Raw genomic sequence first — 55,881 nt, 5'->3', positions numbered from 1 at the left:
CCGCACCGCAGGTCGTATTTCGAACGCATGAGCTCGGTGTAGACCGTGCGAACCGCCTCATCCTGGGGACCGCCGAGCAGTTGTCCGGATTTTTCGATGATGGTGATGCGGCTGCCCGCGCTGGCGAAGACGTGGGCGAGTTCAGCGGCGATGTACCCGCCGCCCAGCACCGCCAGATGCTCGGGCGGGGTATCGCGCCTCATGATGGTGTCCGAGGTTTCGAAAGGCAGCCCGGAGTCGGCTACGACCTCCGGCACGATGGGGCGCCCGCCTGCCGCGACGACGATACGGTCGGCGGCGATGTCGACGGTGTCGCCTCCGGCGTCGACGTGCATTTGCTTGGGACCTGTGAAGCGCGCGTGTCCGTTGTAGACGGTGACGAATCCGCTGTCCCGCCGGCTCTGTTCACCGTCGGCGGCCACCTGGTCGGTGCGCCCGAACACGCGATCGCGAACCTGCTGCCAGCGCAGGCCGCGGTAATCGCTGTCGATGTCGAAGTTCGCCGCCTCGGCGACGGTGTCGGCGATCTGGGCGGTGTAGGAGAGCAACTTCGACGGGATGCATCCGTAGTTGACGCAGGTGCCGCCGAATTTGCGGTCGTCGACGATCGCGACGTCCACATCGGAAAAGCGGTCGTCGATGACCATGTTCCCCGAGCCCGCGCCGATGACGACCAGATCGTGTCTTCGCACCCTGGCGCTGTTCCCGCAGAACGATCGGCGCCAAACCCTCAGCCGCTGACTGATCGGTGACGGCGGGTCAGAAGCTCTCGACACCCTCCACGCTGATGACCATGCCGCGGCCGGTGCCGTCGTTGGTGAAACGGGTGCCGTTCTCGTCAGCGACGATCGTCCAGCCCACTGCAGAATAGGTTCGGTAATCCAGCGTCACCGCCGGGATCGCGCCCAGGTTGCCCAACACCCAGCTGAGCTCACCGTCGGCGCTCAGACGCACCCCGTTCGCCGGCAGGCCGTCGACCTCCGGAGCGTTGGTGAAGGCGGACTCGCAGCCGACCTCCTGCTCGTCGAGCTGGCAGCGCGTCTTGCCGGTTTTCGTCTGGATGAAGACGTATCCGTTCTGCGGCTCCAGCACCTCCCCGTTCGACGGGGCGGGGCGGGTGGTCGGCGCATCCGGTGTGGACGGCGGCGGCGCCGGGGTCGGCCGGGTCGGCCGCGGGGTCGGGAACTCCGGCTCGGTGAACGCGGTGTCGGGCTCGCGGGTGGCCGTTCCGTCGATTGACGACTGGCATCCGGCGAGCGCGGCCACGCTCAGGAGCGCGCCCGCCATGACCTGCCTCGTCCTCATCGTGCTCCAGCGTACGCAGCTGTGGCGTGAGTGACGGGAGTGGCGCGCGGGGGAATGCCTTCTCGCGAGAGCGCCACCACGGTCGTCGTTGGTGCCTCGCAGCTACCGTCTTGGCCGTTTCGCGAGACCGCGCAAGTGGTGGGGACACCGTCGTCGGCTTACGGTTGCTCGATGCGTCGACGTTCGTCCCTGATCGCCAGCCTGGTGGTCGACGCGCCCGGCCGCCCGCAGCAGGCCATCCTCGACGAGTTGCGCAGAGTGATTCTCGACGGTGCCGTGTCGCCGGGCACGCCGATCCCGTTGGGCGAAGTCGCCGATCTATTCGGGGTGAGCCAGATCCCGGTGCGCGAGGCGCTCAAGACGCTGATCGGAGAGGGACTCGTCGCGCACCGCAGCAATTTCGGCTATACGGTCGCCCTGCTGACGCCGCAGGAACTGCGGGAGATGTACATCGTGCGGGAGACGCTGGAATCAGCGGCGCTGGCGGCCGCGGTCGGCAACGCGAACGACCAGGATCATGCAGCCGCGATCGCCGCCAATAATATTCTGCTGCAAGCGATTAACGATGACGACTCCGCTGCCTTCCATCGGCACAGCCGCGACTTCCATCTGGCCCTGACCGGGCCGTCACGCATGTACCGGCTGTTGCACATGCTCGAATCGGCCTGGAATGTCACCGAACCTGTGCAGTCGATGGTGCACGTCGCCGCCGAGGATCGCCGCGACCTGCACGCCGATCACACCGAGATGCTCGACGGCTTCCTCGCTCGGGACGTCGAACGCCTGCTCACCGCGGCCGAGGTGCACGCCCAACGACTCAATGCAGTGATCGCGACGCTGCCGACCGACACCGGCCTGTTCGCGCCGCCTGATATATCTTCCACGCAATAGGGCGGTAGTTCGCAGGCAATATCGGTGAAACGATCCGTCGTTAGCGTCCGCGCATGACCGACATCGACTCACCTCACGCCAGCAAGGACATGCCGCCCGGCGCGGTGGTCGGTGCGGGCGACATGGTCGAGGCCTCCGGCCATCCCGTCGGGGGTGGCGTCATCAAGCCCGGCTACGACCCGCGTCTGACCAACGAAGACCTTGCGCCGCTGGGCAAACAAACCTGGACCTCCTACAACATCTTCGCGTTCTGGATGTCCGACGTGCACAGCGTCGGCGGCTATGTGACAGCGGGCAGCCTGTTCGCTCTCGGCCTGGCCAGTTGGCAAGTGCTGGTTGCGCTGCTGATCGGCATCGTGATCGTCAACGTCTTCTGCAATCTGGTGGCCAAACCGAGTCAGGCCACCGGTGTGCCGTATCCGGTGATCTGCCGCAGCGTCTTCGGGGTGCTGGGCGCCAACATCCCGGCGATCATCCGCGGCCTGATCGCAGTGGCGTGGTACGGCATCCAGACCTATCTGGCGTCGGCCGCGCTCGACGTGGTGCTGCTGAAACTCTTCCCTGGGCTGGCGCCGTACGCCGACGTCGACGAATACGGTTTCCTGGGCCTGCCGTTGCTGGGCTGGGGTAGCTTCATCCTGCTGTGGATCCTGCAGGCCTGCGTGTTCTGGCGCGGTATGGAGGCCATCCGCAAGTTCATCGACTTCTGCGGTCCCGCGGTGTACGTCGTGATGTTCCTGCTGTGTGGTTACCTGATCTATCAGGCCGGCTGGGGTGCCATCGACCTGAACCTCGGCGAGGTGACTTACACGGGCTTGGAGTCCATCCCCGTCATGCTGGGCGCCATCGCGCTTGTGGTGTCGTACTTTTCGGGTCCGATGCTGAATTTCGGTGACTTCTCCCGCTATGGCAAGTCGTTCAACGCGGTGAAGCGGGGCAACTTCCTCGGGCTCCCGGTCAACTTCCTCGTGTTCTCGATCCTGGTGGTCGTCACCGCTTCGTTGACCGTGCCGGTGTTCGGCGAGCTGATCACCGATCCCGTCGAGACGGTCGCGCGCATCGACTCTACCTTCGCAATCGTGTTGGGCGCGTTGACGTTCACGATCGCCACCATCGGTATCAACATCGTCGCCAACTTCATCTCGCCGGCGTTCGACTTCTCCAATGTCAGCCCGCAACGCATCAGCTGGCGTGCCGGCGGCATGATCGCCGCGGTCGGTTCGGTGCTGATCACGCCGTGGAACCTCTACAACAACCCGGAGGTCATCCACTACACGCTGGAGACGCTGGGTGCGTTCATCGGTCCGCTGTTCGGCGTCCTGATCGCCCATTACTACCTGGTGCACAAGCAGAAGGTCGACGTCGACGCCATGTTCACCATGTCCGAGGACGGAACCTACTGGTACAGCAAGGGTTACAACCCTGCGGCGGTGATAGCGACCGCGGTGGGCGCCGTGGTCGCGATGGTGCCGGTGCTGCTCGGTGGCTACGTCGTCGGCATGTACACCGCCGCGCAGTACAGCTGGTTCATCGGCTGCGGTCTCGGATTCGCCCTGTACTGGGTGATGGCCAGCCGGGGGCGCTTTGCCGTGCCCGCGCTGCCGTGACCGTGCCCGCCGAGACCGCGCCATCAACAACGATCTGGGTCATCAACCCGAACACCACCGAGGCGATGACGGCCGGCATTGCCGAGTGCGCACGCGCCGTCGTCGCACCGGGTACCGAGGTCGTCGGGGTCACCTCGGAGTTCGGACCGGCGTCGATCGAAAGTCATTACGACGAGGCTCTTTCCGTTCCGGGTGTGCTGCGGGCGATCGAGCGCGGTGAACACGAGGGCGTCAGCGGATATGTCATCGCATGCTTCGGGGATCCCGGCCTCGACGCGGCGCGGGAGCTGGCGTCGGGACCGGTCGTGGGCATCGCAGAGGCCGCGATGCACACGGCGAGTTTCCTGGGCCGCGGCTTCAGCGTGGTCACGACGCTTGGTCGCACCATGGGTCGGGCCGTCGACCTCGCCGAACACTATGGGATGCAGCGCTTCTGCCGCGGCATTCACGCCTGCGAGATCGCGGTTTTGGACCTCCACGATGATCCGGACGTCCGCAAGGTCGTCACGGAGGCGTGCCGGGACGCGTTGGAGGCCGACGGCTCCGACGTCATCGTGCTCGGCTGCGCCGGGATGGCCGACATGGGCGCGTTGATCTCCACCGAGCTCGAGGTGCCGGTCGTCGACGGCGTCACCGCCGCCACGTTGACGGTGCAGTCGTTGGTCGCGATGGGGTTGCGGACCTCGCAGCGCGGCGAGTTCGCGCCCCCGCCGCCGAAGGATTACCTGACCGGGTGATTGATATGCCAGTGCTCGGCGATCTCGATGCGGCGCGCCAGCCAGACGCCCTCGTGGGACTGCACGTGGTCGAGAAACCGTTCGAGTGACCTCGCGCGGGCTGGACGCCCCGCCAGCCGGCAGTGCAGCCCTACCGACAGCATCTTCGGCTGCCCCTCACCGCCTTCTGCGTAGAGCACGTCGAATGCGTCGCGCAGGTGGGCGTAGAACTGCTCGCCGTTGGAGAACCCGGCAGGGGAGGCGAACCGCATGTCGTTGGTGTCCAGGGTGTACGGCACCACCAGATGATCGCGGCCGGCGACAGTGACCCAGTAGGGCAGATCGTCGGCATAGGAGTCGGAGTCGTAGGTGAACCCGCCGTGCTCGACGACCAGCTCACGGGTGTTGGGCGAGTCGCGTCCGGTGTACCAGCCGCGCGGGGCGGTGCCGGTCAGCTCGGTGAGGATGCGCACCGCCTCCTGTAAGTGCGCCCTCTCGGTGTCGCGGTCGATCAGCTGATACGACGTCCAGCGCAGGCCATGGCAGGCGATTTCGTGGCCGAGTTCGGTGAACGCCGCCGCAGCTTCGGGGTTTCGCTGCAGAGCGCGGGCGACGGCGAAGATCGTCAGCGGCACGCCGCGCCGTTCGAAGATGCGCAGCAAGCGCCACAGCCCGGCGCGTGAGCCGTACTCGTACAGCGACTCCATGCTCATGTGCCGGTTCGGGAAAGCCTCGGCCGGAGTGATCTCCGACAGGAATGTCTCCGACGCCGGATCGCCGTCGAGAACCGAGTTCTCCGCGCCCTCTTCGTAATTCAGGACGAACTGCACGGCGATGCGTGCATCGCGGGGCCACCGCGGATCCGGCGGTGTGCGGCCGTAGCCGACCATGTCCCGCGGATACGGGCTCATACCAGCTCCCCGAAGAGGCGCAGCCGCGCCAGACCGCCGTCGGGAAAGATGTCGAGGCGCACCTGATCGACGACATCGTCACCAGCGACGGGAAACCGGTGCCGGGTGTCGGGCAGCAGGTCGGTGCGGGGCAGCAGCTGCACCCACTCGGATCCGTCGCGGCGGCCCCACAGCGCCGCGGCGCCGGGGCTGTTGCCGATGAAGTACGAGGTGTCGACCTCGGCAAGGCGAATGTGTCCGGCGCCGGCCAACCGGATGTGCACCCAGTCATTGCCGTCGTCGCGCCGCCGGGCGGTCTCCCAACCGTCACCCATCACCTGCGCCAACCCCGGGAAGATGATGTTCTGCGGGGAGCTGTAGAACCGGTTGGAGCAGTCCAGCACCAACCCGCCGTTCTCCAGGGCGGCCAGGTCGGTCGGCCCGAAGCCGACGAGTTTCGAATCGGGCAGGCCTTCACCGTGCACCCGCAGGCGCGCGACACCGCCGTCGGGATAGATGGTCAGGCGAACATGGGTCCACCGGCGTGACGAATCGATCTCGAAGGGGTTGCGGGTGTCGCCGTAGATCTTCGACCGCTCGACCAAGGTCAACCAATCCGGATGTGTGGCAAGCGATTCCGCGCTCGGGTAGCCATCGATCTCGATGGCTTCGATCGAGGCCTCCGGCGGGAAGTTGCCCTTGAACCATGCGGTGTCGACCACGACGCCGCGGATCAGGCCGGGCACCCCCAGTCGGACGATCGCCTGGTCGTGCCCGGGTTCGCGTCGCCGGCGGGTCTCCCAGCCGTCGTAGACCTGGCCTTTGTGACCGAATGAGGCCGGCCGGTAGGTCGCCGGCCCCGGGTTGATGAGGTTCTCCTTCTCCGCGAACGTCTCGTCGTTGGCCCAGACGACCGCGCCGCCTAACGGGCGTAGAGCGAGGTCGGGCAACCACGTGAAGTCGGGGAGGGTATCGGCCATCGGTCAATCGTCACAGAGATCGGCCGTCGCGTCGCCTTGAGCGGAGCCGGGAACAAATCGGCTCGAGCCTCCGTTGACCACTTCGACAGTTGAGTCTCACAGGCTCAAGTTTGGCTTGACACGGAACCACTGTGGGGAGCAGGCTTGAGTGCGGTGCACTCAGACCACATCGAAAGTCTATTCAGGAGGCAGTAACTATGGCTCGTGCGGTCGGTATCGACCTCGGGACCACCAACTCCGTCGTCGCAGTACTGGAGGGTGGCGACCCCGTCGTCGTCGCCAACTCCGAGGGCTCCCGGACCACCCCGTCGGTCGTCGCGTTCGCGCGCAACGGCGAGGTGCTGGTCGGCCAGCCCGCCAAGAACCAAGCGGTGACCAACGTCGACAGGACCATCCGTTCGGTCAAGCGTGAAATCGGCACCGACTGGTCCGTGGAGATCGACGGCAAGAAGTACACGCCGCAGGAAATCAGCGCCCGCGTGCTGATGAAGCTCAAGCGGGACGCCGAAAGCTACCTCGGCGAGGACATCACCGACGCGGTGATCACCGTCCCCGCGTACTTCAACGACGCCCAGCGTCAGGCCACCAAGGATGCCGGCCAGATCGCCGGCCTCAACGTGCTGCGCATCGTCAACGAGCCGACCGCGGCCGCGCTGGCCTACGGGCTGGACAAGGGTGAGAAGGAACAGACCATCCTCGTCTTCGACCTTGGCGGCGGCACGTTCGACGTGTCCCTGCTGGAGATCGGCGAGGGTGTCGTCGAGGTTCGCGCCACCTCCGGTGACAACCACCTCGGTGGCGACGACTGGGACGACCGCATCGTCGAATGGCTCGTCGACAAGTTCAAGGGCACGTCGGGTATCGACCTGACCAAGGACAAGATGGCCATGCAGCGGCTTCGCGAAGCCGCCGAGAAGGCCAAGATCGAACTGTCGAGCTCGCAGAGCACATCGATCAACCTGCCCTACATCACCGTCGACGCCGACAAGAACCCGCTGTTCCTCGACGAGCAGCTGACCCGGTCGGAGTTCCAGAAGATCACCCAGGATCTGCTGGACCGCACCCGCAAGCCGTTCCAGTCCGTGATCAAGGATGCCGGCATCTCGGTCGGCGAGATCGACCACGTCGTGCTGGTGGGTGGCTCCACTCGTATGCCCGCGGTCTCCGAACTGGTCAAGGAGATGACCGGCGGCAAGGAGCCCAACAAGGGCGTGAACCCGGACGAGGTTGTCGCCGTCGGCGCCGCGCTGCAGGCCGGTGTGCTCAAGGGCGAGGTGAAAGACGTTCTGCTGCTCGATGTCACGCCGCTGTCCCTCGGTATCGAAACCAAGGGTGGCGTCATGACCAAGCTGATCGAACGCAACACCACGATCCCGACGAAGCGCTCGGAAACCTTCACCACGGCCGACGACAATCAGCCGTCGGTGCAGATCCAGGTGTTCCAGGGTGAGCGCGAGATCGCCTCGCACAACAAGCTGCTCGGCTCTTTCGAGTTGACCGGTATCCCGCCGGCCCCGCGCGGTGTCCCGCAGATCGAGGTCACCTTCGACATCGACGCCAACGGCATCGTGCACGTCACCGCCAAGGACAAGGGCACCGGCAAGGAGAACACGATCAAGATCCAGGAAGGCTCCGGCCTGTCCAAGGAAGAGATCGACCGGATGATCAAGGATGCCGAGGCGCACGCCGACGAGGACCGCAAGCGTCGCGAAGAGGCCGACGTCCGCAACCAGGCCGAGTCGCTGGTCTACCAGACGGAGAAGTTCGTCAAGGAGCAGAGGGAGGCCGAAGGTGGCTCCAAGGTTCCCGAGGACACCTTGAGCAAGGTCGACGCCGCCATCGCGACGGCCAAGACTGCACTCGAAGGCACCGACATCGGCGCCATCAAGTCCGCCATGGAGAAGCTCGGCGAGGAGAGCCAGGCTCTCGGCCAGGCGATCTACGAGGCCACCCAGGCCGAGCAGGCTGCGGGCGGCCCGGCGGGCGGCGAGCCCACGGGCAACTCGGCCTCAAATGATGACGTGGTGGACGCCGAGGTGGTGGAGGACGACAACCCGAACGGCGGCGAGCGCAAGTGAGCGACGCCGATCGAGTAGAGGAGCCGATCACCGTCACCGACAAGCGTCGCATTGATCCAGAGACCGGACATGTGCGCGAGACCCCGGCCGCCGGGCCGGCCCCCAGCGGGCCGGCACCGGAGGAGTTCGCCGGGGAGTCGCCCGAGGAAGCGGGCAAGGCCGCCGAGTTGCTCGGTGACCTGCAGCGGGTTCAAGCCGACTTCGCCAACTACCGGAAGCGGGCTCTGCGTGATCAGCAGATGATGGCCGACCGGGCCAAAGCCTCGGTGATCACGCAGTTGCTGCCGGTGCTCGACGATCTGGACCGGGCCCGCAGCCACGGTGACCTGGATTCCGGGCCGCTGAAGTCTGTCGCCGAGAAGCTCGTCAGTGTGCTTGAAGGACTGGGCCTTTCAGGGTTCGGTGCGGAAGGTGACGAGTTCGACCCCGCATTGCACGAGGCTGTGCAGCATGAGGGTGAGGGCACGCATCCCGTCGTCGGGTCCGTGATGCGGCGCGGCTACCGGGTCGGAGAGCAGGTCGTCCGGCACGCCATGGTCGGTGTCGTCGACACCGTTCCCGACGCGTCGGGAGACGGCAATGCCGACGCCGAGGGCCAACAGCCCTCAGAATCAGAGAACTGATTGAACATCAATCCAACTAGCAGGTGAGGAGGTGACGCGATATGGCCCAACGCGAATGGGTTGAGAAGGACTTCTACAAAGTGCTCGGCGTCGCCTCCGATGCCGACGAGAAAGAGATCAAGCGGGCCGCCCGCAAGATCCTCGCCGACAACCACCCCGACCGGAATCCGGGTAACGCCGAGGCCGAGGAGCGGTACAAGGCTGCCTCCGAAGCCAAAGAAGTGCTGACCGATTCCGCGAAGCGCAAGGAGTACGACGAGACCCGCCGTCTGTTCGCAGGCGGCGGTTTCGGCCGCGGCCGCTACAGCGGCGGCGGTGGATTCGGCGGATTCGGTGCCGGCGACGGAGGCCAGGAGTTCAATCTCAACGACCTGTTCGACGCCGCCGGGCAGGCCGGCGGTGCGAACATCGGTGATCTCTTCGGCGGGCTTTTCGGTCGCGGCGCACAGCAGCCGCGGCCGTCCCGGCCCCGGCGCGGGAACGACCTGGAGACCGAGACCGAGCTGAGTTTCCTGGAAGCCACCAAGGGCGTGGCGATGCCGCTTCGGCTCACCAGCCCGGCGCCGTGTACTAACTGCCACGGCAGTGGTGCGCGCCCGGGGACCAGCCCGAAGGTGTGCCCCAACTGCAACGGGGCGGGCGTGGTCAGCCGCAACCAGGGAGCGTTCGGGTTCTCCGAGCCGTGCACGGAATGCCGTGGCAGCGGGTCGATCATCGAGAATCCCTGCGACGAGTGCAAAGGCACCGGCGTCACGACACGGACCCGCACGATCAACGTGCGGATCCCGCCGGGCGTCGAGGACGGGCAGCGCATCAGGCTGGCCGGCCAGGGCGAAGCCGGGTTGCGCGGTGCGCCCTCGGGCGACCTGTACGTGACCGTCCATGTCAGGCCGGACAAGGTGTTCGGACGCAACGGTGACGACCTCACGGTCTCGGTTCCGGTGAGCTTCCACGAACTAGCCTTAGGGACAACGCTTTCCGTACCTACGCTGGAGGGCAAGGTCGGAGTCCGGGTGCCCAAAGGTACGTCCGACGGTCGCATCCTGCGGGTCCGGGGCCGAGGGGTTCCGAAACGTTCAGGCGGACACGGCGATCTGCTGGTGACGGTCAAGGTGGCGGTGCCGCCGAACCTCGAAGGTGAAGCCGCCGAGGCGCTGGAAGCCTATGCGAAGGCCGAGCGCGCCAGCGGGTTCGACCCGAGGGCGGGATGGGCAGGTTCGCTGTGATGAGCGCCTGCGCGAAGAACCGAGGGCCTGTGATGAGCGCTGGCGCGAAGAACCGAGGGTCGAAGTGAGTGCGAGTCGCAGGGACCGGCAGGAAGAGGCCAGGACATTCCTGATCTCGGTGGCCGCCGAGCTGGCCGGTATGCACGCACAGACCCTGCGCACGTACGACCGGCTCGGCCTGGTCAGCCCGCAGCGCAGTTCCGGTGGGGGACGACGCTATTCGCAACGTGACGTCGATCTGCTGCGCGAAGTTCAGCGGCTCTCGCAGGACGAGGGCGTCAACCTGGCCGGGATCAAACGGATCATCGAGTTGACCAACCAGGTCGAGGCGCTGCAGGCTCGGGTGCGCGAGCTGAGCAACGAGGTCGAGCACCTGCGTGCGCAGCCCCGGCCCAAGAGTACGGCGCTGGTGGTCTGGCAGCCCCGCAACAAGCGCTGACCCTCCGCCGAAACTGCATTCCACGCGGTCTCTTGTCGAAAAGTGCCGCGCGGAATGCAGTTTCGGCGTTGGCGGGGGATAACCCCACCCCGGTGACGGGGGTCGGCACGGTTGTTTTCCGCATCGGCTCCTGTGACGATGGTCGCCGTGACAAAGCCGTGGCACCTCCTGACCCGGGTCGCATTCCGTTTCTGCTTCGTCTACCTGGGGTTGTTCTGCCTGCTGTTCGCGCAGATCGTTTTCGTCTACGCCGGGATCCTGACGCGGTGGCTGCCGCAGGATGCGGTGATCTGGCAGATGACGGTGACCGAACCGATCTTCTCGTGGGTGGGGCACCACGTCTTCGGTGTCGAGGCTGTGCTGCACCGCGACTCGAACAGTGGTGACCAGACTGTCGTCTGGGTCATGGTGTTAGTCCTGTTCGTGGTCGCCGCCGGGGCGGCGCTGATCTGGTCGGTGCTGGACCGCCGACGTCTTGATTACGACCGCTTATACGCGTGGTTTGCAATGTTCCTTCGGCTGAGTCTCGCCGGGCAGATGCTTTTCTACGGCGTCGCCAAGGTGATTCCGACGCAGATGCCGTCGCCACCGCTGGCCGCGCTGCTTCAGCCGTTCGGCGAGTTGACCCCCATGGCGGTGCTGTGGCTGCAGGTGGGGACCTCTCACCCGTACGAGATCGCGCTCGGTGCTGTCGAGGTGGCCGGTGGGCTGCTGCTGTTCTGGAATCGCACCGCGCTGCTCGGCGCGCTGATCTCTGCGATGGCGATGGCTCAGGTCTTCCTGTTGAACATGACCTATGACGTGCCGGTGAAGGTGCTGTCCTTTCATCTTCTCCTGGTGAGCCTGTTCCTTGTGGCGCCGCATATCGGCAGATTGGCCAATGTCCTTGTGCTGCAGCGTCCCGCAGAGCCGGTGATTGCACCCGCCCTGTTCCAGAACACCCGAGCCAATCGGGCCACGTCGGCGGTGGTGACGCTGCTGGCGGTGTGGGTGACCACCGGGATCGTCGTCGAAGGTTGGAGCGCCTGGCGTGAATACGGGGACGGCCGCCCCAAGCCGGAGCTTTACGGGATCTGGGCGGTCACCGAGTTCACCGCCGACGGCGCCACCCGCCCTCCCCTGACGACCGATGAGACCCGGTGGCAGCGTGTGGTTTTCGATGAGCCCGGCGTGATCACCTACCAGCGGATGAACGGCGAGCTGGTCCAGGCGTCCACCGACGAGATGGCCGTGCGCTTCGAGCGCCTGGGTCCTGACCGACTGCGGGCCGTCGGGGACCTCGACGGGTCGCACGTCACGATGTCATTGCAGCAGGTGGACCTCGACACCTTCACGCTGCGCAGCCGCGGCTTCCACTGGGTGCAGGACTACCCGCACTTCGCCTGAGTCGGCGAAACTGCATTCCGTGCGGAGATTCCGCGATTTTGAGCGCGTGGAATGCAGTTTCGGCGAGATCAGGAGATTTTGATGCGGAACTGCGCCACCGCGGACTCGCCCGGCTGCACCTCGCGGTACCCGCCGCGGCGCAGGGCGTCCGTCGGGGCCGCCATCGGTTCGAAGCAGACGACGTCGTCGTCGCCGGGTGCGAAGACCTGCGCAGCGGTGTAGCCCTCGTCGAAGTGGACCTCGATACGTCGGTCGCCACCGGAGAGCGCGAACACCGACCCGTCAGCGACCTCGTCGTACCCGTCGTCGATGAACTTGTCGCCCAGCACTTCTGAGGCGGCGGGACGCGATTCCACCCGGCCCGTCGGGATACCCCACGCGTTCACCGGCTGGTACCGCATCGCGGGCGTCTCGATCCGCCACTGCGCACGCGGGACACCCGGCAGCTGAAGATACGGATGGAATCCAAAGCACAGCGGCACCCGCGAACCTGTCGTCGCCGTCACCGTCGTCTTCACCGTCAGCGTCCGGTCCGACAGCGTGATGTCCAGTGTCAGGAGGTGGGGGAACGGGAACGTCGCGAGCAGTGCGGGACGTGCCGCGAAGTCGAGTTCGGCGGTCAGCTGCGATTCCAGCAGCGTGGTGACCGTCCAATCCTTGAAGGCGGCCAAGGTGCCGTGGATCGGTACCCCGTGCTGGTCGGTGCGCACACCGCCGGTGCCCGGGGTCAGTGTCACCACGGCGCCGTCGACGCCGTAGCCCATGCTCGACAGCCGGTTGGCCCACGGGTAGAGGATCGGGATCCCCATCGTCTTGTGGTTGGACACGTAGGCCTGCAGCCCGCGACGCTGGCCGAGAAGTTCGACGCCGTCGTCGGACAGGGACGTGCCGACCATCCCCGCGATCGGGACGTAGGTCGCGGTCAGCGGTGACGACGGATCGCGCAGCGTGACGGTTTCGAACTCCTCCATGGCAGCGATCCTGCCATGTGGCATTCAGCCGGCCAGGGGATCGTGCTGGATCCGTTCGGCAGGTGCGCCTTTGGCTATCAGCGCGGTCTTGGTCGCCTGCACCATCTCAGGTCGCCCGCACAGCAGGATCTGGCGATCGCTCCAGTTGCCGTATTGCGTGACAACCTCGGGGAGCAGCCCGGTCTGGCGCACGTGGAGGCCGCGCGGCGGGGTGTTGTCGGGGTAGTTCGTAGCCCACGGCGGGTCGAAGTTCAGCTCGGAGACCGGCGTGACCGACAGCCACGGATTGGTCGACGCGATCTCCCACAGGGTGCGCAGGTCATACAGGTCGCAGGGGTACTTCGCACCGAAGAACAGGTGCACCCGCGGGTTCTGGCCGTACCGGCACAGGTCCATGATCAGCGCGCGCAGCGGAGCCAGCCCGGTGCTGCCCGCGACCATGAGCACGTCGCCGGCGTCTCGATCGATCTCCATGGCGCCGTGGGGGCTGGACACGCGCCACCGGTCACCGGGGCGGGCCTCGCCGACGATCGCGGTGCTGACCATGCCGCCGGCGACCGAGCGGATGTGGAACTCGATGTAGCCGTGAGGATCGGGTGGGATCGCGGGGCTCAGGTAGCGCCATCGGCGCGGCCATTGCGGCACCTGTACGCCGACGTACTGACCGGGGTGATAGTCCAGCGCGCGGTCCAGCTTGAGCCGGATCACCGCGATGTCGCGGGTCGGCCGCAGGTATTCCAGCACCGTGCCGTCGCAGAACGCGGGCCCCTTCTCGGCGTCGGCGGCCCCGCTCATGACGCCGACGGCGAGCCCGACGGTGTCGTTGACGGCTTCGGACAACCGCTGGTCCCACGAGTCGGCCAGGGTCCTGCGCAGCGTGGCGAGGAGGGCTTTCTGCAGCGAGGCGTAGTGCGCGCTGGTGACGCCGTACTTGCGGTGGTCGCGGCCGAGCTGGGCCAGGAAGGCGACAGGCTCTTCGGCGTGATGGGCGATGAGCTCTTCGCACAACCAGCACATGGCCTGTGCGAAGACCTGACGCTGCTTCTCCATGTCAGGCGGAAAAAGATCGCGCGCCGAGAGGTCGGTGGCGAACCAGTGTGTGTAGAAGTCGCCGATCATCGACTCGGACCCGAGATCGAGATCGAATGCATCGCGGAGGATGCGCATCGATTCACGGTCTTCGAGTCCCACGCCGCACGATCCTAAGTCACTGCAGCGGAAGTGTTCTGCTGGCGAAGTGCGGCGGCGACGATCATCGCCGCACCTGCCAGCGCCCAGCACATCAGGACGAGGATCGCGGTGGAGGCTCCGGCCCCGGCGAAAAAGGCCGTCGACCGCAGCAGAGTGGCGGTGGCGCCCTGCGGCAGGAACTGTCCCAGCGCGCCCCAGCCGGCGGGCAGCAATTCCGGCGCACTCGCGAGCCCCGACAGTGGATTGCCGACCAACAGTGCCAAAGCAGCGCCGACGGCGAGCCCGGCGCGGCCGAACAATGAGCCGAGACCGAGCATGAACAGCAGCGCCGCCGCGACCCCCAGGGTGAGACCTGCAGAGACGCCCCAGAAGTTGTGTTCGATCGAGCCGAGGACGTATCGGAGTAGCGCCGCGATGGTGACACCGGCGACCACCGAAAAGACGATCGCGGTTGTCAGACGCGTCCAGATCTCGGTGCGCAGGGCGAGCACCAGGGCGATGGCGGGCAGGATGCCCGCGAGCGTGATGGGCAGCGCTGACGCGGCCACTCCGGCACCCCGGGGGTCGCGCGTGGTGGGCGGGGCGAGGTCTTCGGTGCGCAGCGGTGTCCCAATCTGCTGGCCGAACTGCGCGCCGAGTTGGCTCAGCACCTGCGCCACCATCGGGCTGGCCCCGGTCGCGATCAGAATCGCCGGCGCTGTCCCCGGTTGCGCGGGGAGTGCGATACCGCCGTAGACGTCGCGGTTGCTGATCGCCTCGCGCAGCGCGGTCTCGCTGGGGTAGTAGGTCACCGCGAACGCGCCGGGCGCCTTCTGGTCGAGCATCTCGGCGATCTGTCCACCGGCGGCCTGCGGGCCCGCGGCACCGATCGGCACGTCGTGTGGGCCGGAGCGGGCGGCGGGCAGGGCGAACGCGATCGCGACGAGCGTCAACAGGGTGGTCACGGCGACGACGATGCCGGCGGCCCGGGCAACGACGGGGGGTTCGTGGGTGATGGCGTGGTGGGTGCTGGTCGACGTCATGACGGCTCTTTTCATTAGCTGTTGAATTAATGCGTCGTCACAGCGTAAGGCTGAGCCGGTACGATTTCAACAGCTATTGAAATGTTAGTCTCGGAAGGTGCCGCGAGCAGCTGAAACTCCCCGGCGCCGCGGGCGGCGACAGGGTGAGCCCGTGTCGAGAGACGCCGTGCTGTCCGCCGCGAAAGCCCGCTTCGCCAGGGACGGTTACGAGAAGACGACGCTGCGTTCGATCGCCGATGACGCCCGCGTGGACGCCTCGATGGTGCTGTACCTCTTCGGCTCCAAGGAGCAGTTGTTCCGTGAGTCACTGCGGTTGATCCTCGATCCCGACGTGCTCGTGGCCGCCCTCACCGGGGATGAGGGGGACATCGGCACGCGGATGGTCCGGACGTATCTGAAAGTGTGGGAAGCGTCCGACAGCTCGGGAAGTATGCGGGCGATGCTAGCTTCGGCGACCTCGAACTCCGACGCCCATCAGGCGTTCCGGGAGTTCATGCAGAACTACGTGCTGACCGCAGTCTCGGGGGCTCTCGGCGGTGGCGAGCAGGCCCGGCTGCGGGCCATGCTGGCGGCGAGCAGCCTGGTGGGCACTGCGATGCTGCGTTACGTGATGGAGGTGCCCCCGCTGTCGGAACTGGATTCCGAGGACGTGGTCAGGCTGGTGGCGCCGACCGTGACGCGCTACCTCACCGGCGACGCCGACGAGCTCGGGTTACCCGGCTAGCGCGTGAATGCCCTTGTACAGCACCAGAAGTCCGATCACAACCAGGATCACCGCGACCAGCACCGCATGCTGACGCTCCATCCAGGACCGCACATTGTTGAGTGTCGGTTCCAGGCGTCTGCCCATCAGGACGTACGCGAGGATCGGCACGGCGACCGTAGACGCCGCGAACGCCGTGAACCAGAGATCTGCCGCCCACACAGCAGGGGCGTTCAATCCTGCGGAACCGATCGCCAAACCCGCTGCGGCGCAGATGAAAAGCACCTTCGGATTGACTACCGTCAGAGCCGCGCCGGTGACGGCGGCCTTGGCGGGTGTCAGGGAACTCATGCGGGTAATCCATGCGGGCATGTGCTCGGAGGTCTTGCGCTTGGCAAACCGGTATGCGCCGAACACGATCAGCGCCGAGCCCACCACGATGCGTAACCACGACGCCCAGCTCGGCGGCTTGGACCCGATGCCGCCGACCAGGTCCGAGAGCTGGAGGAAGATCCCGGTCAGTACGGCCAGCCCGAGCAACCAGCCCGCGAGGAACGCCAGCCCCGTCGGTTTCGGTCTCGGTGTTCCGAGCACCAGCACCGCCGGAATGACCGAGAACGGAGACAGCGCGATCACGAGGGAGAGCGGGATGAGCTCGGTGAGAACCGACCCCCAGGTACCTGGCACCCGAAAAACCTAGCAAGGCAGCGTTGCGGGTGCTGCCCGATTGGCGCCGCGTCGTATCGTCGCCGCATGGACCAGGTCACGGCTGTGACGGTGTTTCACCGCTGCGGCGACGGAAGCGGCTTCGTCGCGTGGGCCCGACAACTGCTGGACTCGGCGCGGCTGGCGGAAGGGCATCTGTCCGGCCGGGTGTCGATGATCGACCATCCACGTCTCGATTGCGCTGTCGCCGTGACGTTTTCCGATGCGACTGCGATGCACGGGTGGCTGGACAGCCCGCAGCGGGCCGAGGTACTGGCCGCCGGGCAGCAGCGGGGATTCTGGCGCAGCTCTGGTGACCTCGTCGTATCGGCGGAGGGGCCCGCGTCCCCCGGAGTCGGGGTGTTCCGCCACACCGTCACCGCCGGCAAGGAACCCGAATTTCTGTCCACGCAGGCGCGGTTGTCGGCGGCGGCGGTGGGGCTTGCCGGGCACGAAGGCACCGCGCTATTGCCGGCGGACGCGCCCGGCGAGTGGATCTCGGTGGTGCGATACCGGACGGCGCCGCAGCTCGCGGCATGGATGCGATCGGCTGAACGTGCGCAGGCTCTGCAGGGCTTGCGGTCGACACTCTCCAGTGACTTCTCGGTAGTTTCCAACACCACGCCGTTCGCTACCACGGTGCGGATGGAGAACGGCCGAACACTCATGACGCCGAACTGGAAGTCGGCGATGCTCGTACTCCTCGTGCTCTACCCCACGGTGATGTTGTTGTCGCGATTCCTCGGACCCGTGCTCAATGACGTCGGAGCGCAACCGTGGCTGTCGCTGTGGGTCAGTCAGATCGTCAGTGTCATCGCGATGCAGTGGTGGCTGATGCCCTTGGCATCCAAGCCATTTCGCCGCTGGCTCGACCCGGTCGACGGGGTGAGCGCACGCGTCACCGCCGTCGGAGCCGCCGTCATCGTCGCGGCCTACGCGGTGACGCTCACGCTGTTCGCGTCTGTGCATGATCTCCAGTTCTGGGACTACATGGACTGAGCGATGAGTTCCGGTGGCGGTTCGGGTCGGCATTCGCAGATGCCCACAACGGAAGGAGAAGTGCATGGCGCTTGCGCATGTGCTCGCCGTCGTCCATGTGTCCGACGTCGAGGCCGGCCGGCGGTGGTACGCCCAGCTGTTCGGCAGGCCCGAGGACAACAATCCGATGCCCTCGCTGGTCGAGTGGCAGGTGTTGCCGGGGGCCTGGGTGCAGGTGTTCCACGACCCGGACAGGGCGGGAACCGATGAAGTGAACTTCGCCGTCGACGATCTGGAGGCCCACATTGCCCAGTTGAAGGGACGCGGACTGGAACCCGGCGACATCGTCGACGCGAGCAAGGGTGTGCGACTGTCACGGTTCAGCGATCCCGACGGGAACGTCGTCAGCCTGATCGGCGGATTCCGAGTCGAATACTGACCGCGACCACGATCTCGTGGCCTGACGTTCGCCCGTCGCTCACGGTCGCGACACCTGACGACGCCACAGTGAACGCGTGCCCGTCCTTGCGCCTGAACGGTTTCACCGCTGGTGCGAACAGGTCGTCGCGCTCCTTCCGTTCGGGCTGGCGAAGATCGTCCCGCCGACGCTGCTCGGCTTCTGCCTCATCAACAGCTTCACCTTCGGCGTCGACTTGGTCCTGCTGACCGTGCTGCGGGGCGGGTTCGGTGCGCCGTACCCCGTCGCGGTGACGGTGGCCTACGCGTGTGCGTTCGGGTTGAGCTATGCACTCAACCGGTACTTCAACTTCCGGTCGCACGCGCCCGTGGGCCCGCAGCTCACCATCTACATCGTCGTGGTCGTCATCAACTACCTCGCGTTCATCCTGGCGCTGTCGACCATGCTGACCGATGTGGGTATCGACTACCGGATCTCGCGGTTGATGGCCGGTGGCTGCGAGGCCGTCTACATGTACTGCGCGTTGCGCTGGGTGGTGTTCGGGAAAACCTAGCTGACGTCGAACTGGTTCTGCCCCAGGCTGTTTAAGAATCTCGGGCCGAGAACGTCGAGTTCGCGCAGGTAGTCGTCCACCCACGTCCCGAACGGATGGTGGGCCAGGTACTCGTTTCGGAAGCGATCGTCTTCCGACACCTCGGTGGTGCAGAACGACGGGATGGCCAGGTCGACCACCGGTCCGTCGCGTTCCACCTCGGCGAGCAACAGCGGAGCGTCGCCCCCCAGGAACCGGTCGATGACCCAGCCGTCCTCGCCCAGCCATACCGAGGAGCGGACCTTGAAGATGACATGCGCGGCCCGCGACACGATCTGGCCGGCCACCAATGGATCGAGCTCGCGCTCCGCCTCATAGCGCGTGCCGCCCGCCGCCGGCCCCTTGGCCGTCATCGTGCCCATCGCTTCGTCACCGAGTGCGGCCACCAGCTCGGGCGGTGTGGCGTCCAACTCCGCAGGCGCCGGCCCCTGAAGCCGAACGCGCACCGCGTAGCCGTCGGCGGCGAACAGGTAGGCCTGTGCGATCAGCAGGGGAGTCGGATCGGACGCGGCGACGGCGGGCATCTCGCGGAGGAAGAATTTCCGCTCGAACTCGAAGTCGCCGGCGTCGGACATGTGCCGACCGTAACCCCGATCACCGAAGCCCCCTGGCATGCGGCGTCCGTGTCTGTTGACGATTGCGGAAAAAAGCCTAGAGTTGAGCGGAACAGACTCAACCTTGACGGCGTTGTGTAACAGGACAAGCATTTCAAGGGCGCCTCACGCGGCCCTTGCGTACATGAAAGGGAGGTGTCGTGGACTCGTTCAACCCGACGACCAAAACCCAGGCGGCCCTGACTTCGGCGCTGCAAGCGGCTACCGCCGCCGGCAACCCGCAGATCACTCCCGCCCATCTGTTGATGGCACTGCTGACTCAGAACGACGGCATTGCCGCACCGCTCCTGGAGGCCGTCGGCGTCGAACCCGCGACTGTCCGCGCCGAGACGCAGCGTCTACTCGACCGGCTCCCCTCGGCGACCGGCTCCAGCTCGCAGCCCCAGCTCAACACCGCGGCGATCGCTGCCATTACCGGGGCGCAACACCTCGCCACCGAGATGGACGACGAATACGTCTCTACCGAGCACCTGCTCGTCGGCTTGGCGACCGGTTCCGACGACGTCGCCAAGCTGCTCACCGGACACGGCGCCTCACCGCAGACCCTGCGCGACGCGTTCACGAAGGTGCGTGGCAGCGCGCGTGTCACCAACCCGGATCCGGAGGGCAGCTATCAGGCGCTGGAGAAGTACTCCACCGACCTGACGGCGCGCGCCAAGGAAGGCAAGCTCGATCCTGTAATTGGCCGCGACCACGAGATCCGTCGCGTGGTCCAGGTTCTGAGCCGTCGCACCAAAAACAATCCGGTGCTCATCGGCGAACCCGGTGTCGGAAAGACGGCGATCGTCGAGGGCCTGGCCCAGCGCATCGTCGCAGGCGATGTCCCGGAGTCATTGCGGGACAAGACCGTTGTGTCTCTCGACTTGGGTTCCATGGTGGCGGGCGCCAAGTACCGCGGTGAGTTCGAGGAGCGCCTCAAGGCCGTCCTCGACGACATCAAGAATTCGGCCGGGCAGATCATCACGTTCATCGACGAGCTGCACACCATCGTCGGTGCCGGTGCCACCGGGGAATCCGCGATGGATGCGGGCAACATGATCAAACCCATGCTGGCCCGCGGTGAGCTGCGGCTGGTGGGTGCGACGACGCTCGACGAGTACCGCAAGTACATCGAAAAGGACGCCGCGCTGGAGCGCCGCTTCCAACAGGTGTTCGTCGGCGAACCCTCCGTCGAGGACACCGTCGGCATCCTGCGCGGCCTCAAGGACCGCTACGAGGTGCACCACGGCGTGCGCATCACCGACTCCGCACTGGTGGCAGCGGCCGCCCTCAGTGACCGCTACATCACGTCGCGCTTCCTGCCCGACAAGGCGATCGACCTGGTCGACGAGTCTGCGTCGCGGCTGCGCATGGAGATCGATTCCCGGCCCGTCGAAATCGACGAGGTCGAGCGGCTGGTCCGTCGCCTCGAGATCGAGGAGATGGCGCTGGCCAAGGAGGAAGACGCCGCGTCGAAGGACCGCTTGGAGAAGCTGCGCGCGGAATTGGCCGACAAGAAGGAACAGCTCTCCGAGCTGACCGCCCGGTGGCAGAACGAGAAGAGCGCCATCGACGTGGTGCGCGAGCTCAAGGAGCAGCTGGAGACGTTGCGCGGCGAGGCCGACAGGGCTGAGCGCGACGGTGACCTGGCCAAGGCCGCGGAGCTGCGCTACGGACGCATCCCCGAGGTCGAGAAGAAGCTCGACGCCGCGCTGCCCCACGCCGAGGCTCGCGAGAACGTGATGCTCAAGGAGGAAGTCGGACCCGACGACATCGCCGAAGTGGTGGAGGCGTGGACCGGCATCCCGGCAGGCCGGATGCTCGAAGGTGAGACGGCCAAGCTGCTCCGTATGGAGGAGGAGCTGGGCAAGCGTGTGGTCGGCCAGAAGAAGGCGGTGCAAGCCGTTTCCGATGCGGTACGGCGTTCGCGCGCCGGCGTTGCCGACCCCAACCGGCCGACGGGCTCGTTCATGTTCCTCGGACCCACCGGTGTGGGTAAGACCGAGCTCGCCAAAGCCTTGGCGGAGTTCCTGTTCGACGACGAACGCGCGATGGTGCGCATCGACATGAGCGAGTACGGCGAGAAGCACTCGGTGGCTCGCCTGGTCGGTGCACCTCCCGGATACGTCGGCTACGACCAGGGCGGCCAGCTGACCGAGGCGGTCCGGCGGCGTCCGTACACGGTGATCCTGTTCGACGAGATCGAAAAGGCCCACCCGGACGTGTTCGACGTGCTGCTGCAGGTGCTCGACGAGGGCAGGCTGACCGACGGCCAGGGTCGGACCGTGGACTTCCGCAACACGATCCTGATCCTGACGTCAAACCTGGGTGCCGGCGGTTCCGAGGAACAGGTGATGGCCGCGGTGCGCTCGGCGTTCAAGCCGGAGTTCATCAACCGCCTCGACGACGTGATCATGTTCGACGCGCTGGACCCCGAGCAGCTGGTGTCGATCGTGGACATCCAGTTGGAGCAGCTGGCCAGGCGGCTGGCGCAGCGCAGGCTGACGCTCGAGGTGTCGCTGCCCGCGAAGAAGTGGCTGGCCGAGCGCGGGTTCGACCCGCTCTACGGCGCGCGGCCGCTGCGCAGGCTGGTGCAGCAGGCCATCGGCGATCAGCTCGCCAAGATGCTGCTGGCCGGCGAGGTGCACGACGGCGACGTGGTTCCGGTCAACGTCAGTGCGGATGGCGAGAAGCTGGTTCTGGGATGAGCGCTTGCGCCAAGACCCGACAGCTGGGCTGAGTCTCGCCGCCACCACACACAAACTCGCGTGTTTTCCGTCGAAAGCACGCGAGTTTGTGTCTGTTCGGCCTTTTGCTCGGCCTAGGTAAAGGCGGTGCTCGCGAGCTCGGTCTCGTCGCCCAGCAGTGCGGCGATGATCCGCTCGGCGACGGCGTCGGGATCCAGGCCCGCGGGGAGTTTGGGTGCCTGTCCGGCGATGGCCCGGTCGGCCAGCCCGGTCTCGGTGTGCGGCGGCCGGACGTCGACGACGCGGATTTTGCGTCGGCGCGCCTCGGTGCGGGCCGCGGTGAACAGCGCCGCGGTGGCGGCCTTGACCGCCGAGTAGACCGCCATGTTCGGCAGCGGCTTCTCGGCGACGACGGCACTGATGCCCAGGATGACGCCGCCGGCGTCGAGCACGGGAAGCGCCGCGCGCATCACACGCAGTGGCGCCAGGAAGTCGATCAGGACGAGGTCGTCGACGGTGTCGTCGTCGATGTCGGCCAACGGACCGAAGGCCACCACACCTGCGGCGATGACAACCCCGTCGAGACGGCCGTGCGCCTTGACGGCGGCCGCCACCACGGCGCGGCCGGCGTCGGGTTCGCGCAGGTCGGCAGTCACGACGTGCGCGCCATCGAAAGCGGCCAGCGCCTCGGCGGACCTCCCGGTCACGGTCAGTGCCGCCCCGCGCTCGTGCAGGCCACGGGCGATACGGGAGCCGAGGGCTCCGCTGGCGCCGACGACGAGGTAGGACTTTCCCGAGAGATCGCTCACCGGGCCAGTATGCGTTCGGCGCACCCTCGCGGCGATGGCTCAGCCTGAGACGAGGTTGTGACAAATTCGGATTCGGAGAGCGCGCCCCAGAGCGGATACTCTTGAGGCAATGGTCCCGCTTTGGTTCACCCTGTCCGCACTCTGTTTCGTGGGTGCGGCCGTTTTGCTGTACGTCGACCTCGACCGTCGGCGCGGTTTGGGCCGTCGGCGCAAGTCCTGGGCCAAATCGCACGGCTTCGACTACGAGCACGAGTCCGGCGACATCCTCAAGCGGTGGAAGCGCGGCGTGATGTCCACCGTCGGCGATGTCACCGCCCGCAACGTGGTCCTCGGGCAGATCCGCGGCGAAGCCGTCTTCATCTTCGATCTCGAAGACGTTGCCACCGTGATCGCCCTGCACCGCAAGGTTGGCACCAACGTGACCGTCGACATGCGTCTCAAAGGCATCAAGGAACCACGCGAGAGCGACATCTGGCTGCTCGGGGCGATCGGCCCGCGGATGGTGTACTCGACGAACCTCGACGCCGCCCGCCGCGCCTGCGACCGCCGGATGGTGACGTTCGCCCACACCGCCCCGGACTGTGCCGAGATCATGTGGAACGAAGGCAACTGGACGCTGATCAGCATGCCGGTGACCAGCACCCGCGCCCAGTGGGATGAGGGGCTGCGCACCGTGCGCCAGTTCAACGACCTGCTGCGCGTGCTGCCGCCGATGCCGACCGCGTCCACCGGACAGCCCGTCGCCCGTCGCAGCGGCTCGCCCAGCCGACCGATCACCCCCGCGCCCGCGGGTCGCGAGCTGCCCCCGGGTTACGCGGGCCAGCCCCGGCCAGACCCGCTGCGGCGTCCCGCGGCGCCGGTTCAGCAGCCGGCACAGCACAACGGGCGGCAGTCGCCCAACTATCAGCGATAAGTATCCTCTGGGGCATGCCACGCCCCGTCGCCTTGATCACCGGACCGACAGCCGGGATCGGGGAGGGGTTCGCCCGCCGCTACGCCATGGACGGCTACGACCTGGTTCTGGTCGCTCGCGACGCCGGGCGTCTCAACACCCTGGCCGCCGAATTGCATGACGAGGCGGGGGCGAATGTCGAAGTCCTCCGCGCCGACCTCGCCGAGGCCGACGACCGCGCGGCGGTCGCGGAGCGGCTGCGCGCCGGCGTGCGAGTGCTGGTGAACAACGCCGGCTTCGGAACTTCGGGAGAGTTCTGGACCGTCGACTACGACGTCCTGAAGGCACAGCTGGATGTCAACGTCACGGCGGTCATGCAGCTGACGCACGCCGCACTGCCATCCATGCTGGCCGCCGGTGAGGGCACCGTGCTCAACGTCGCGAGCGTCGCCGGACTCCTGCCCGGCCGCGGGTCGACCTACTCGGCATCCAAGGCATGGGTGGTGTCGTTCTCCGAGGGACTGGCCAACGGCCTCGGCGGCACCGGCGTCGGAGTGCACGCGTTGTGTCCCGGCTTCGTGCGCACCGAGTTTCACGAGCGGGCCGGAATCGACATGGCCGGCACCGCGGGCTTCCTGTGGCTCGAGGTGGACGACGTGGTCCGGGAGACGATGGCCGACATCGCGAAGAACAAGGTCGTCATCATTCCGGGCCTGCAGTACAAGGCGCTGACCACCGGCGGGCGCATCGTGCCGCGAAATGTGGTGCGCGCCTTGTCCAAAGTGGTGGGTAAGGGCCGTGGCAGGACCTGAGAACCTGTGCGGGTAATCGCCGTCCTGACAGCGATCGTGCTCGCTGTCGCATCGTGCTCCGGTGACTCGGGCGATCGCGAGGACGTCTTCTCCGCTGCGACAGCGTCGATGGGTGAGTCCCTGGAGCTTCTCGGCTGGAACATGTCAGTGGCCAACCTGCGCTTCGACGCCGACTACGTCCTCGTCGACGTCGATGCGGCCCCCGCGAAGGAGGGGGTGACGCCGGCGGACCCGGAGGACCTCCGCTTCGGTCTCTACGGTGCACTCGCCCACCCCATCGAGGCCAACGGCATCGGCGGGTGCGGTGACGTGACAAACCTTGGCATTCAACCGTTGTCGGTGACTCCGGACCGCCTGACGGGAACGGTATGCCTGGGTCCGCAACGGGATCAGTCCCAGGTGCGCGGCGTCTACGCCTACTCGCCGCGCGACCGCATCGCCGCATCCACGGTGGCCTATCCGGCGGCGTTTCCCGTCGGCGTGCTGCCCACCAACTCCAACGACACCGGTCTGACGCTGAAGACCAGCAGCGTGGATGCCTTCTCCGAAGACGGCGCTCAACTGGCCCCGACCGCGCTCGGCGAACCGAAAGCCTTTGAGGGCAAGGGTTACATGCTGCTAGGCCTCGAGGTCGACGGCCTCGCGCAGCGCTACCGCGAGGACTCGGCGAAGCGGGGCGGGCCGATGATGGTGTTGGCCGCACCGACCCTGCCCGGCAAGGGGCTCAGCCATGCCTGCGGGATCTACGGTGCCTCTGTGCTGGTGCTGCCGGAAGCCTCACGCGAGGGTGTCCAGCTGCGGGCCTCGCTGTGCACGCAGGGCGAGATCAACCAAGCGCTGCTGTATGCGACGGTGTCGCTGGCGGGAACGCACGCGGCGCTGTGGGAACAGGACGTCTCGCGGTGACGGAGCCGCCCGGCCCCACCGAGTGGGGTGGGGGTCCCGGCGTCGGACCCTGGGACGGACAGCTGCCCGACGACCCGCGTTACGACACCGAGCTGTTGCGTACCGGCGACACCCGCAATGTCGTTGATGCCTACCGGTATTGGACGCGCGACGCGATCATCGCCGACATCGACCGACGTCGGCATCCGCTGCACATCGCGATCGAGAACTTCGGCAACGACGCCAACATCGGCGGGGTGGTGCGGACCGCGAACGCCTTCGCGGTGGACACGGTGCACATCGTGGGCCGCCGTCGCTGGAACCGGCGCGGTGCGATGGTCACCGACCGCTATCAGCGCCTGCGTCATCACGAGACGACCGCCGACCTGCTCGACTTCGCGGCCTCCCACGGCCTGGCGGTCGTGGCCGTCGACAACGTCCCCGGGGCGTCCCGTCTGGAAGAGACGCAGCTGCCCCGTGATTGCCTGCTGGTCTTCGGGCAGGAGGGCCCCGGTATCACCGAAGATGCGAAAACCGGTGCCCTGCTAACAGTCTCGATCGCACAGTTCGGATCGACGCGCAGCATCAACGCCGCCGTCGCTGCCGGCATCGCCATGCACGCCTGGATCAGGCAGCACGCCGACCTCAGCCGAGCTTGGTGAGGTTCGCGGAGCCGGGCTGCCGGCGGCATCTGGCCGCGGCCGCAGCAGCCACCACACCGCGACCGCGGCGGTGAGCAGCAGCGCCGCGCCGACGCCGGAAGCCACCGTAAGGCCCTGTGTGAACGATTCTTTCGCGGCGTCGAGCAGTACTGCCTGCTGATCGGCAGGTAGGGTCTGCGCGGCATGAATCGCGTTGGGCAGCGAGTCACGTGCTTGCGCGGCAACGTCGGCCGGAACGTCCGGTGCGAAGCTGACGCCGCGATAAACCGCGGTCACGATCGACCCGAGCGTAGCGATCCCCAGCGCCATGCCCAGTTCGTAGGCCGTCTCAGACACTGCAGCCGCCGCGCCTGCGCGTTCCTTCGGCACGCTCGCCAAGATCACGTCACTGGCCACCGTGAACGCCAGCCCCAGCCCCACGCCGACGACGAACAGCGAAATGCCCAGCGGCAGATACGGAGCCATCGGGGTGAAGACGACCAGCGATGCCATCAGAGCCGCCATCGCAATGCCGACCATCGCCAGCCCTGCGGTGAGCACCGACCGGTGTGAGAAGTAGCGCACCGCCACACCGGCGAGCACGCCGAACACGGTCGCGGTCATGGCGGCGGGCAGCTCGGCCAGACCTGCCTTGAGCGGGCCGTAACCGTGGACGAGCTGGAAGTACTGGGACAGGAAGAACACCAGTCCGGCGAGACCTAGCACCGAAAGCAGGTTGGCCGACACCACACCGGAGAACCGGGGATTCGCGAAGAGTCGCACGTCGATCAGCGGCGTCGGAAGGCGCAGCTGACGGCGGACGAACAAGGTGAGTGCCACCGCCCCGACGACGCCGGTCACCACGATGTCGGCGCCGATACCGTGGGCCAGTCCGGTGAAGCCCTCCTTGATCGCATAGACCAGGCCCAGCATGCCCACCATGGACAGACCGACGCTGGGCAGATCCCACGGACCCGGGTCAGGGTTGCGGTGCTCGGGCAGCAGCACAAGGCCGCCGACAAGCAGCACCACCTTCACGGGGATGTTGATCAGGAACACCGAACCCCACCAGAAGTGTTCCAGCAGAACGCCTCCCACCACGGGGCCCAGTGCTGCGCCTGCAGAGAAGGCTGACGCCCAGATGCCGACGGCGATGCTGCGCTCACGCTGGTCGGGGAACAGTCCGCGGATCAGCGCCAGCGTCGCAGGGGCGAGCGTCGCGCCCGCCACACCGAGAAGCGCGCGCGTCGCGATCAACATCTCCGGACTCGTCGCGTAGGCGGAGACCACCGATGCGACAGCGAAACCTGTTGCACCCCAGAGCAGCAACTTCTTGTGGCCGATGCGGTCGCCGAGACTGCCCATACTGATCAGCAGTGCGGCGAGCACGAACGAGTAGATGTCGCCGATCCAGAGGATCTGCGTACCGGTGGATCCGAGATCGGCGGTGATGAACGGGGTCGCCAGCGCGAGGACGGTGCCGTCGATGCCGATGAGCAGCACGGCCATGGTCAGGACGCCGAGAGCGAACCAGCGTCTGTTCATTTCTTCACTCCGTTGAGTAGAAGGTCGGTGATCAGTCGGTCGAAGTCGCGGGCGGCGGCGCGGCCGGCGCGGATGGACCATGCGGTGCCGGCGATCAAGCTGTAGAACGCCTCGGTGAGCCAGGCCGCGGTCAGCTCGGGCCGGAATGCTCCCTCGCGCTGACCGCGCAGGAACAGCTCCGTGATGGCGGAGTCGACCTCGTCCCAGATCTCGATCGTGGTTTCGAGGTCGGCTTCCTGGCTCTGGCTGTACAACAGGACGAAGTAGGGGGAGATCGGCTCACAGGCGGTGACGAGCCGGCGCAGCGCGTCCGTCGCCGAACCTTCGTCGAGCCGCACCGTCTTGAGGACCTCGCGCAACTCGGCGACGGCGAGTTCTTCCAGCGCCCCCATCAGTGCGGCGCGGCCCGAGAAGTGCCTATGCAGCGTCGCGCGACTCACGCCGACGGCGGTGGCGATCTCGTCCTGCGTCGCGTTGGGGCGCCGGCCGAGGAAGTCGGCAGCAGCCCGCAGCAACTGGTCGCGGGTCGAGGACATGCGACAAGAATAGCTCATATGAGACAGATTTGTCTCATAGCCTCTGGGCTGTCGGTAGGGCAGGATCAACGGCATGGATCAGATGTGGGCCAACCGCGCCGCCAGCGCCGAAGCCGCCATCGCCACGCGGCATCTCCGAAAACTGTGGGGGCTGCCGGGTACCCAGCTGGGCGTGGTCGCCTGGCCGGCCGCGGCTAAGCAACGCCGCTTCGGGACCTGGCACTACTGGTGGCAGGCGCACCTGCTGGACAACCTCGTCGACGCCCAACTGCGCGACCCGAAGCCGGAGCGCCTCACCTCGATAAACCGTCAGATCCGCGGGCATCGGCTGCGCAACATCGGGAGGTGGACGAACGACTACTACGACGACATGGCGTGGCTGGCACTCGCGCTCGAGCGCGCCGGCCGTCTGACCGGGGTGGCCCGCCCGAAAGCACTGCACAAGCTCGCCGACCAGTTCCTCAGCTCGTGGGTGCCCGAGGACGGCGGCGGCATTCCATGGCGCAAGCAGGACCAGTTCTTCAACGCCCCGGCCAACGGGCCCGCCGCGATCTTCCTCGCCCGCTACGAAGGCAGGCTGCGCAGAGCGCAGCAGATGGCCGACTGGATCGACGAGACCCTTATCGATCCGGACACGCATCTGGTGTTCGACGGCATCAAGGGCGGCTCGCTGGTACGCGCCCAGTACACCTACTGCCAAGGCGTGGTGCTGGGCGCGGAGACCGAGCTCGCGGCGCGCACCGAGGATCCACGCCACGCCGAGCGGGTCCACCGGCTCGTCGCGGCCGTCGCCGAGCACATGGCGCCCGACGGCGTCATCAAAGGCGCGGGTGGCGGTGACGGCGGATTGTTCAACGGCATCCTGGCCCGTTATTTGGCGCTGGTCGCCACCGATCTACCCGGTGACGGCGAGGCTGATGTCTCGGCCCGCGAGACCGCCGCGAAGCTGGTGCTGACCTCCGGACGCGCCGCGTGGGAGAACCGTCAGACCGCCGAGGGCCTTCCCCTGTTCGCGGCGTTCTGGGACCGCCCAGCCGAATTGCCCACGGCCGGAACGAAAGACGCGCAATTCGTCGAAGGCGCCGTCAACTCCTCCGAGATCCCCGAACGCGACCTGTCGGTGCAGTTGGCCGGCTGGATGCTGATGGAAGCGGCCCACTCGGTTGCGGGCGGCGCATCGGACACGGTCTCGGAGAACACAGCCGGGTGAGCGAACCGACCACCGGGCGGGGTTTCCCGCTGCTGCCTTCGCGGCGTACCCGTGGCAGCAACGCGACGAGAACCACCGACAACACCGCCGCGGCACTGCTGCTGACGTTTACCGTCATCGCGATCCTGTGGGCGAATTCGCCGTGGGCCGACAGCTATTCCGCGTTGCTCGACACGCACGTCGGCGTCAGCTTCGGCAGCCATCACGTGGAGATGACTGTCAAGCACATCGTCAACGACGCCCTGATGACGTTCTTCTTCTTCATCGTCGGGCTCGAGGTGACCCGCGAGTTCACCATCGGCGAGCTGACCGACCGGTCGCGCGCCGCGGTGCCGGTGGTCGCCGCCGCCGCAGGCCTGGTGCTGCCCGCCGTGGTGTTCCTGGCGTTCAACCCCTCCGGCGAGAACGCGCACGCGTGGGGCGTGGTGATCTCCACCGACACGGCCTTCCTGGTCGGGGCGCTGGCGATCATCAAGCCGATGTTCCCGGCCCGGGTGCGACTGTTCCTGCTGACACTGGCCGTGGTCGACGACGTCGGGGCGCTGATCGCGATCGCGCTGTTCTACTCCGACAGCATCCAGGTCGGGCCGCTGGTGGTGTCGGTGCTGCTGATCGTCGCGCTGGCGCTGGTGCGGTTCCTGCCCAAGGAGCGAGGCCCGGCCTACGCGGTGCTCGGCGTCGCGCTGTGGATCGCGCTCTTCATGGCAGGTATCCACCCCACGCTGGCCGGTGTCGCCGTCGCGCTGCTCATCCCCGTCTTCACCCCGGCCCGGCGCCCGGTCGAGGAAGCCGTCACGCAGATCCGGGCGTTCCGGCAATCCCCGAACTCCGAGTACGCGCGTGCCGCGAGCCGTTCGCTGCGCGAGTCGATCTCCATCAACGAGCGGCTGCAGACGGCCGTCGGCCCTACCGTGTCGTTCGTCATCCTGCCGTTGTTCGCGCTCGTCAACGCCGGGGTGCGGCTGGACAGCCAGAGCGTGATGACGGCCCTGCGGTCGCCGCTCACGTGGGGCATCGTCGCCGGTCTGGTGATCGGCAAGTTCGTCGGCATCACTGGCGCGACCTGGCTGATCCGCAGAACCGGGATCGGCGTGCTGGCGCCGGGTCTGACGTTGCGCCGCATCGCCGGCGGCGCGGCGCTGTCGGGTATCGGCTTCACGATCTCGCTGTTCATCGTCGACATCGCGATCTCGGATCCCAGCAGGCAGGACCAGGCGAGGATCGGCGTGCTCGCGGCATCGGTGATCGCGTTCGTGTTCGGCTGGGCGATCTTCCGGATCACCGATTGGATCAGTCCGCCCGAGCCGGTGGGGCTCAAGCTGCTCCGGCCCGTCGACCCCGAGCGCGACCATGTCCGTGGGCGGCCCGACGCACCGCTGACGCTGGTCGAGTACGGCGACTTCGAGTGCCCGTTCTGCAGCCGCGCCACCGGCTCGATCGACGAGGTACGGGCACACTTCGGGGAAGACCTGCTCTACGTCTGGCGGCACTTTCCGCTCGAGCGAGCACATCCGCGGGCGTTTGACGCAGCCCGGGCCAGTGAGGCTGCTGCGCTGCAGGGCAAATTCTGGGAGATGGCGCGCCAGCTGTTCGCTCACCAGGACGACCTCGAGTGGTCCGACATCTACCGCTACGCCGTGGCGGCCGGCTGCGACATCGAGCAGTTCGACCAGGATGTCCGGGTGCACTCGAAGAATGTGCTGCACCGCGTGGAGGACGACGCCGAGGACGCCGACGCGATGGACCTCAACGCGACACCGACGCTGTTCGTCAACGGCAAGCGGCACAAGGGTCCGTGGGACGCCGCGAGTCTCATCCGCGCGCTTGAAGACTCACGTCCCTGAGCGACCGCGCACGATCCCGAAGACGACCAATGCCCCCGCGAGGACGGTCAGCGTCAGGCCCGCGACCGTCACGGCCCGGTCGAACTGTGCAGTCTGCTGCGCCGTCCACTGCGACGAGGCGATGGCGCCGGTGAACAGTCCGGCGAGGATCGTGCCCGCCACCGCGACCCCGGCGCCCGACGTCACCTGGGACGCGGTGTCGGTGAGCGCCGTACCGATGGCGGTGCGGTTCTCGGGCAGGCCGCGCAGGACGTTCACTGCGGCGACGACGCCGACCACCCGCATGCCCGCCGCGACCAGTACCAGTGCCAGGGCGACCCACGCATATCCGAAACGGCCGAGCAGCCCGTAGACCGCAAGCCCGGCCACGACGGCCGACGCGCTGATCCAGGCGGCACGCTCCGGTCCGACGCGCTGGACGAATGGGTTGACGACGAAGCTGCCCGCGATGAGCACGACGACCTGCGGCAACATCCCGCGTCATCGCCGGTTATGTGACGGTGCTGACGGCAACCGCGCGCCGCGTCATCGAGGAAGGCGCGCCCGACCCGGTGATCGAGGACCACCGTGCGCGCCTCACCCGGTTGTTCGACGCGTTGCGTGACGGTCTCTAGGTCGTCTGCTCGCCCGCGTCCATGGGCGGTGTCGGGATACCGGCCTGCTTGGCGGCCTTACGGCGCTTGTACCACTCGAAGGCGATCGGCAGCACCGAGAGGATGACGATGCCGATGACGATCGGCTCCAGCAGCTTCTGGATGATCTCGATGCGGCCGAGCCAGTACCCGAGCAGGGTCAGGCCGGCACCCCAGACGATGGCGCCGACGGCGTTGTACAGCGTGAACACCGCGTAGTTCATCTTCGCCGCACCGGCAGTGATCGGGGCGAGCGTACGCACGATGGGCACGAAGCGGGCGATGACGATGGCGAACGGGCCGCGCTGCTCGAAGAACAGGTGTGCCTCGTCGAGGTACTTCTGCTTGAGGAATCGCGCGTTCGGCTTGAACATCGCGGTGCCGACGTTGCGGCCGATCCAATAGCCCACCTGGGCGCCCAGGATCGCCGCGATCGGAATGAACAGCAGCAGCTGCCACAGCTGGAAGTTCACTTGGGCGACGTTGCCCTCGGCCGACGCCGTCTGGATGCCGGCCGCGAGCATGCCCGCGACGAACAGCAGGGAGTCGCCCGGAAGGATCGGGAACAGCACCCCCGACTCGACGAACACCACGACGAGCAACCCGATCAGCGCCCAGGTGCCGAAGTAGCTCAGGAGGTTGATGGGGTCCAGAAAGTCGGGCATCAGCGCGAGATTGTCGACGACCACGGCCCCAAGGGTACCGGCGGCATAGGCTGAGTCATGCCCACCCACAAGGCCGTGCAGGTCGCCTCAGCCAACGAAGCACTCACCCTCGTCGACGTGGAGACCCAGCCCCCTCCCGCCGGTCACGTCCGTATCGCCGTCGCCGCGTGCGGGGTCTGCGGCACCGACCGCGAATTCCACGCCGGTCACTTCCCCGGATTGGAATGGCCCATCACGATGGGTCACGAGATCGCGGGCACGGTTGCCGACGTCGGTGACGGTGTCGAGGACTTTGCCGCCGGTGACCGAGTGGCGGTCGGCTGGTTCGGCGGCAACTGCAACCGTTGCATCCCGTGCCGCAAGGGCCAGTTCATGCAGTGCGTGCGCATGCAGGTGCCGAGCTGGCAGTACCCGGGCGGCTATGCGGAGTCGGTGACGGCTCCGTGGACTGCGCTCGCCCGAATCCCCGACGGTCTGTCGTTCGCGGAGGCGGCGCCGATGGGTTGTGCGGGGGTGACCACGTTCAACGGGCTGCGGCAGACCCGCGCCAAGGCCGGCGACGTGGTCGCAATCCTCGGTGTCGGAGGGCTCGGGCACCTCGGCGTGCAGTGGTCGCGGGCGATGGGCTTCGAGACGGTCGCGATCGCGCGCGGTACGGGCAAGGAAGAGGAAGCCAGGCAGTTCGGGGCGCACCACTACATCGATTCCACGGCACAGGACGTCGCCGAGGAGTTGCAGAAGCTGGGCGGCGCGGTCGTTGTGCTGGCCACCGCGAACAACGCTGCCGCGATGGCCGCGACTGTCGGCGGTCTCGCACCCCAGGGCGAGCTGGTCACCGTCGGCGTTACCCCTGAGAACCTGCCGATCAGCCCGCTGCAGCTGATCAACGCAGGGCTTTCGGTGACGGGCCATCCGTCCGGCACCGCGCGCGACGTGGAGGAGACGATGCACTTCGCGCTGCTGACCGGGGTGCGAGCCATGGTTGAGGAGCAGCCGCTGGCCGAGGCTGCCGAAGCGTTCGAGGCGATGGACTCCGGCCGCGCCCGGTACCGTCGGGTGCTGACTGTGTAAGCGCCGCGAATGCACGCTTGTTGACGGAATCCGGCCGGATTTCATCACCAAGCGTGCACTCGGCGCGACGGAGGACGACGGTGCCCAAGTGTGGTGTAGGGAAACACCCGATTTCTTCTGCGGCATGCCGGTCTTATCGTCGGCGAAATGACCAATTACTCCCTTGCAGCAGGCACTTTCGTGATGGTCGCAGCGTGTCTCAGCGCGGCGGGCTGTAGTTCGCCGGGCAATGTCAGTGAACAGAACACCGAGGCCGGCGACACAGCTTCGAGCGCATCTGCGACCAGCCCGACCGTGATCGACGCCTGTGCGCTGCTGTCGGCGGACGATGTGTCGGCATTGCTCGGTGCGCCTATCGAGGGACGCTCCACCTCCACCGACCCGGCCATGCCGGCATGCCTCTGGGAGAACCCGGACAACTACGAATCCATCGCGATCGAGATCGGGAACCCTGGTTCGGCTGTGAACAACACGCTGGCGCCACCCGAACCCGGATTCCCCGATGTCGGGACGCCGGGTCCGGATGGCATGCGATTCCTGGTGCCCGGGCAGGTGGAGTTCGCGGCGGGCGGGCGCAACAACATGGTTCAGGTCGCGGTGCTGTCGATGTCGGGGGACGAGGCCAACGCCGCCGCCGTCGACCTCGCCCGCAAGATCGGCCCCCAGATCCCCCGATGATGTTCCTAGAAGCTCGAAAAGTCCTGCTGCACGCGACCAATCTCGACGGTCTTGCCCTGGAAGTCGGCCTGACACGTGACCACGACCGTATAGGTCTGCCCGGGAAGCGGAGCGGCGAACTCCAGTGGGGTGGTGCCCTTGGGGTTGACTTGGAAATCACGGCTGACCGGAATGCCCAGCCCGTTGACTTCCGCGGCGTTGTACGTGCACTGCGCCTGGAGGTTCGACGTGTTGCCCACAGTTACTTTGGCGCGCAGGCCTTCTCGCACGATGTTCAGGGTGACGGCATTCGTCGGCGCTGCTTCGACGGGAGGTGGCTTGGGCGGGCAGGTTTGGCCGGCCGGGATGGTTGGGCCGCCGGTGCACTTGATCGGCCTCCCCGCGGGTTCCGGGACCGGCGCCGGAACGGGGGCCGCTGCGGGCGGCTCGCCGAGCGCAAGACTCACGACGCTGTATTCGCGATCGTCATTGCGGACCATCCCGACGCCGAAGTCCTTGTAATTGCAGTTGGTGATCAAGGGTCGCATCTTGTCAATCAGAACCCGGATCGCCTCTGAGGTGGGATCTTCCTGCGAGTCACCCTCGGCCGTCTTGCCGTTATAACGGCCAGCTGGGGGTACGCCCGGCGCCCTGTTCCCTATCATCGCTTGCGCATTGCCCTCAAGGTCGATGTTGTAGTTCAGCGGGCCGCACGGTGAGCCGCTGCGCGCGGCGTTGACGGCGGCGCGGATCCCGTCGAGCGGACTGGCCTGCGCAACGGGCGCGAAGACCACCCCCGATACCGCACAGGTGGCCGCGAAAAGCGCTGAAGATGCTACGGATACGTACGATCGCGTCGTGGTCACGGTTGTTCCCCCTCGGAATCTTTGGCGGATCGACCGTAAGCCGGTACCGCCGACGACTAAATAGGGTGTTCCCCTACATCTGTCGGGGAGCGATCGAGGTTCGGCGATGGGGAAGCCCATACCGTCGTCGTGGCACGCTGCTCGTCAGCGCCGCATCACTAGGGGTCCTTCAGGTTTTCAGACATCAGCCGCCCAAGGGCAGCCCGTGATTTGATACCGAGCTTGCGGTAGATGCGAGACAGGTTGGCCTCCACCGTCTTCGGGCTGATGAACAGGGCGGCGGCGACGTCGCGGTTGGTCATACCGGATGCTGCGAGTTCGGCAACCAGTTGCTCGGACGGGGTCAAGGTCGTGTCGCGGTGCGGGCCGACGTTGGCGCGCCCCAACTCGGCGCGGGCGCGTTCGGCCCACAGTGGTGTCCCGAGTTGCTCGAAGGTGTGCAGCGCTTCGGTGAGTGCCGCGGAGGCAGCCTGGTTGCGACGTTGTCGTCGTTCGAGTTGGCCGACGAGTAGCTGAGTTCTGGCCTGTTCGAACGGCATGGGCAGCCGTTGGTGTTCGGTCATCGCGAGTTGGGCAGCGTCGGCTGCGGCGTCCACATCACCGCGCGCCGCGAGCAGCATGGCACGGCAGCGTCCACCGCAGGCCAGCATCCATGCCCGGTCCAACCGTCGGCCGTCGTCGAGGAACCGTTCGATCAGCCGTTCGGCATCGTCGAGCCGTCCCATGGCGACCATCGCCTCGGCGGCGTCGGGTACGAACAGGCCGATCATGATCTCCAAAGGCATTGGAGTCGAGTCGATCAGCGCCAGCGCCGGTTCCAACGCGCTCAGCGCGGCGGCGTAGTTGCCCAGGGACACCTCCAGAAAGGCCAGCATCGCCAGCGGGTAGCGAGTCATCGGGGGTGTGCCGAGGAGTTGCAGATGCGTCAACGCCTCCGCGACATCCTCCTTGGCACGCTGTTCATGGCCTGCGTAGGCGGCAAGGGCCGCCCGCGTCGTCAGACCGATGCACACGGGCTCCGGGTCGCCCAGGGCGTTTGCCCGTTCGATCGCGTCCTCGGCCAGCAAGCCGGCGTCGGCCATATCACCGCGCCAGAGAGCCATCAAAAAGCTGTGGAAGTCAAGGATGGCCAGTTGGTGCTCCTCGCCTCGATCCAGGGAACGCCTCCGCACCGCCATCATCGCGTCGTGTCCGCGGTCGAGCTGGCCCGTCCAGGCCAGGAGCAGCGCATTGTTGAGCGAGGCGCTCAGTACCGACGGAATGTCGGACGCAGGGTCTTCGAGCTCCAGCGCGCGCGTCATCGTCTCTTCGTCGAAACCACGCCCGGCGGCGAAGCGCTGCATCGTCCGCATGGCCAGAGCCGTACTCAGTAGGTCGGTTCGGTCCAGTTCGGTGGCGAGTGTGACCGCTTCGTCGATACTGCGGGCAGATGCGTCGAACTGGGCCGTGTTGAGTTGCGCGTGGGACAGCATTATCAGCGCATACGCGCGTCGGCCGGGGTCGTCCGCGGATTCGGCCAGCACGCGGGTGAGAACAGCGATCACTTCCGCGAGCTTCTCTTCGGCGGTGCGGACCTTGGCGAGCAGTGTCAGCGCTTCTGCCCGCACCTGACCCGATGGCAGCGTATCGATGATCTGTTCCAGCCGCGTCGCTGCTTCGTTGAAGTTCGCGGCATGTAGATGATGTCCCGCTGCTCGAATATGACGCGCGGGGGTGTCGCCACCGAGGCTGATGGCCAAGTCGAGCAACTCTGCTGCGGCGCCGGGCGCTCCTCGGTTGGCCGCCGACTGCGCGGCTGCGTCCAGAGAGTGCAGCGTCTGATCGTCTGCGACGGTGGCCGAGAGCGCGAGATGTCGGGCTTGCAGCTCTGGCTCGGTGACGATACCGGCGAGCGTGGCATGCATCCGTCGGCGCCGGGGCGCAGGGGCTTCGGCGTGAATACCGGCGGCCAGCAGGGGATGCGAAAACCGAATCCGCTGGCCCTCGTAGTGGATGAGCTTGTGGTCTTCGGCCTCGTCGAGGATCTCCGCAACGCGCGAGTGCGTGACGTTCATCGCCCGCGCGATGAGGTCGATGGTCGGCGATCCGGCACAGGCGGCGGCGAGCAACGCTTCCTGCGTTTCCGTTCCCACTTCGCTGATCCTGGCCCGAACCAGATCGGAAAGTGTTGTCCGCATCGATATTTCATCATGAGCGGATGCATATGCCAGTTGCAGGGCGTAGAACGGGTTGCCGCGGGAGATGTCATGAATGCGGACCATTGTCGGTCGCGGCAATGACAAGCCCAGCCGTTGCGAAACGATGGTCCGCAGTGCGCCCAGGCTGAGGGGTCCGACCACCAGACGACTGCTGGACTCCGTTCTGGGCAACCGATTCCGGAAGAGGTCAAGCGCGGGGCTCGCGTCGCTGCGCATCGCGGTGATCACCCCGACCGCACCCGAAAGCCGGCGCGCGGCGAACGCGACGGCGGCAGCGCTGGAGTGGTCGAGCCACTGCAGGTCGTCGATGCAGATCAACACCGGTCTGACCTCTGCCAGCGTGTCGATGACCGACAGGAACGCCGCGGCCACCGCCCGCGGATCGGTCGGGGTGTCACCGGGATCCCCCCGGAGCAAGACCCGGTCCAGCGCAAAACGTTGCGGTTCAGGCAGGCTGTCCAGCACCGTCGTGTCGACGCGGCTCAGGAGGTCTGCCAGCGCAACGTAGGACAGCACCGATTCTGTGTGCGCCGGCCGTGCGGTAAGCACGTGAAAGCCGCGCTCGCGGGCCTGCTCCACGCCGGCGAGCCAGATGGTGGTCTTGCCAATTCCCGCTTCGCCTTCGATCAGCAGGCTGCTGGGTTCGTGGGTCGTGGCGTCGAGAAACCCAGCGACTGCCGCGGATTCGGCATCGCGGCTCACTACCCCCGCAGCCACCTCAGGATCATGTCACAGCCGTCGCCGGGTCGGATCGAAGCTTCGATAGGGATTCGCCCGATTTAACTGGCTGCGCGACGCCGATAGCCTCCGACGTGTGGGGCCCCCAGAAGAGTGCTATCTGGTCGAGTGGTATCAACCCGCCGTCGTGCGCGAATCACTCGAACGGACTTCGGCTGTCCTGCAATCAAGTGCCGCGGCAGCATCGGCGCTCGGTCCCACGATCCAGCTGATGTCCATGATCGTGGTTCCCACCGACGAGATGGTCTTCGGGATCTTCTGTGCCGCGTCAGCCGACTTGGTGTCGAAGGTATGTCGGCATGCCGGTTTGCCCGCCGACCGTCTCACCGCGGCAACCGACATTCGTCTCGAGCCCAGAGGGCCGGTATGACGCATCGTGCTGTGACGAGCGGGGATGGTCGGGCCGCCGGAGCGCCCGCGAAAACCACTGCAGGCACTGCACATTTGGATGCTCGGGCAGGGGTTACGGCTCGACCGTGGGGCACCTGTGTCCCACCCGCAGCAATAGGGAAACACCCGATTTAACGGCCGAATGACCACGGATAACGTCGGCGTGGCATCAGCTCTCACGCGGTCACAACTGGAGAAAGCGGAACGTCCATGAAGCCGAATATTCTTACCCCGATGCCTGCTGCGATCGTCCTGGCGGCGGGTGCGCTGTTGTGCGCTCCGGCGGCCGCAGCCGATACGGGGACCTTCCTCGACGAACTACAGACGAACGGCGTCTGGCTGCCGGACAAGAACGCGGATCAGGTGATCGACGCGGGTTACGGTGTGTGCGGGGAGCTGCGCGACGGTGTGTCGGTACTCGACGAGATGAGCCGGGTGGAGTCGCTGTACAGGTTCGGTCAGGGCACGCTGTTTGTCAGCGCGGCCACGACACATCTGTGCCCCGACTTCGCCGGTTAGTTAGCGCCGCACTGGGTTCGGTCGCCGACGAGTTGTTTACTCCCGCTTCCCCATTCAGTTGTTGGTGAGCTCTCTTCCCCCGGCTGGGCCCTTGGGCTCGGGCAAGAAGCGCCCAAGGGTTGGGTGAGCGCGCGCTCTCCACCTTCACCACCTGTCCGACCGTCAGCTCGTCGATGACCACGGCGTAGGGTTCGTTCCTACTTCGCCGACTGTGACGTGCCGATGGCGCCGTCGCCACTGCCGGGGCGGCAGGGTCGCGAGAACTACTCGCCATCGACCGAGGCGAGTACGTCAACCAGGTCGCAGTGGGTGCCTAGCCGATGCCGCGCTGCCAATGATGACCAGGCCCGCGGGTGCGAGCGCGACGAGGATCTCGGCGGACCAGCGCGCCGGAATCGCATTCCTGAAATACTCGGCTGCAAGCCCGTCTCTGAAAGGACCGCTCATGCCCATCGCCACGCCCGAGGTCTACGCGGAGATGCTCAGCCGCGCCAAGGAGCATTCGTTCGCGTTTCCTGCGATCAACTGCGTCGGCTCGGAGAGCGTCAACGCCGCGATCAAGGGATTCGCGGATGCAGGCTCTGACGGCATCATCCAGTTCTCCACCGGAGGTGCCGAATTCGCGTCCGGCCTCGGTGTCAAGGACATGGTCACCGGCGCTGTCGCGCTCGCCGAGTTCGCGCATGTCATCGCCGCCAAGTACGACATCACCGTCGCGCTGCACACCGACCACTGCCCGAAGGACAAGCTCGACACCTACGTCCGCCCGCTGCTGGCAATCTCCGCGGAGAGAGTTGCCAAGGGTCAGAACCCGCTGTTCCAGTCGCACATGTGGGACGGTTCGGCGGTCCCGATCGACGAGAATCTGTCCATCGCGCAGGAACTGCTCAAGCAGGCGGCCGCGGCCAAGATCATCCTGGAAATCGAGATCGGCGTGGTCGGCGGCGAGGAGGACGGCGTCGAGGCCGAGATCAACGACAAGCTCTACACCACCCCGGAAGATTTCGAGAAGACCATCGATGCCCTCGGCGTCGGCGAGCACGGCAAGTACCTGCTCGCCGCGACGTTCGGCAATGTGCACGGCGTCTACAAGCCGGGCAACGTGAAACTCAAGCCCGAGGTGCTGGCCGAGGGGCAGAAAGTGGCGTCGGCCAAGCTGGGTCTGGAGGCCGGTTCCAAGCCGTTCGATTTCGTATTCCACGGTGGCTCAGGCTCTTTGAAGTCCGAGATCGAGGACTCGCTGCGCTACGGCGTGGTGAAGATGAACGTCGACACCGACACCCAGTACGCGTTCACCCGCCCCATCGTCGGCCACATGTTCACCAACTACGACGGTGTGCTGAAGGTCGACGGCGAGGTCGGCAACAAGAAGGTCTACGACCCACGCAGCTACTTCAAGAAGGCCGAGGCCTCGATGAGTGAGCGTGTGGTCGAGGCGTGCAACGACCTGCACAGCGCAGGCCGCAGCGTCTCAGCGGGCTAGTAGCGCAACGGTCCGACGTTTTCAGTGAAAGTGCGAGTAAGTCGCTGCAAAACGTTGGAGTGTCGGTCTCGGCTGTGAGGCGCGCAGTCTCGCGCAGGCCGCCTGCTACTGCGGGGCCTGGCAGATCTTCCACTGGTCGTCGCGGAACTGCAGATCGAAGCTGCGGGTGGAGCGGGTCTGCGGCGCGAACGCCATGAATGTGGTGACGTTGGCTTCGGCGTGATCGCCGTTGACGACGATCTGGTCGATGCTGGCGACGACGGGGTAGCGGCCCGCCTCGGCGACCCGGCGGTGCGTCTCGGCCCACTTCTTGTCATCGATGCTGTTGTAGCCCTCCGCCGTCGTGCCGCAGGTGATGCTGCGCAGCGTCGCCAGGTCACCCTTCTCGATGGCCGCGTCGTAGTTCTGGATGGTGGTGCGGACGTTGTCCTCCTGCGACACCGACGGCGACGAGCCGCGGGTCAGCAGGATGGTGCCCACCACCGCGACGGCGGCCAGCGCCGCGATCACCAGCACGATGGCGATCACCCACCCCCACTTGCGCTTCGCCTTCGGCGGCTTGGGAGTCTCGCCGCGCGGCGGAATCATCTGCGGCGCGGCAGGTTTCTGTGCGGAAAAGCCCTCGGTCGGCGTACCGGGGTCGCGCACGGAGAACTGCTCGGTCGCCGGATCGGTCGACCGGTTGATGATCTGCGTGGAGCCGGCGTCGAATCCCGACGGCGCGGTGAAACGCCGCTCGTTCGGGTCCACCGTCAGCTCGTCGCCGTGCGGTTCGGCGGGGGCGAACACCTCGGTGGCCGGTTCGGCGTCGGCGGCCGCGGCCACCTGCTCGGTGGGCTCGTCCGAGTTGTCAGGCCCTTGGGGGTTCGACATACCGCGGAAGCTTAGCTATCCGCGGTGACGGTTGCCTGCACCCACACGGCACAATGGGGCGCATGACTCGGATGGGTGATCTCCTCGGACCGGAACCTGTGTTGCTGCCCGGCGATCCCGCCGCAGAAGCCGAACTCGACGCCTCGGAAAACCCCTCGCTTGTGGCTGCCGCACACCCCGCGGCATCCATCGCGTGGGCGGTGCTGGCCGAACAGGCCCTCGACGCCGATCAGGCCGTCGCCGCATACGCCTATGCACGCACCGGCTATCACCGCGGGCTTGACGCGTTGCGGCGCAACGGGTGGAAGGGCTTCGGGCCCGTGCCGTTCGCCCATGAGCCCAACCGGGGTTTCCTGCGCTGCGTCGCGGCCCTGGCCCGTGCCGCCGAGGCGATCGGTGAGACCCCCGAGTATCAGCGCTGCCTCGACCTGCTCGACGACTGCGATCCGCGAGCGCGCGGCGAACTCGGCCTTTAGCGGTTCTGCGACTCGCACTCGCAGTCGGCTGCGCTGTCCGGCGGTTCGACCTGAACCGTGGCGTGGTCGAGTCCGCGCGCGGTGAGGACGGCTCGCGCATCATCGAGCACCTGCGCGGAATCTCGGCTGCTGGTCAGGTGAGCGGTGACCATGTCCTTGCCCGGCACCAGCGTCCACACGTGCAGGTCGTGCACCTCGGTGACCCCGTCGACAGCGCAGAGCGCGTCCCGCAGTTCCTCGACGTCGACGTGGGCGGGGGACGACTCGGACAGGATCCGCAGCGCCGCCCGGGCCAACGCGATCGCCCGGGGTAGCACCCAGAGCGCGACAAGCACGGCGACGACGACGTCGGCGTAGGGCCACCCGGTGGTGACCGTGACGATGCCCGCGATCAGCACCCCGATGCTGCCGACGGTGTCGGCGACGACCTCCATGTAGGCGCCTTTGACGGCGAGGCTCTCCTGGGAGTGCGTTCTCAGCAGGAACACGACGACCGCGTTGGCGATCAGACCGGCCAGCGCCACCACGATCATCGGAACGCCCGGGACGTCGGGCGCGTCGCCGAGTCGCTCGAACGCCTCGTAGAGGATGAAGCCGGCCACGCCGAGCAGGAGCACGGCGTTGGCGACGGCGGTGAACACCTCGGCGCGGTGCCAGCCGTACGTCCGCGACGGTGAGGTACTGCCGCGTTTGGCCAGCAGTACCGCGGTCAGCCCCATGAACATGGCGACGAGATCGGTGAGCATGTGGCCGGCATCGGCCAGCAGGGCAATCGAGTTGATCGCCAGCGCGGTGGTCAGTTCGATCACGAAGAAGACGGTGAGGATGCCCGCAGCGATCACCATGCGCGAGACCTTGGTGTCACCACCATGGCCGTGATCATGTCCTGCTCCCATGCCGAGCAATATATGCGTATTAGCGCATATGTCGCAAGGGTCAGAGCCAGGCCGACCAGAACCTCGTGAGCTCCCCGCCGATCTGTGACAGCACGCGCGGCACACCGGACAACTCGAAAAGCCAGTACACCGCGCCGAAGAACCACTGGTTCAGGCCCGGCGCCAGCAGCACGAGGAGCAGGATCAGCAGTCCCCACTGCTTGGCCGGCGCGACCGCACGCTGAGTCTCCGGGCTCAGGTGCGGCTCCAGCGCCCCGTAACCGTCCGTCCCCGGCACGGGCAGGATGTTCAGCAGGAAAGCGGTGATCTGCAGGAAGCCCAGGAATGCCACACCCGCCCAGAACACCGCGTGGTCGGGATCGTAGAACAGCCGGGTCAACGCGAGCAGTAGCACCGCGAACACGACGTTGACCGCCGGTCCGGCGAGGCTCACCAGCGTCTTCTGCCGCTTTGTCATGTACGCCGTCTGCACATACACCGCCCCGCCGGGCAACCCGATCCCGCCGAGCGCGATGAACAGCACGGGCAGGCCGAGGGACAGCAGCGGGTGCGAGTACTTGAGCGGGTTCAACGTCAGATAGCCGCGGACCTCGACGTCGCGGTCACCGAACCGGTAGGCCGAGTACGCGTGACCGAACTCGTGTACGCACAAGGTCACCAGCCAGCCGAAGATGACGAAGACGAACACCCCGACATAGGCCAGCGGATCCCGCGGATCCGTCGTCGTCCACGCAAGCGCGCCGCCGGCGGCGGTGACTGCGATCAGCGCCAGGAAGATCGGGCTCGGCCGCACCGATTGGCGCAGCGGGCGAATGCTCACAGCGTCGAGGCTAGACGCGCAGCCAACCTTCGGTGTGGCGGTAGAACGTGGACCGGCGAACCGGCCGGGACGCCGTGTCACCGTCTCGTACCACCAGCGCGCCGGTGGTGCCGAGCTGGGCCGCCCGTCCGCTGATCCAGCGTTTCGGCCGCATCGGTCCGGACAGGACTGCGGCGCGCAGCCCCGGCATCGTCGCGATCGGCTCGATCCGCACGCCGGTTGCCTCGCCGTCGAACAGGTGCTCGTCGTCGACGATCGCCTCACCGCGGATCGTGCGCTGGCCGGCCGGGGGCAGCCAGTACGCCGCCCCGGCGATGACGGTGCCCGTTTCGTCGCGGACCAGGGGCACTCGCGTGGCGGTGCCGCCACATGCCTGCCTGGCCTGCCACGGACGCTGCACATGGGCGACCTCGATGTCGAGCCGGTCGGCGCGCAACAGCCGGGTGAGCACCGCCGATAGGTCTCGGTGCGAGCCGACGACGACGAGGCGTCGGTGATCGGTGAGTCCGTCGCTCGTGCCGTCGAGAACGGGAAGGCCGCGCAGCGCGCGGGGAATTCGACGGTCGCCCGGCCGCACGACGGCGAGTTCGGACGTCTTCACCGCACTCCTTTGATCGAGCTGCTGATCAGGCCTGATGTCAATCCGATAGGGTGGGTCACCGGCTGCACACAGTAGCGAAGCGCTGCAATGCGCGGAAAGACGCGAGAGGGTCTGCGATGCCGGCAATCGTCCTCATCGGCGCCCAGTGGGGCGACGAGGGCAAGGGAAAAGCGACCGACCTTCTGGGTGGGCGCGTCCAATGGGTGGTGCGTTACCAGGGTGGGAACAACGCGGGGCACACGGTTGTGCTGCCGACGGGGGAGAACTTCGCTTTGCACCTGATCCCGTCTGGGATCCTCACCCCGGGTGTGACGAACGTGATCGGCAACGGTGTCGTCGTCGACCCCGGCGTGCTGCTCACCGAGCTCAAGGGGCTTGAGGACCGCGGGGTGGATACCGACCGACTGCTCATCTCCGCCGACGCGCACCTGTTGATGCCCTACCACGTAGCGATGGACAAGGTCGTCGAGCGGTACGCGGGCAGCAAGAAGATCGGCACCACCGGCCGTGGCATCGGGCCCTGCTATCAGGACAAGATCGCGCGCCAGGGCATCCGGGTCGCCGACGTGCTCGACGAAACGCTGCTAGCCGAAAAGATCAGCGGCGCATTGGAATTCAAGAACCAGGTGCTGGTCAAGATCTACAACCGCAAGGCGCTGGACCCGGACGAGGTGGTCGAGAACCTGCTTGCTCAGGCCGAAGGGTTCAAGCACCGCATCGCCGACGCCCGACTGCTGCTCAACCAGGCCCTCGAAAAGGGGGAGACGGTGCTGCTGGAGGGCTCCCAGGGCACGCTGCTCGATGTCGACCACGGCACTTACCCCTTTGTGACGTCGTCGAATCCGACCGCCGGCGGCGCCTCCGTCGGGTCCGGGATCGGCCCCACCCGCATCACCACGGTGCTCGGAATCCTCAAGGCCTACACCACCCGCGTCGGTTCCGGACCGTTCCCGACGGAGCTTTTCGACCAGCACGGCGAGTATCTGGCCAAGACCGGTGGCGAGGTCGGTGTGACCACCGGAAGGCCACGCCGGTGCGGCTGGTTCGATGCCGTCATCGCCCGCTACGCGACCCGCGTCAACGGCATCACCGACTATTTCCTCACCAAGCTCGACGTGCTGTCGAGCCTGGAGACGGTCCCCATCTGCGTGGGCTACACCGTGGACGGCAAACGCACCGACGAGATGCCGATGACCCAGAGCGACATCGCGCGCGCCGAACCCGTCTACGAGGAACTCCCCGGCTGGTGGGAGGACATCAGTGGCGCCCGCGCCTTTGAAGACCTTCCCGCCAAGGCGCGCGACTACGTGCTGCGGCTGGAAGAGCTTGCCGGAGCCCATGTTTCGTGCATCGGGGTCGGACCGGGCCGCGAGCAGACGATCGTGCGCCGAGACATTCTCGCGTGACCACCGAGGATCCCAGGGCGCTCGACCCCGACTACGACAGCCACGGCGGCTTCCCCAACTTCACCCCGGCCGACCCCGGGCCCGGCTTCGGCAGGTTCCTGACCGCCATGCGGCGCGCCCAGGACCTGGCCGTATCGGCTGACGCCGACGCCGAAACCTGGGAACGGGCGGCAGGCCTAGCCGAGGAACTCGCCGGGCTCCTCGGCCCGTTCGAGGCGCCCGAAGGCGTCGGCCCGGCCAATCGCGTCCCTTCGCTTCCCGGCGCAGGCAGTTTGCTGATGCCGCCTTACAAGGTGACCAGATTCGAACCCGACGGGGTAGAGCTGGAGGTACAGTTCAGCCGGTTCTCGGTGGGCGGGAACCACGCCGTTCACGGAGGAGTGTTGCCACTGCTGTTCGATTCGGTGTTCGGCATGGTGATCCACGCAGCGGGTCGTCCCATCAGCCGGACAGCCTTCCTGCACGTGGATTACCGGAAGGTGACACCGATCGACACGGTGCTGACCGCGCGAGGCTGGGTGCGAGAGGCCCAGGGACGCAAAGCGTTCGTCAATGCCGAACTTCGAACCCCCGACGGAAACCTGCTCGCCGAGGCAAACGGATTGATGATCAGGCTGCTGGCCGGGCAGCCCTAACGGGATTCAGCAGGGGGCGGATGGAGAAGGGGTTACGGGAGTTCCTTCTCAGCTGGTGGCGTCAGGCCAACGACTTCGAATGGCTTGTCAGGCACTTCCGCTCTCGCGGCTTGCTCAGGCTGCATCAGGTGTTCATCGGCGGTTTCTCGCTGCTGTACGGGCTGATCGCGTTGCTGACGGTGGTATGGGCCTACTTCGACGACGGAGCGGTCACCGCGCGTTACGTCGTCATCGCGGTGGCAGCGAGCTCGACGCTCCTGGGGCTGTGGTGGATCGTGGGGCGGTGGCCGACGGAACGCCAGTCCATCGCGTTCGCGGTGTACGCCGACCTGGCCGTCGTCGCCGTGATGGCCTGCTACCAGGATGCGTTCACAGCCATGCCCGGGCTTGCGCTGCTGGCGACCAACGGCATCTACATCGTCGTCGTGCACGGACCCCGCGCGTTGCTCGTGCACCTGGCTTTCACCCTCGTCGTCATGGCGACGTGGTTTCTGTGGGCGATCTACCAGGGAAACTGGGCGTTGTCGGTGATCACCGTGCGCGCTCTGGTGTTGTTGCCGCTGTCCGCGGTTCCGGTCCTTGTGCAGTCCTATCTGCTCGTTCTGCGGATGGGCGCCGTCGACTCCATGCACGACCCCCTGACGAGGTTGTATAACCGGCGCGGGCTGGAGAGCCACGTCCAGGAATTGGTCGCGCGTCGCGGGATGGACGTGGGCGTGCTCGCCGTCGACATCGACAAGTTCAAAGCGATCAACGACGGATACGGGCACGACGCCGGTGATCGGGTTCTGGTCGCGGTGGCCGACGCGGCCCGTGATGCGGTCGGCAGTCTGGGCGTCCGGTCGGTGACGGCGCGCACCGGCGGCGAAGAGTTCGTCATCGTCGTCGACGGCGGCACGGAAAGCCTGCGCCGCCTCGCGAAACTCATGCATCTGATGGTGTCGCGGTGCCAGGCTCCGGCGGTCCCGACCATCAGCATCGGCACAGCGACGGCGGAAGCGGCGGGCGGTGATGTCGACGGCCTGATCCGGAGATTGATGGAGCGCGCCGACGCGGCCATGTATCGCGCCAAAAACGCCGGCGGCAATCAGACCGTGACGGACGACGATCCCGTGCCACGATGAGGCCATGACGCATTCGGCTGACCGCCACCTGCGTAACCTCACCACCCCGAAAGCCGCCGCCTTCGCGGGCGTGCTGTTCGCGCTGCTGTTCGGGGCGGCGCTCATACTCATCCGCAGCTCGCTGCCCGAAGGCGGGGTGCTGGGTTCGCAGTGGGCGGACGGAACGAGCCACCGGTTGCGTATTGCCGTGGTCCTGATGCCCTTCTCCGGCATCGCGTTCCTGTGGTTCATCGGGGTGGTGCGCGACGGCCTGGGCAAGCTTGAGGACAAGTTCTTCGCGACCGTCTTCCTGGGCAGCGGTTTGTTGTTCCTCGCCATGATCTTCAGCTCGACCGCGGTCGGTGCGGGGCTGCTCTCCGCCAGCAAGGTCGGTCGCCCCGGCGACAGCGAGGTCACTGCCTTCGGTCAGGGGCTGCTCGTCGCGTTGTCCAACACCTACGCGCTGCGCATGGCCGCGGTGTTCATGATCTCGCTCGCGACCATCTGGCTGCGAACGCGGCTGATGCCCACCTGGTTGGTGGTCGTGACCTATCTGGTGGCGCTGTGCGTGATGGTGGCCAGCGACGTCAGCCGGTGGATGGTGATCGCGTTTCCGATCTGGGTGCTGATCGTGAGCCTGTTGATGCTGGTGCGGTCCGGCGTTATCGATCTTCCAGACGAAGAGCACTCGCGGGACACAGCTTGACCGCCTCTGCGGCGTGCTCGGCGTCCTCGCCGCTGACGTCCTCTCGCAGGATCTCGACGATGCCGTCGTCGTCCTGGTCGAAGACCTCTCCGGCCACCATTACGCAGTTGCCCGCCTGAATACACAGTTCGCGGTCCGCGACAACCCTGCTCACCAGCGCACCTCCAACGACTTCAGACCGTAGATGAAGTGGAACGACCGGAACTGCACATCGGCGAAGTCTTCGGCCAGCTCCAGCGCCGGGAACCGACGCAGCAGCGCGGGGAATGCGATCTGCATCTCCATCCGAGCCAGCGGCGCACCGAGGCAGTGGTGGACGCCGTGTCCGAACGCCAGGTGACCGGGAGCTCCTCTGGCGATGTCGAGAGTGTCTGGGACTTCGATGAATTCACCGTCGCGGTTGCCGCAGGGAAGCGAAGCGAACACCAGATGCCCGGCGGGGATCGTGACGCCGGCGATCTCGACGTCAGTGGTGGTGATCCGCGGGATCGCGGTCTGGACGATCGACAGCCATCTCAGCAGCTCTTCCACCGCCGGGGCCACGGCGCCGGGTTCGTCCCGCACGGTGGCGAGCTGATCGGGATGGCGCAGCAGCGCAAGGGTGCCCAGCGCCAACATGTTCGATGTCGTCTCGTGGCCGGCGAGCAGCAGCAGCCCGGCGATGCCGATCAGCTCGTCATCGCTGAGATCGGAGCCGTGCTCGCGAATCAGCATGCCGAGGATGTCGTCGCCCGGTTCGGTTCTGGCACGCTCGACGAGGCCGGCCATGTAGGCCCGGCCCTGGCGCTGCAGCTCGAATCGATCGGGAATCGGGATCGAGAGATCCAATTGGCGCGCGCTGCGCTTCTGAAAGCCGTCGCGGTCGGCGTAGGGCACGCCGAGCAGTTCACAGATGACGAGCGACGGAATCGGCAGCGCGAAATGCTCGACCAGGTCTGCACCCGGTCCCGCCGCTTCCAGCGCGTCCAGTTGGGCATCGACGATCTCGACGATGCGGGGCTGCAGGCGCTTCATCCTCCGGTGGGTGAACTCGGGGGTCAGCATGCGGCGCAACCGCTGATGTTCGGGCGGGTCCAGGCCGAGCAGGTTGCCCGCCCGGGCGCGGGCCTGGGCTTCGTCGTCGACCGGCGGTGCGCCGGGGACGGTGAAGCCGGGCGGCCTGTCGTTGGAGAACCGGGTGTAGTCCGAGAGCACGGTCTTGATGTCGTCGTAGCGGGTGACGAGGTAGACCTGCATACCGAACGCGCCGGTGACGGTGCGGACGCCTTCGTTCTCCCGGATCTCGCGTAGCTGCGGGACCGGGTCGAAGGCGTCGCGCCGCATGTGCAGCGGCGGCAACTCGGGTGCAGCCTGGGTCATGTCTCGACGCTACCCGCGGGAGACGAAGTGCCCGATCAACGCGTTGGCGGACCCGCGGCCGTCCTGGCGCGGTGTCGGCCGACCGGCTCTGCGCCTGCGGAACCGTCATCTGTGTCACGCAGCGCCGGCCACCAGATCTTCGGCCCGATCAACGTGAACAGCGCTGGGATTATCACGGTGCGCACCAGGAAGGTGTCCAGCAGGATGCCCAGCCCGACGATGATGCCGACCTGGGTGAGCACGATGAGCGGCAGCACCCCGAGTACGCAGAACACGGCGGCAAGGACGACGCCCGCGCTGCTGATCACCGCGCCGGTGGCCGAGACGGCCCGCACGATGCCGTCGCGGGTGCCGTGTTCCGGTGTCTCCTCCCGCGCGCGGGTGACGAGGAAGATCGTGTAGTCCACGCCGAGCGCGACAAGGAAGAGGAATGCGAACAACGGGGCGGTGTTGTCGAGGCCCGGGAACCCGAAGACGTGCACGCTGGCCCAGCCGCCGAGACCCAGGGCCGCAAGGGCACTGAGCACGGTGACCCCGACGAGGACGAGCGGGGCCAGAGCCGCGCGCAGCAGCACGTAGAGCACCAGCAGGACGACGATGAGGATCGCGGGGATCACGACCGCCCGGTCGTGGCCGGCCGCCCCGGCGGCGTCGCGGGCGGTGGCGTCCGACCCGCCCACGAGCGCGTCCGGGTCCACGGCGTGCACGGAATCCCGAAGTGCGTCAACGGTTTCGAAGGCTTCATCCGACGCGGGGGCCGCCGCGAGCACGACCGACCACTGGCTGAGCCCATTCGGCGACGTACCAGCCGGGTTCACAGCCACGACGCCGGGGGTTTCGGCGATGGCGCGCTGCACCTCGGCAGAGCGATCGGTGGCGGCGATGACCCTGGCGGGATCGGTCAGGCCGCTGGGGAAGTGGGCGGCCAGCGTGTCGTAGCCGCTAACCGATTCGGCCTGGACTCTGAACTGCTCGGTTTGCGACAGACCCACCGGCGTCCCGAGCAGGCCGGTGCACAGCAGCGCCAGCGCGCCGATCGAGACCACGGCGACCCTCGCGGGGCGTCGTGCGACGGCCGCCGCGACGCGGTGCCACACGCCGCCGTCGGTGAGCGGGGTCGCACCGACGGCGGGGATGAACGGCCAGAACAGCTTTCGGCCGCAGAGCCCGAGGGCGGGCGGCAGCACCAGCAGGACGAACACCGCTGCGACGACGAGACCCGCCGCGGCCTGCACCCCGAGGCTGCGGGTGCTCGGTGACGATGCGAAGAGCAGGGTCAACAGCGCCAGCACCACCGTCGCGTTGCTGGCGATGATCGCAGGACCAGCCCGCCGCACCGCGGTGTCGAGTGCTTCGTGATGAGAGGTGCTGCGGCCCAACTCTTCCCGATAGCGGGAGATCAGCAGTAGTGCGTAATTGGTGCCGGCGCCGAACACCAGGACGCTGGTGATCCCGCCGGTGGATCCGTCGGGGCTCATGCCGAGCCCGTCGGCGGCGGCCGCCCCGACCACGGCGGCGACGCGGTCGGCGAAGCCGATCACCAGCAACGGCACCAGCCACAGCACCGGTGAGCGGTAGGTGATGATGAGAAGCAGGGCCACCACGGCCGCCGTGACAGCAAGCAGCGTGAAGTTGGCGCCCGAGAACGAGTCGGCGATGTCGGCGCCGAACGCCGGACCGCCGGTCACCTGAGCGCGCAGGTCGTCGGGCAAGCTGTCGGCCGCTTTGGTGCGCAACTCTTTGACCTTGTCGGTGAGCTCGAATCCGGACAGCTCCGCTGACAGCGGGACGACCACGATGGCGGCCTCGCCGTCCTCGGAGACCTGCGGTGGCGGGCCGGACACATTTCCCGTCGCTTCGCTCGCCCCGGAGAAAGTCTGGGTCACCGCGGTGAGATCGGCCGGTGTGAGGGGTGTTTCGTCGTCGCGGGTGACGACGAGGATTGCGGGGACCTGATCCCCGCCGGGGAATTGGGTGCGCGTGGCGTCGGCACGGGCGGACTCCGACGTAGGCGGTACGGCCACAGGTGACCGGCCGGCTGAGTCGTCGCTGCCGAGGAAGCCCATCAGGGCACCGGAGACGAGGACGACGAGTATCGCGATCACCCAGGAGTAGCGGTGCTTCATGGCCACCAATATTTCAGATGTTTAATCATTAAGCAACTGAAACTTCGGTTATGCTGTCGAGGTGCACAGAGATGATCGGGCTGCGCTGGAGGCGCAGATGGCCTCCGACATGCGCGCACTGACCGCCGCCTCCGACGCTGTCGGACAGAGATTCGCCGCGCTGCACGACGTGACGGCCAACGACTTCCGCGCCCTGTTGCACGTGATGGTCGCCGAAGGGGCCGGTGAACCGCTGACAGCGGGGGAGCTCCGGACACGGATGGGGGTGTCGGCCGCCGCGATCACCTACCTCGTCGAGCGGATGGTCGAGTCCGGGCATCTGTTGCGCGAAGCCGACCCCGCGGACCGCCGCAGAGTGCGGCTGCGGATGTCCGACCACGGCATGGGGGTCGCGCGCGGTTTCTTCACTCCGCTCGCCGAACACGCCCACGACAGCATGGCCGGGTTGGCCGACGCCGATCTCGTCGCCGCCCACCGGGTCTTCACTGCGCTCGGTGCGGCGATGCAGACGTTCCTGGAAGAACTCGGACCCCGGTGAGGAGAGATGACGGAAACCGCTGGACCATAGTGCTTTCCACCCTGGGCGGCAAGCCGCTCGGCCAGCTCCGGGCCGACTCCGTCGCTTCCTCCGGTCACGACGGTCAGTCGGCCGGTCAAATCGGGTACTTCCACTGTCGTTCTGCGGGTCATGCCCCCTGCTGCCTGCGGCGTCAGCGTGGATTCAAGGGGCGTGTCATCCACGGATCGTCAGTCCCGGTTCCGATTCTCTCGATGCGTCTGGCAGGCTGAAATCGATGAGTGAGACAACGGTGATGCTGCTGGGTGCGGGCGACCGAACCCGTGAGCTCGCGCTGGCGTTCGGCCACCTCGGTGCGGACGTCGTGACGGTCGACGACCACACCGACGTGCAGGCGCTGATCGACGAGAAGAAGCCGCACTTCGTGGTCGCCGACACCGAAACCGTCGCGACGGACGTGCTGGTCGAGGTTGCCGGCCGCGGCGACGTCGAGGTGTTTCCGACACCGCGCGCCGCCCGTCTGTCCTTGGACGGAGAAGGCCTGCGCCGGCTGGCCGCCGACGAGTTGGGGCTGCCGACCGCGCCGTTCTGGTTCGCGGGTTCGGCCGACGAGCTCACCGCAATAGCCCAGCACGCGGGATTCCCGCTGGTGGTCAAGCCGGTCGCCGCTGCTCCCGGCGAGGGGGAGTCGGTGCTCCTTCGGCCCGAGGACGTGGAGCCGGCCTGGCGCAGCGCGGTCGCGGGCGGGAAGCTCAGCCTGCAGAGGGTGATCGCCGAAACCGTGGTTGAGGTCGACGTCGAGGTGACGCTGTTGACGGTGCGCACCACCGGCCCCTCCGGCCCGACGGTGTCGTTCTGCGAGCCGATCGGCCACCACCAGACCACCAGCGATGCTTTGGAATCGTGGCAGCCGCAACATCTTTCGCCCGCGGCGCTGGACTCGGCGAAGTCGATTGCGGCACGTATCGTCAACTCCCTCGGCGGGCGCGGCGTTTTCGCGGTGGAATTGCTGGTTCGCGGCGACGAGGTCTACTTCTCCGATGTCCGGCCGCGACTGCATGACAGCGGGCTGGTCACGCTGCGCTCGCAGCGGCTGTCCCAGTTCGAGCTGCATGCAAGAGCGGTTCTGGGGTTGCCGGTCGACACAATCATGATCTCGCCGGGTGCAGTCGAGGTGACCTACGCGGGCGACGTGGGAGCTGCCGCCGATACCGGCGCCCTGCGCTCGGTGGTGGCCGAGGCGCTCGCCGTTGCCGAGAGTGACATCCGGGTCTTTCCCGGCGGGACGCCGTGGCTGGGGCTTTCGCTGGCGACCGCACCCGATCCGATCGTCGCGCGTGACCGCGCGCGCCGCGTGGCTACGGTTCTGCGCAGGCTCCGGGTGGCGGAATGACCGAGCCGACCGAACCTGCTGACTCCACCGGTCGGTCCGCCATCGCCCCCTTTCTCGGGGCGCTGGCCATCATTGTGGCCGTCGTGATCGGAATCTGGTTGATGAACGTGTTCTCCGGTGACGACCTGACCGACGCGCAGCAGATCGCGCGCGCCGCGTCCGGGCAGAACGATGCGCTGCAGCGCGAGAGCTACCAGGATTTCCGGGCGTTCACCTGTGCCGCGCAGCAGAGCGAAGAATCCAAAGTGCTCGATGCTCAACGTGATTCGGTCGCTGAGCGCGGTGACCGTTACGTGGATCGGGTCGACGCCGTCGTTGTCGACGGGGATACCGCGACCGCTGACATCACCTACTACTTCGACAACGACAAAGAGGCCAAGGAAACCGTCGAGATGTCCTTCGCGCGCGAGGACGGAGCCTGGAAGGTCTGTTCGACCGGTCCCAGTTAGCTGTGGGAGACTCACGCTCGTGAGCTATGCCGGAGACATCACGCCCGAGGAGGCTTGGAAGCTGCTGAGCGACACACCCGATGCGGTGCTCGTCGACTGCCGCACCCAGGCCGAATGGCGCTTCGTCGGGGTGGCCGACACGTCGAGCCTGGGGCGCGAGGTCGTCTACATCGAGTGGAACCGCACCGACGGCAGCCATAATGATCGCTTCGTCGACGAGTTGAAAGCGGCCGGGGTGACGCCCGGCGAGCGTCCTGTGGTCTTCCTGTGTCGCTCCGGCAACCGGTCCATCGGGGCTGCCGAGGCTGCGACCGAAGCGGGCATCGGACCGTCCTACAACATCCTCGACGGCTTCGAGGGCAACCTCGACGAGAACAAGCATCGCGGCGGCACCGGGTGGAAAGCCGTCGGACTTCCGTGGGTGCAGTCATGACCGGCGAGGTGCCCTCGGTGCGGATTCCCGCGAAGCTCCCCGACGGCGTCAGCCAGGCCACCATCGGCGTCCGCGGCGGGCTTCTGCGGTCCGGCTTCGAGGAGACCGCCGAGGCCATGTACCTGACGTCCGGATACGTCTACGAGACCGCCGCTGACGCCGAAAAGGCGTTCACCGGCGAGATCGACCGCTACGTCTACTCGCGCTACGGCAACCCGACGATCTCGATGTTCGAGGAGCGGTTGCGTCTGTTGGAGGGGGCGCCCGCGTGCTTCGCGACGTCGACCGGCATGTCCGCAGTGTTCACCTCGCTGGGCGCCCTGCTCGGAGCGGGCGACCGACTGGTGGCGGCGCGCAGCCTGTTCGGTTCGTGCTTCGTGGTGTGCAGCGAGATCCTGCCGCGCTGGGGCGTCGAGACCGTCTTCGTCGACGGTGAGGACCTCTCCCAGTGGGAGGAGGCACTCTCGGTCCCCACTCAGGCGGTGTTCTTCGAGACACCGTCGAACCCGATGCAGTCGCTGGTCGACATCGCCGCGGTGTGCGACCTCGCGCATGCGGCCGGCGCAAAGGTGGTGCTCGACAACGTCTTTGCCACGCCGATCCTGCAGCAGGGCTTCCCGCTGGGCGTCGACGTCGCCGTGTACTCGGGCACCAAGCACATCGACGGGCAGGGCCGCGTGCTGGGCGGAGCCATCCTCGGCAGCAAAGAGTACATCGACGGGCCCGTGCAGAAGCTGATGCGGCACACCGGCCCCGCGCTGAGCCCGTTCAACGCCTGGACGCTGCTCAAGGGCCTCGAGACGCTCGCTCTTCGTGTGCAGCACCAGAATTCGTCGGCGCACCGGATCGCCGAGTTTCTGGAAGGTCATTCGGCGGTGAGCTGGGTGAAGTACCCGTTCCTGGAGTCGCATCCGCAGTACGACCTCGCGAAGCGTCAAATGACCGGCGGCGGAACCGTGGTCACCTTCGAGCTCGCGGGCTCCTCGAAGGAGCGCGCGTTCGAGGTGCTCGACAAGCTGCAGATCGTCGACATCTCCAACAACCTCGGCGATGCGAAGTCGCTCATCACCCATCCCGCGACCACCACCCACCGGGCGATGGGACCGGAAGGACGTGCCGCGATCGGGCTCGGCGACGGCGTGGTCCGGATCTCGGTCGGGCTGGAGGGCACCGAAGATCTGATCTCGGATCTGGACCAGGCGCTGAGCTGAATGTCACGCGCGTCGGAGAAGAAGAAAGCGCGCCGCAAGAAGCGGCAGTCCGCCCGCAATGAGGCCTGGTTGCCGGCGGACGTGGTCGACCAACTCGAACTCGTCGCGGAGCTTGAGGAATTCGACGCCAAGCTGACCGACCGCGGCTGGCTGTACGGCGATGAGACCGACGACGGGGCTGGTGTGTACTGGATCTGGCCGGACTCATCCGCCGACGTCGACCATGATGCGGGAACGGCCGACGCCACCGTCATCATGCTGAGCCCAGAAGATGACGGCCAGATCGCCCACGTCGTCTTCGTCGGCAGTGACGCCGATTACCAGTTCAACCTCGACGAGCTGTTCGTGCACATCGAGGCGATCGAGGGCTATCGGATCGGCGATCCCATCCCGGCGTTCGGCTAGCTGTACTGACCACGGACGTTGGTGACGGCGTGGTGAGGTGACAAGACGAAGACCTCCGAGTGGAGTGCGAGCTGTCTA

At 66.8% G+C, this 55,881-nt stretch carries 58 protein-coding genes (1 of these 58 only partly in view); 35 read left to right on the top strand and 23 right to left on the bottom strand.

The window, feature by feature from the left end; genetic code table 11:
* Positions 1–692: the 5' portion of a mycothione reductase gene (locus tag AWC12_RS24365; RefSeq protein WP_085177540.1), read on the bottom strand. It extends 685 nt beyond the left edge of the window; 692 of the gene's 1,377 nt are visible here — the first part of the coding sequence; its start codon is at positions 690–692; the stop codon falls past the left edge of the window.
* Between the two features lie 67 nt (positions 693–759).
* Positions 760–1,305: a hypothetical protein gene (locus tag AWC12_RS24360; RefSeq protein ID WP_085177538.1), complete on the bottom strand. Its 546-nt coding sequence runs from the start codon at positions 1,303–1,305 to the stop codon at positions 760–762.
* A 171-nt stretch (positions 1,306–1,476) separates the two neighbouring features.
* Between AWC12_RS24360 and AWC12_RS24355 the strand changes: the two genes are divergently transcribed.
* Genes AWC12_RS24355 through AWC12_RS24345 form a run of 3 tightly spaced genes read left to right on the top strand, consistent with a single transcriptional unit; the run spans position 1,477 to position 4,540 of the window.
* Positions 1,477–2,196, top strand: a complete 720-nt coding sequence (locus AWC12_RS24355; RefSeq protein ID WP_085177536.1) for a GntR family transcriptional regulator — start codon at positions 1,477–1,479, stop codon at positions 2,194–2,196.
* Between the two features lie 53 nt (positions 2,197–2,249).
* Entirely contained in the window at positions 2,250–3,803 is a 1,554-nt protein-coding gene (locus tag AWC12_RS24350; RefSeq protein ID WP_024445596.1) for an NCS1 family nucleobase:cation symporter-1, read from the top strand.
* Entirely contained in the window at positions 3,800–4,540 is a 741-nt protein-coding gene (locus AWC12_RS24345; RefSeq protein WP_420087737.1) for an aspartate/glutamate racemase family protein, read from the top strand. The genes AWC12_RS24350 and AWC12_RS24345 overlap by 4 nt, the downstream gene beginning before the upstream one ends.
* On the opposite strand, the gene puuE is transcribed toward AWC12_RS24345, so the two are convergent.
* Together puuE and alc are read right to left on the bottom strand one after the other, a co-directional pair.
* Positions 4,525–5,430, bottom strand: a complete 906-nt coding sequence (gene puuE / locus AWC12_RS24340) for an allantoinase PuuE (RefSeq protein WP_085177534.1) — start codon at positions 5,428–5,430, stop codon at positions 4,525–4,527. The two genes, AWC12_RS24345 and puuE, sit on opposite strands and share 16 nt — an antisense overlap.
* Positions 5,427–6,389 (bottom strand): allantoicase, encoded by a 963-nt coding sequence (gene alc, locus AWC12_RS24335; RefSeq protein ID WP_085177532.1) that lies wholly within the window; start codon positions 6,387–6,389, stop codon positions 5,427–5,429. The genes puuE and alc overlap by 4 nt, the downstream gene beginning before the upstream one ends.
* A gap of 197 nt (positions 6,390–6,586) precedes the next feature.
* Between alc and dnaK the strand changes: the two genes are divergently transcribed.
* The 5 genes from dnaK (at position 6,587) to AWC12_RS24310 (ending at position 12,141) form a co-directional block, all read left to right on the top strand.
* A complete protein-coding gene (gene dnaK, locus AWC12_RS24330; RefSeq protein WP_024445592.1) occupies positions 6,587–8,467 on the top strand; it encodes a molecular chaperone DnaK in 1,881 nt (626 codons plus the stop codon).
* Positions 8,464–9,090 carry a nucleotide exchange factor GrpE gene (grpE, locus tag AWC12_RS24325; RefSeq protein ID WP_085177530.1) on the top strand — a complete coding sequence of 209 codons (627 nt, stop codon included), beginning with the start codon at positions 8,464–8,466 and terminating at the stop codon, positions 9,088–9,090. The genes dnaK and grpE overlap by 4 nt, the downstream gene beginning before the upstream one ends.
* 41 nt (positions 9,091–9,131) lie before the next feature.
* Complete coding sequence (gene dnaJ / locus AWC12_RS24320; protein WP_085177528.1) at positions 9,132–10,316, top strand: molecular chaperone DnaJ; 1,185 nt, start codon at positions 9,132–9,134, stop codon at positions 10,314–10,316.
* 64 nt (positions 10,317–10,380) lie between these two features.
* Entirely contained in the window at positions 10,381–10,755 is a 375-nt protein-coding gene (locus tag AWC12_RS24315) for a heat shock protein transcriptional repressor HspR (RefSeq protein WP_085177526.1), read from the top strand.
* A 138-nt stretch (positions 10,756–10,893) separates the two neighbouring features.
* On the top strand, positions 10,894–12,141 hold the full coding sequence (locus AWC12_RS24310) for a DoxX family protein (RefSeq protein WP_085177524.1): 1,248 nt from the start codon (positions 10,894–10,896) through the stop codon (positions 12,139–12,141).
* A 68-nt stretch (positions 12,142–12,209) separates the two neighbouring features.
* Here AWC12_RS24310 and AWC12_RS24305 read toward each other — a convergent pair whose 3' ends face one another.
* Genes AWC12_RS24305 through AWC12_RS24295 form a run of 3 tightly spaced genes read right to left on the bottom strand, consistent with a single transcriptional unit; the run spans position 12,210 to position 15,325 of the window.
* Positions 12,210–13,112, bottom strand: coding sequence for an aldose 1-epimerase (locus tag AWC12_RS24305; RefSeq protein ID WP_085177522.1), 903 nt, complete (start codon positions 13,110–13,112; stop codon positions 12,210–12,212).
* A gap of 24 nt (positions 13,113–13,136) precedes the next feature.
* Entirely contained in the window at positions 13,137–14,303 is a 1,167-nt protein-coding gene (locus tag AWC12_RS24300; RefSeq protein ID WP_085177520.1) for an FAD-binding oxidoreductase, read from the bottom strand.
* 11 nt (positions 14,304–14,314) lie between these two features.
* A complete protein-coding gene (locus tag AWC12_RS24295) occupies positions 14,315–15,325 on the bottom strand; it encodes a hypothetical protein (protein ID WP_085177518.1) in 1,011 nt (336 codons plus the stop codon).
* Between the two features lie 97 nt (positions 15,326–15,422).
* Between AWC12_RS24295 and AWC12_RS24290 the strand changes: the two genes are divergently transcribed.
* The gene (locus tag AWC12_RS24290) at positions 15,423–16,049 is read left to right on the top strand and encodes a TetR/AcrR family transcriptional regulator (RefSeq protein ID WP_085177516.1); all 627 of its coding nucleotides are present in this window, start codon (positions 15,423–15,425) and stop codon (positions 16,047–16,049) included.
* On the opposite strand, the gene AWC12_RS24285 is transcribed toward AWC12_RS24290, so the two are convergent.
* Positions 16,038–16,715 (bottom strand): GAP family protein, encoded by a 678-nt coding sequence (locus AWC12_RS24285; RefSeq protein ID WP_024445583.1) that lies wholly within the window; start codon positions 16,713–16,715, stop codon positions 16,038–16,040. The genes AWC12_RS24290 and AWC12_RS24285 overlap by 12 nt on opposite strands.
* 66 nt (positions 16,716–16,781) lie before the next feature.
* Here AWC12_RS24285 and AWC12_RS24280 point away from each other — a divergent pair, with 66 nt between their 5' ends.
* The 3 genes from AWC12_RS24280 to AWC12_RS24270 all read left to right on the top strand — a co-directional run bounded on the left by AWC12_RS24280 (position 16,782) and on the right by AWC12_RS24270 (position 18,682).
* The gene (locus tag AWC12_RS24280; RefSeq protein WP_110808736.1) at positions 16,782–17,732 is read left to right on the top strand and encodes an antibiotic biosynthesis monooxygenase; all 951 of its coding nucleotides are present in this window, start codon (positions 16,782–16,784) and stop codon (positions 17,730–17,732) included.
* Between the two features lie 64 nt (positions 17,733–17,796).
* The gene (locus AWC12_RS24275) at positions 17,797–18,150 is read left to right on the top strand and encodes a VOC family protein (RefSeq protein ID WP_024445572.1); all 354 of its coding nucleotides are present in this window, start codon (positions 17,797–17,799) and stop codon (positions 18,148–18,150) included.
* A gap of 76 nt (positions 18,151–18,226) precedes the next feature.
* A complete protein-coding gene (locus AWC12_RS24270; RefSeq protein ID WP_085177514.1) occupies positions 18,227–18,682 on the top strand; it encodes a GtrA family protein in 456 nt (151 codons plus the stop codon).
* On the opposite strand, the gene AWC12_RS24265 is transcribed toward AWC12_RS24270, so the two are convergent.
* Entirely contained in the window at positions 18,679–19,296 is a 618-nt protein-coding gene (locus AWC12_RS24265; protein WP_085177512.1) for a CYTH domain-containing protein, read from the bottom strand. The two genes, AWC12_RS24270 and AWC12_RS24265, sit on opposite strands and share 4 nt — an antisense overlap.
* 179 nt (positions 19,297–19,475) lie before the next feature.
* Here AWC12_RS24265 and clpB point away from each other — a divergent pair, with 179 nt between their 5' ends.
* Entirely contained in the window at positions 19,476–22,022 is a 2,547-nt protein-coding gene (gene clpB, locus AWC12_RS24260; RefSeq protein ID WP_024445569.1) for an ATP-dependent chaperone ClpB, read from the top strand.
* A 113-nt stretch (positions 22,023–22,135) separates the two neighbouring features.
* Here the strand turns inward: clpB and AWC12_RS24255 are convergent, their stop codons facing one another.
* Positions 22,136–22,810 (bottom strand): SDR family NAD(P)-dependent oxidoreductase, encoded by a 675-nt coding sequence (locus AWC12_RS24255; RefSeq protein WP_085177510.1) that lies wholly within the window; start codon positions 22,808–22,810, stop codon positions 22,136–22,138.
* Between the two features lie 109 nt (positions 22,811–22,919).
* Here AWC12_RS24255 and ttfA point away from each other — a divergent pair, with 109 nt between their 5' ends.
* From ttfA to AWC12_RS24235, 4 genes are read left to right on the top strand one after another with little or no spacing between them, the layout of a single operon-like run.
* Positions 22,920–23,723 (top strand): trehalose monomycolate transport factor TtfA, encoded by an 804-nt coding sequence (gene ttfA / locus AWC12_RS24250; RefSeq protein WP_085177508.1) that lies wholly within the window; start codon positions 22,920–22,922, stop codon positions 23,721–23,723.
* 14 nt (positions 23,724–23,737) lie between these two features.
* Positions 23,738–24,514, top strand: a complete 777-nt coding sequence (locus AWC12_RS24245) for an SDR family NAD(P)-dependent oxidoreductase (RefSeq protein ID WP_085177506.1) — start codon at positions 23,738–23,740, stop codon at positions 24,512–24,514.
* Positions 24,515–24,520: 6 nt separating this feature from the next.
* Positions 24,521–25,420: a hypothetical protein gene (locus AWC12_RS24240; protein WP_085177504.1), complete on the top strand. Its 900-nt coding sequence runs from the start codon at positions 24,521–24,523 to the stop codon at positions 25,418–25,420.
* On the top strand, positions 25,417–26,061 hold the full coding sequence (locus AWC12_RS24235) for a TrmH family RNA methyltransferase (protein ID WP_085177616.1): 645 nt from the start codon (positions 25,417–25,419) through the stop codon (positions 26,059–26,061). The genes AWC12_RS24240 and AWC12_RS24235 overlap by 4 nt, the downstream gene beginning before the upstream one ends.
* Here the strand turns inward: AWC12_RS24235 and AWC12_RS24230 are convergent.
* Positions 25,945–27,585 (bottom strand): MFS transporter, encoded by a 1,641-nt coding sequence (locus AWC12_RS24230; RefSeq protein ID WP_133057378.1) that lies wholly within the window; start codon positions 27,583–27,585, stop codon positions 25,945–25,947. The genes AWC12_RS24235 and AWC12_RS24230 overlap by 117 nt on opposite strands.
* Entirely contained in the window at positions 27,582–28,121 is a 540-nt protein-coding gene (locus AWC12_RS24225) for a TetR/AcrR family transcriptional regulator (RefSeq protein ID WP_085177502.1), read from the bottom strand. The genes AWC12_RS24230 and AWC12_RS24225 overlap by 4 nt, the downstream gene beginning before the upstream one ends.
* Before the next feature lie 73 nt (positions 28,122–28,194).
* Between AWC12_RS24225 and AWC12_RS24220 the strand changes: the two genes are divergently transcribed.
* Positions 28,195–29,331: a glycoside hydrolase family 76 protein gene (locus AWC12_RS24220; RefSeq protein WP_085177500.1), complete on the top strand. Its 1,137-nt coding sequence runs from the start codon at positions 28,195–28,197 to the stop codon at positions 29,329–29,331.
* A complete protein-coding gene (gene nhaA / locus AWC12_RS24215) occupies positions 29,328–31,175 on the top strand; it encodes a Na+/H+ antiporter NhaA (protein WP_024445560.1) in 1,848 nt (615 codons plus the stop codon). The genes AWC12_RS24220 and nhaA overlap by 4 nt, the downstream gene beginning before the upstream one ends.
* Here the strand turns inward: nhaA and AWC12_RS24210 are convergent.
* Both AWC12_RS24210 and AWC12_RS24200 read right to left on the bottom strand, forming a co-directional pair.
* A complete protein-coding gene (locus AWC12_RS24210; RefSeq protein WP_024445559.1) occupies positions 31,164–31,649 on the bottom strand; it encodes an MFS transporter in 486 nt (161 codons plus the stop codon). The genes nhaA and AWC12_RS24210 overlap by 12 nt on opposite strands.
* Positions 31,650–31,785: 136 nt before the next feature.
* A complete protein-coding gene (locus tag AWC12_RS24200; protein ID WP_085177614.1) occupies positions 31,786–32,472 on the bottom strand; it encodes a DedA family protein in 687 nt (228 codons plus the stop codon).
* Between the two features lie 57 nt (positions 32,473–32,529).
* Between AWC12_RS24200 and AWC12_RS24195 the strand changes: the two genes are divergently transcribed.
* Both AWC12_RS24195 and AWC12_RS24190 read left to right on the top strand, forming a co-directional pair.
* Complete coding sequence (locus AWC12_RS24195; RefSeq protein WP_085177498.1) at positions 32,530–33,543, top strand: alcohol dehydrogenase catalytic domain-containing protein; 1,014 nt, start codon at positions 32,530–32,532, stop codon at positions 33,541–33,543.
* Positions 33,544–33,690: 147 nt separating this feature from the next.
* Entirely contained in the window at positions 33,691–34,221 is a 531-nt protein-coding gene (locus AWC12_RS24190) for a DUF3558 domain-containing protein (RefSeq protein WP_085177496.1), read from the top strand.
* Positions 34,222–34,226: 5 nt separating this feature from the next.
* Here AWC12_RS24190 and AWC12_RS24185 read toward each other — a convergent pair whose 3' ends face one another.
* Positions 34,227–34,994 carry a spore germination YkwD domain-containing protein gene (locus AWC12_RS24185; protein WP_234814145.1) on the bottom strand — a complete coding sequence of 256 codons (768 nt, stop codon included), beginning with the start codon at positions 34,992–34,994 and terminating at the stop codon, positions 34,227–34,229.
* 230 nt (positions 34,995–35,224) lie between these two features.
* Complete coding sequence (locus AWC12_RS24180; RefSeq protein ID WP_085177492.1) at positions 35,225–37,981, bottom strand: LuxR family transcriptional regulator; 2,757 nt, start codon at positions 37,979–37,981, stop codon at positions 35,225–35,227.
* A 97-nt stretch (positions 37,982–38,078) separates the two neighbouring features.
* On the opposite strand from AWC12_RS24180, the gene AWC12_RS24175 reads away from it, so the two are divergent.
* From AWC12_RS24175 to fbaA, 3 genes are all read left to right on the top strand, one after another.
* Complete coding sequence (locus AWC12_RS24175) at positions 38,079–38,372, top strand: hypothetical protein (protein WP_085177490.1); 294 nt, start codon at positions 38,079–38,081, stop codon at positions 38,370–38,372.
* 254 nt (positions 38,373–38,626) lie between these two features.
* Positions 38,627–38,911: a DUF732 domain-containing protein gene (locus tag AWC12_RS24170; protein ID WP_165762852.1), complete on the top strand. Its 285-nt coding sequence runs from the start codon at positions 38,627–38,629 to the stop codon at positions 38,909–38,911.
* Between the two features lie 445 nt (positions 38,912–39,356).
* Positions 39,357–40,394 (top strand): class II fructose-bisphosphate aldolase, encoded by a 1,038-nt coding sequence (fbaA, locus tag AWC12_RS24165; RefSeq protein ID WP_085177612.1) that lies wholly within the window; start codon positions 39,357–39,359, stop codon positions 40,392–40,394.
* Positions 40,395–40,499: 105 nt separating this feature from the next.
* Here fbaA and AWC12_RS24160 read toward each other — a convergent pair whose 3' ends face one another.
* Positions 40,500–41,267, bottom strand: coding sequence for an Rv0361 family membrane protein (locus AWC12_RS24160; protein WP_024445550.1), 768 nt, complete (start codon positions 41,265–41,267; stop codon positions 40,500–40,502).
* Positions 41,268–41,329: 62 nt separating this feature from the next.
* Between AWC12_RS24160 and AWC12_RS24155 the strand changes: the two genes are divergently transcribed.
* Positions 41,330–41,743, top strand: a complete 414-nt coding sequence (locus AWC12_RS24155; RefSeq protein WP_024445549.1) for a DUF3151 domain-containing protein — start codon at positions 41,330–41,332, stop codon at positions 41,741–41,743.
* On the opposite strand, the gene AWC12_RS24150 is transcribed toward AWC12_RS24155, so the two are convergent.
* The 3 genes from AWC12_RS24150 to AWC12_RS24140 are packed head-to-tail and all read right to left on the bottom strand — an operon-like array spanning position 41,740 to position 44,060.
* Entirely contained in the window at positions 41,740–42,639 is a 900-nt protein-coding gene (locus AWC12_RS24150) for a cation diffusion facilitator family transporter (protein WP_085177486.1), read from the bottom strand. The two genes, AWC12_RS24155 and AWC12_RS24150, sit on opposite strands and share 4 nt — an antisense overlap.
* Before the next feature lie 40 nt (positions 42,640–42,679).
* Entirely contained in the window at positions 42,680–43,459 is a 780-nt protein-coding gene (locus AWC12_RS24145) for a site-2 protease family protein (protein ID WP_085177484.1), read from the bottom strand.
* A gap of 10 nt (positions 43,460–43,469) precedes the next feature.
* Positions 43,470–44,060: a peptidase M50 gene (locus AWC12_RS24140; RefSeq protein ID WP_085177482.1), complete on the bottom strand. Its 591-nt coding sequence runs from the start codon at positions 44,058–44,060 to the stop codon at positions 43,470–43,472.
* 116 nt (positions 44,061–44,176) lie between these two features.
* Here AWC12_RS24140 and AWC12_RS24135 point away from each other — a divergent pair, with 116 nt between their 5' ends.
* The 4 genes from AWC12_RS24135 to AWC12_RS24120 are packed head-to-tail and all read left to right on the top strand — an operon-like array spanning position 44,177 to position 47,910.
* Positions 44,177–45,466, top strand: a complete 1,290-nt coding sequence (locus tag AWC12_RS24135; RefSeq protein WP_024445545.1) for an adenylosuccinate synthase — start codon at positions 44,177–44,179, stop codon at positions 45,464–45,466.
* Positions 45,463–46,101: a PaaI family thioesterase gene (locus tag AWC12_RS24130; RefSeq protein ID WP_085177480.1), complete on the top strand. Its 639-nt coding sequence runs from the start codon at positions 45,463–45,465 to the stop codon at positions 46,099–46,101. The genes AWC12_RS24135 and AWC12_RS24130 overlap by 4 nt, the downstream gene beginning before the upstream one ends.
* A gap of 20 nt (positions 46,102–46,121) precedes the next feature.
* Positions 46,122–47,225: a GGDEF domain-containing protein gene (locus AWC12_RS24125; protein ID WP_085177479.1), complete on the top strand. Its 1,104-nt coding sequence runs from the start codon at positions 46,122–46,124 to the stop codon at positions 47,223–47,225.
* 4 nt (positions 47,226–47,229) lie between these two features.
* Positions 47,230–47,910, top strand: a complete 681-nt coding sequence (locus AWC12_RS24120) for a hypothetical protein (protein WP_024445542.1) — start codon at positions 47,230–47,232, stop codon at positions 47,908–47,910.
* Here the strand turns inward: AWC12_RS24120 and AWC12_RS24115 are convergent.
* From AWC12_RS24115 to AWC12_RS24105, 3 genes are read right to left on the bottom strand one after another with little or no spacing between them, the layout of a single operon-like run.
* Complete coding sequence (locus AWC12_RS24115; protein WP_024445541.1) at positions 47,867–48,064, bottom strand: ferredoxin; 198 nt, start codon at positions 48,062–48,064, stop codon at positions 47,867–47,869. The two genes, AWC12_RS24120 and AWC12_RS24115, sit on opposite strands and share 44 nt — an antisense overlap.
* A complete protein-coding gene (locus tag AWC12_RS24110; protein WP_085177477.1) occupies positions 48,061–49,269 on the bottom strand; it encodes a cytochrome P450 in 1,209 nt (402 codons plus the stop codon). Before AWC12_RS24110 ends, AWC12_RS24115 begins: the two co-directional genes overlap by 4 nt.
* Positions 49,270–49,304: 35 nt before the next feature.
* On the bottom strand, positions 49,305–51,395 hold the full coding sequence (locus tag AWC12_RS24105; protein ID WP_024445539.1) for an MMPL family transporter: 2,091 nt from the start codon (positions 51,393–51,395) through the stop codon (positions 49,305–49,307).
* A gap of 97 nt (positions 51,396–51,492) precedes the next feature.
* On the opposite strand from AWC12_RS24105, the gene AWC12_RS24100 reads away from it, so the two are divergent.
* The 6 genes from AWC12_RS24100 (at position 51,493) to AWC12_RS24075 (ending at position 55,803) form a co-directional block, all read left to right on the top strand.
* Positions 51,493–51,933: a MarR family winged helix-turn-helix transcriptional regulator gene (locus tag AWC12_RS24100; protein WP_051226579.1), complete on the top strand. Its 441-nt coding sequence runs from the start codon at positions 51,493–51,495 to the stop codon at positions 51,931–51,933.
* 256 nt (positions 51,934–52,189) lie between these two features.
* Positions 52,190–53,305: a formate-dependent phosphoribosylglycinamide formyltransferase gene (gene purT, locus AWC12_RS24095; protein ID WP_085177475.1), complete on the top strand. Its 1,116-nt coding sequence runs from the start codon at positions 52,190–52,192 to the stop codon at positions 53,303–53,305.
* Positions 53,302–53,754 carry an Rv0361 family membrane protein gene (locus AWC12_RS24090; RefSeq protein WP_024445536.1) on the top strand — a complete coding sequence of 151 codons (453 nt, stop codon included), beginning with the start codon at positions 53,302–53,304 and terminating at the stop codon, positions 53,752–53,754. Before purT ends, AWC12_RS24090 begins: the two co-directional genes overlap by 4 nt.
* A 19-nt stretch (positions 53,755–53,773) precedes the next feature.
* On the top strand, positions 53,774–54,187 hold the full coding sequence (locus AWC12_RS24085) for a rhodanese-like domain-containing protein (protein ID WP_024445535.1): 414 nt from the start codon (positions 53,774–53,776) through the stop codon (positions 54,185–54,187).
* On the top strand, positions 54,184–55,398 hold the full coding sequence (locus AWC12_RS24080) for an O-succinylhomoserine sulfhydrylase (RefSeq protein ID WP_024445534.1): 1,215 nt from the start codon (positions 54,184–54,186) through the stop codon (positions 55,396–55,398). The genes AWC12_RS24085 and AWC12_RS24080 overlap by 4 nt, the downstream gene beginning before the upstream one ends.
* Positions 55,399–55,803 (top strand): hypothetical protein, encoded by a 405-nt coding sequence (locus tag AWC12_RS24075; protein ID WP_024445533.1) that lies wholly within the window; start codon positions 55,399–55,401, stop codon positions 55,801–55,803. It abuts the gene before it with no gap.
* Positions 55,804–55,881: the final 78 nt, after the last annotated feature.

The sequence above is a fragment of the Mycolicibacterium iranicum genome (genome assembly GCF_002101705.1).
Taxonomy (GTDB): Bacteria; Actinomycetota; Actinomycetes; order Mycobacteriales; family Mycobacteriaceae; genus Mycobacterium; species Mycobacterium iranicum.
This window is presented reverse-complemented; position numbering and strand designations above follow the sequence as displayed.

Coding starts and splice junctions, on each gene's coding strand:
- AWC12_RS24265 (WP_085177512.1), bottom strand. CDS start 19,296: ATGTCCGACGCCGGCGACTTCGAGTTCGAGCGGAAATTCTTCCTCCGC.
- AWC12_RS24080 (WP_024445534.1), top strand. CDS start 54,184: ATGACCGGCGAGGTGCCCTCGGTGCGGATTCCCGCGAAGCTCCCCGAC.
- AWC12_RS24150 (WP_085177486.1), bottom strand. CDS start 42,639: ATGGGAGCAGGACATGATCACGGCCATGGTGGTGACACCAAGGTCTCG.
- dnaJ (WP_085177528.1), top strand. CDS start 9,132: ATGGCCCAACGCGAATGGGTTGAGAAGGACTTCTACAAAGTGCTCGGC.
- AWC12_RS24210 (WP_024445559.1), bottom strand. CDS start 31,649: ATGTTGCCGCAGGTCGTCGTGCTCATCGCGGGCAGCTTCGTCGTCAAC.
- AWC12_RS24200 (WP_085177614.1), bottom strand. CDS start 32,472: ATGCCCGACTTTCTGGACCCCATCAACCTCCTGAGCTACTTCGGCACC.
- AWC12_RS24110 (WP_085177477.1), bottom strand. CDS start 49,269: ATGACCCAGGCTGCACCCGAGTTGCCGCCGCTGCACATGCGGCGCGAC.
- AWC12_RS24100 (WP_051226579.1), top strand. CDS start 51,493: ATGGCCTCCGACATGCGCGCACTGACCGCCGCCTCCGACGCTGTCGGA.
- AWC12_RS24220 (WP_085177500.1), top strand. CDS start 28,195: ATGGATCAGATGTGGGCCAACCGCGCCGCCAGCGCCGAAGCCGCCATC.
- AWC12_RS24350 (WP_024445596.1), top strand. CDS start 2,250: ATGACCGACATCGACTCACCTCACGCCAGCAAGGACATGCCGCCCGGC.
- fbaA (WP_085177612.1), top strand. CDS start 39,357: ATGCCCATCGCCACGCCCGAGGTCTACGCGGAGATGCTCAGCCGCGCC.
- AWC12_RS24275 (WP_024445572.1), top strand. CDS start 17,797: ATGGCGCTTGCGCATGTGCTCGCCGTCGTCCATGTGTCCGACGTCGAG.
- AWC12_RS24170 (WP_165762852.1), top strand. CDS start 38,627: ATGCCTGCTGCGATCGTCCTGGCGGCGGGTGCGCTGTTGTGCGCTCCG.
- AWC12_RS24305 (WP_085177522.1), bottom strand. CDS start 13,112: ATGGAGGAGTTCGAAACCGTCACGCTGCGCGATCCGTCGTCACCGCTG.
- AWC12_RS24230 (WP_133057378.1), bottom strand. CDS start 27,585: ATGAACAGACGCTGGTTCGCTCTCGGCGTCCTGACCATGGCCGTGCTG.
- AWC12_RS24120 (WP_024445542.1), top strand. CDS start 47,230: ATGACGCATTCGGCTGACCGCCACCTGCGTAACCTCACCACCCCGAAA.
- AWC12_RS24125 (WP_085177479.1), top strand. CDS start 46,122: ATGGAGAAGGGGTTACGGGAGTTCCTTCTCAGCTGGTGGCGTCAGGCC.
- AWC12_RS24225 (WP_085177502.1), bottom strand. CDS start 28,121: ATGTCCTCGACCCGCGACCAGTTGCTGCGGGCTGCTGCCGACTTCCTC.
- AWC12_RS24135 (WP_024445545.1), top strand. CDS start 44,177: ATGCCGGCAATCGTCCTCATCGGCGCCCAGTGGGGCGACGAGGGCAAG.
- alc (WP_085177532.1), bottom strand. CDS start 6,389: ATGGCCGATACCCTCCCCGACTTCACGTGGTTGCCCGACCTCGCTCTA.
- AWC12_RS24195 (WP_085177498.1), top strand. CDS start 32,530: ATGCCCACCCACAAGGCCGTGCAGGTCGCCTCAGCCAACGAAGCACTC.
- AWC12_RS24105 (WP_024445539.1), bottom strand. CDS start 51,395: ATGAAGCACCGCTACTCCTGGGTGATCGCGATACTCGTCGTCCTCGTC.
- AWC12_RS24160 (WP_024445550.1), bottom strand. CDS start 41,267: ATGTCGAACCCCCAAGGGCCTGACAACTCGGACGAGCCCACCGAGCAG.
- AWC12_RS24280 (WP_110808736.1), top strand. CDS start 16,782: ATGGACCAGGTCACGGCTGTGACGGTGTTTCACCGCTGCGGCGACGGA.
- AWC12_RS24360 (WP_085177538.1), bottom strand. CDS start 1,305: ATGAGGACGAGGCAGGTCATGGCGGGCGCGCTCCTGAGCGTGGCCGCG.
- puuE (WP_085177534.1), bottom strand. CDS start 5,430: ATGAGCCCGTATCCGCGGGACATGGTCGGCTACGGCCGCACACCGCCG.
- dnaK (WP_024445592.1), top strand. CDS start 6,587: ATGGCTCGTGCGGTCGGTATCGACCTCGGGACCACCAACTCCGTCGTC.
- AWC12_RS24245 (WP_085177506.1), top strand. CDS start 23,738: ATGCCACGCCCCGTCGCCTTGATCACCGGACCGACAGCCGGGATCGGG.
- AWC12_RS24190 (WP_085177496.1), top strand. CDS start 33,691: ATGACCAATTACTCCCTTGCAGCAGGCACTTTCGTGATGGTCGCAGCG.
- purT (WP_085177475.1), top strand. CDS start 52,190: ATGAGTGAGACAACGGTGATGCTGCTGGGTGCGGGCGACCGAACCCGT.
- AWC12_RS24090 (WP_024445536.1), top strand. CDS start 53,302: ATGACCGAGCCGACCGAACCTGCTGACTCCACCGGTCGGTCCGCCATC.
- AWC12_RS24355 (WP_085177536.1), top strand. CDS start 1,477: ATGCGTCGACGTTCGTCCCTGATCGCCAGCCTGGTGGTCGACGCGCCC.
- AWC12_RS24310 (WP_085177524.1), top strand. CDS start 10,894: ATGGTCGCCGTGACAAAGCCGTGGCACCTCCTGACCCGGGTCGCATTC.
- AWC12_RS24075 (WP_024445533.1), top strand. CDS start 55,399: ATGTCACGCGCGTCGGAGAAGAAGAAAGCGCGCCGCAAGAAGCGGCAG.
- AWC12_RS24155 (WP_024445549.1), top strand. CDS start 41,330: ATGACTCGGATGGGTGATCTCCTCGGACCGGAACCTGTGTTGCTGCCC.
- ttfA (WP_085177508.1), top strand. CDS start 22,920: ATGGTCCCGCTTTGGTTCACCCTGTCCGCACTCTGTTTCGTGGGTGCG.
- AWC12_RS24295 (WP_085177518.1), bottom strand. CDS start 15,325: ATGACGTCGACCAGCACCCACCACGCCATCACCCACGAACCCCCCGTC.